Source organism: Pseudoalteromonas sp. 2CM37A (assembly GCF_023161885.1).
GTDB classification, from domain to species: Bacteria; Pseudomonadota; Gammaproteobacteria; order Enterobacterales; family Alteromonadaceae; genus Pseudoalteromonas; species Pseudoalteromonas atlantica.
Map to the genome: position 1 here is coordinate 57672 of NZ_JALNTJ010000009.1, position 57671 is coordinate 115342.

The following is a 57671-nucleotide window of genomic DNA, read 5'->3' on the forward strand; positions in this document are numbered from 1 at the left end:
ACGATATTCAGGGCGTGTTATTTAATAACACCGACTATCTACTTGCCGACGACAAACAACGTTTTATATATAACTCCCTGCATGAAAAGCGCTACGTAGTTAGCTTTGACGACAACGGCTATACATTTAATCGTATTACTGACGAAGGCTTTAAAAATCACTTATCGTGCGATACCGATATTGCCGAAACACCTAAAGATTTAATCGCACTTGCCAAGGCACTTAAACAAAAATAAATAATTGCGTACAACGCCCTGCTTACTTACCATAGCGCTATACACCTTTACGCTATAAAATAAGTGACCCCCATGCGAGTACCTCATATTTATCAGGCATCGAGTATTGCCTTAAACACCCCGGTTTCTTTAAACGACGATGCAGCGGGCCATATTGGCCGCGTATTGCGCATGAAAGTAGGCGAACATGTGTCTATTTTTAATGGCGAAGGCGGTGAATACTTCAGTGAAATTATTGAGGTAACTAAAAAATCAGTTGTTGTTATGCCACAACGTTTTGATGAGCATGATGTCGAGTCGCCGCTTAAAATTCATTTAGGGCAATGCGTATCACGTGGCGACAAAATGGACTTTACCATCCAAAAATCTGTTGAGCTTGGCATTAGCGAAATCACCCCTATTTTTAGTCAGCGCTGTGGCGTTAAACTCAGTGGCGACCGGTTAGAAAAAAAACACCAACAATGGCAAAAAATTGCAATTTCAGCCGCCGAACAATCGGGGCGTAACTTTGTGCCAGTTGTTCACACACCGGTTGATTTAAAGCAATGGCTTGAACAACAAACAGACGCCATTAAGCTCACTTTGCACCCTCGTGCCGAGCACAGCATTAAAACAATAACCGTTCCAAGCGCTGGTGTACGCTTTTTAGTAGGCCCTGAAGGCGGCTTTACCGATGAAGAAATGCTGCAAACTAAAGATCAGCACTTTGTTGATATTCGCTTAGGGCCGCGCGTTTTACGAACAGAAACGGCCGCTTTAACGGTCTTAAGTGCATTACAATTACAATTTGGCGATTTAGCTAATTGAAATAGCTCAATGGCACCCTCATATTAAAACTATTAGCACTCTAGTAGTCATTATAATTAGATTAAGGCACAGCGCATGGCGATAAAGTTAGGTATTATTTCTGATCCTATTAGTGGATTTAACATCAAAAAAGACACCGGTTTTGCAATGATGATGCAAGCGCAAAAACGTGGCTACGAAATTTACTACATGGAGATGGATGACTTATCGCTTCGCCAAGGTAAATCGTATGCAACCGCAGCAAAAGCGCAGGTATTTAACAACACCGAAAAGTGGTACGAACTTGAAGAAAAAGCCACAATCGCGCTTGCCGACCTAGACGTTATTTTAATGCGAAAAGATCCGCCGTTCGATACGGAGTACATCTACGCAACTTATATCTTAGAGCGTGCAGAGCAAGAAGGTACGTTAATTATTAATAAACCACAAAGCCTGCGCGATGCTAACGAAAAGCTATTTACAGCGTGGTTTAGCGAGCATACGCCAGATACGCTAGTAACACGCAGCCAAGCTCAAATACGCGCGTTTTTAGCTGAGCATAAAGACATTATTTTAAAACCACTCGATGGCATGGGCGGCGCATCTATTTTTCGTATTAAAGAAGATGATGCAAACATTGGCGTTATTTGCGAAACCTTAACGGAGCATGGTAGTCGCTTTGCCATGGTGCAAAATTACATTCCAGAGATCAAACAAGGCGATAAACGCGTATTGGTTGTTGATGGTGAAGTGATTCCGTATTGTTTAGCGCGTATTCCACAAAATGGTGAAACCCGCGGTAACTTAGCTGCAGGTGGCCGTGGTGAAGCCCGTCCACTTAGCGAGTCAGACCTTAAAATAGCTCAAGCAGTTGCCCCTACGCTTAAAGAAAAAGGGTTAGTGTTTGTAGGGTTAGATATTATTGGCGACAAGCTCACCGAAATTAACGTAACAGCACCAACCTGCGTACGTGAAATTGAAGCCGCTTACGATATATCTATTACCGGTATTTTGTTTGACGCAATTGAGCGTAAGCTCGCTAAATAAACACCATTTATAAGTCCATTAATTTAAGTATTTCATACAATTAATGGACTTTTTATACGCTACGTATATATCTATGCCATACTCAAAGTTCAATAAGTATTCATAAACTAAAAGGGTGAAATCTATGCAATCATTAGAAAATCATTTTTTAATCGCTATGCCGTCGATGCAAGACCCTTTTTTTAAACGTGCCGTTACCTATATTTGTGAGCACAATGAAGATGGGGCTATGGGATTGGTGATCAACCAGCCTATTGATGTGACCGTTGGTGAGCTTTTAGATAAAATAGAAATAGACAACGACAAAACCCAACAAGCCGCGCAAGTCTCTGTGTTTGCAGGTGGTCCGGTTAAAACCGACCGAGGTTTTGTACTTCATTCACCTCAGCCAGGCTACTTTGCAAGCCAAAAGCTTAGCAGTGATATAATGATCACCACATCAAAAGACGTACTTGCCAACCTGACCACCGCCCACGCACCTGAGCAATTTATTATTACGCTTGGTTATTCGGGGTGGGAGCAAGGTCAACTTGAGAAAGAGCTTTTAGATAACAGTTGGTTGATCATTAAAGCCGATCCGAAGATCATTTTTGATACGCCGGTAGAAAAACGCTGGGAAAAAGCAGTTTCAATGCTAGGCTTTGATGTTAGCCAACTTTGCAGCGAAGCTGGACACGCTTAAAGAACGATAATGACGAAAAAAAACCTTAAGCCGCAAGGCCAGCGCACCGTAATGGGCTTTGACTTTGGCACCAAAAGCATTGGTATTGCCATAGGACAAGAGCTCACAGGCAGTGCGTCTAGCTTAAAAGCGGTAAAAGCCCAAGATGGTATTCCTAATTGGGATCATATTGCGGTTCAAGTTAAAGAGTGGCAACCCGACTTAATGGTCGTCGGGTTACCCCTTAATATGGATGGTACTTCGCAAGAGGTAACCTTTAAGGCTAAAAAGTTTGCTAACCGCTTGCACAATCATTACGGCATACCGGTGCAAACACAAGATGAGCGACTCACAACCGCCGATGCAAAAGCGCGTTTATTTGAGCACGGTGGTTATAAAAATTTAGGGAAAGGAAATGTCGATAATATGTCGGCAGTGATTATTTTAGAGAGTTTTTTTGAAGCCAGTTATGGTGAATAAGTAATACCGCCTCCTTTAATTACGTAATCTATTTTAAAAGTCAAAAAACACCGCAGTGGTATAAAACGTTATAAGTAATTTTATCCATAAAAAAAGCGCCCAGCGGCGCTTTTTTTATGGATAAAATACAGTGTTAATTGCTGTTTTTATCATCTAGTCCATCAATGGTTACACCTTGTAAAAATCCTGCACCTTGTTGCTCGTTATTGCGCAGCTTAATCATTAAGCGTAAGTCGTTTGGCGAATCAGCATGATGTAGTGCATCGGCGTAATTAATACGTTGCTGTTTGTATAGCTCAAATAAGGCTTGGTCAAAGGTTTGCATACCCATTTCTTTAGATTTAGACATGGCCTCTTTTATGCCACCAATATCCCCATTTTTAATTAGCTCAGCCACCATGGGTGAGTTTAATAATATTTCAATCGCGGCTACACGCCCTTCCCCATCAGAAGTGGGAATAAGTTGCTGGGCAACAATGGCGCGTAAATTTAGCGCTAAGTCGTACTTAAGCTTGTCGTGTTTTTCTTTAGGCACTAAGTGCATAATACGGTCAATGGCTTGGTTGGCATTATTAGCATGCAATGTAGCCACACATAAGTGACCCGTTTCGGCAAAGCTCAGTGCGTATTCCATGGTTTCTTGCGAGCGTATTTCACCAATTAAAATAACATCGGGAGCTTGGCGTAAAGAGCTTTTAAGTGCCGACTCAAAGCTGTCGGTATCAAGCCCTACTTCACGCTGAGTAATAATACTTTTACGGTGCTCGTGCACAAACTCAATCGGATCTTCAATGGTGAGTATATGGCCACGCTGATGACGATTTCTGTAGCCAATTAAGGCAGCCAGTGAAGTTGATTTACCCGTGCCAGTACCACCAACAAACAGCACTAACCCGCGTTTTGACATAATTACATCGGTGAGTGTAGAGGGCAGCCCTAAATCACTTACATCAGGTATTTGCGTTACAATGCGGCGAATAACCATACCCGCTCTATCGCGCTGCCAAAAAGCCGATATACGAAAACGCCCTTCGTCTGTGGCTATCGCAAAGTTACACTCTTTAGTGGTATGAAATTCGTTTTTTTGTTTATCGCTCATCGCTGACTCTACTAGCGCAAGCGATTGCTCGTCACTTAACTTATCGTCGCTAAGAGCGATAAGCTCACCATTAATTTTTGCACTGACTGGTAATTGACTAGAGACAAATAAATCCGAGCCTTTTTTATCAATCATTATGTGTAAAAAGTGATTTAAAGATAAATTCATAATATGTCCTTAGCCACCAAACTGGGTTTTATCTTGGGCTTTTTCTTTTGCGGCTGCGGTTGTCACAATGCCGTGATTAACTAAATTATTTAAACATTGATCCATGGTTTGCATACCGTGTGATGCACCCGTTTGAATAGATGAATACATTTGTGCAATTTTATCTTCACGAATTAAGTTACGAATCGCCGGTACACCAATCATAATTTCGTGCGCGGCCACGCGTCCACCGCCAATTTTTTTAAGCAGTGTTTGCGAAATAACGGCGCGCAGTGATTCAGAAAGCATTGAGCGCACCATATCTTTTTCTTCACCTGGGAATACATCAATAATACGGTCAATCGTTTTTGGTGCCGAGGTGGTATGTAGCGTACCAAACACTAAGTGGCCGGTTTCTGCGGCGGTCATCGCAAGGCGAATGGTTTCTAAGTCACGTAGCTCACCAACAAGTATTACATCCGGGTCTTCACGCAGCGCGCTGCGCAGTGCATTAGAGAAGCTATGCGTATCTCGGTGTACTTCACGTTGGTTAATAAGACTGAGTTTATTATCGTGTACAAATTCGATAGGATCTTCAATGGTGAGGATATGGTGATGTTTTGTTTGATTTATATAATCGACCATAGCCGCAAGCGTTGTTGATTTACCCGAACCAGTTGGGCCGGTAACCAATACTAAACCACGCGGGTTATCTGATATTGTTTTAAAAATATCTGGCGCACCTAAATCCTCAAGCGTCAGTACATCGCTAGGGATGGTACGAAACACCGCTGCAGGGCCGCGGTTTGAGTTAAATGCGTTAACACGAAATCGAGCAAGGTTAGGCACTTCAAACGAAAAATCCACTTCTAGATTTTGTTCGTAGTCCTTGCGCTGATTATCGTTCATAATGTCGTAAACAAGGCTGTTTACATCTTTGTCTGCAAGTGCAGGTATATTAATGCGGCGAACATCACCATCTACGCGTATCATAGGTGAAACACCTGACGATAAGTGTAAATCAGATGCTTTGTGTTGCACACTAAACGCTAATAATTCGGTAATATCCATTTATGACTCCACAACTAACTGATAAATATATGGTTACAATAGCAGAACGACTCACATCCGCCTACGCTAGAATTGTCAGCGCGGCTAAAAATGCTAAACGTAGTAGCGACGCTATTACGCTGCTAGCAGTATCAAAAACAAAACCAAGCGACGATATTATTGCTGCCTACGAGCATGGCCAGCGCCAATTTGGTGAGTCTTATGTTCAAGAGGCTGTAGATAAAATAGCTCAACTACACACATTTAGCGACATCATTTGGCATTTCATTGGCCCTATTCAATCAAATAAAAGCGCCCTTGTTGCTGCACATTTTGATTGGGTACAAAGCGTAGATAGAATAAAAATAGCTAAGCGTTTAAACAGTCAACGTCCAGAAAACCTAGCCCCTTTAAATGTGCTTATTCAAGTAAATATAAGCGCCGAGAAGGCAAAGTCGGGCTGTAGCGTAGAGCAAATACCCGAACTAGCTGAGTTTATTGACCAATGTGAGCAACTCACTTTGCGTGGTTTAATGGCTATTCCGGCTAAAAGCGACGATCTGAGTGAGCAAAGTCAATCTTTTGAGCAATTACAAACTTGCTTTGATAAACTAAAGGCCCAATATCCTCATATAGATACGTTGTCGATGGGGATGAGCAATGATGTTGAAGCCGCCATTAGCGCAGGTTCAACCATGGTGAGGATCGGCACAGATATTTTTGGAACTCGAACTTAAAAGGTGATAACAGACATATGTCAGATAAAACAATCGCATTTATAGGCACAGGTAACATGAGCTACGCCATTATTGGTGGCATGGTAAAAAACGGTTTTAATGCAAACAACATCATTGCTACAAACCGCAACCAAGAAAAGCTTGCCAAGGTAGCAGACGATTTCAAGGTGAAAACCACCAGCGACAATAACGAAGCCTTACGCGATGCTGATGTCATTGTATTGTCTGTGAAACCACAAATGATGGGCGATTTATGTAAATCGTTTCAAGAATCGGGTATCGACTTTAGTGATAAACTGTTTATTTCGGTAGCGGCTGGCTTAACCGTTAAGCGTTTACGCGAAATGCTTGGCCAAAACGTTAAAATGGTACGTTGTATGCCAAACACGCCATCGCTACTAGGGCGTGGTGTATCGGGTTTATTTGGCGCAGATGAAACAGCCGAAGAGCACGACTTTGTACAACAAGTATTTGAGTGCACAGGTATTGTTGTGTGGGTAGAGCAAGAGTCACAAATTAACGATGTCATTGCTGTGACAGGTTCATCGCCCGCTTACTTTTTCTTATTTATGGAAGCCATTGAAGAAAAAGCGAAAGCACTTGGCTTTAACGATGAAGATGCGCGCCGCTTAGTACAGCAAACTGCGCTAGGTGCAGCCGAAATGGCATTGAGCCAACCAGAAATAAGCATTTCGCAATTACGCGCTAATGTAACTTCTAAAGGCGGCACCACCCATGCTGCGGTTGAGCATTTAAAAGGCGAAGGCCTAGTGCAAACAGTTAGCGATGCAATGGATGCGTGTATTGCGCGTGCAATGCAAATGGAAAAAGAACTTTAAAATTACTTTTTATTGAAGGTTACACTATGAATGCCATGCAATTTTTGATCAGTACCCTGTTTGATTTGTTTTTAATGGTGGTACTACTGCGTTTTTGGCTACAGTGGGCAAAAGCCGACTTTTACAACCCAATGAGCCAATTTGTGGTTAAAGCAACGTCGTTTGCAGTTAACCCGTTACGTAAAATTATACCTGGACTAGGTGGGCTTGATTTAGCCTCTCTATTGCTGGCATTTATTGTAGCCGCTGCCAAAATTAGTACTTTAATGCTGGTGATATACGGCGCATGGTCTGCGCAACCTGTGTTCATACAAGCACTTATTACCGTACTTAAAGAAGGCTTAAACCTTGTATTTTGGGTATTGATTATTCGCGCTATTTTAAGCTGGGTAAGTCAAGGTTATAACCCAATAGAAGCGGTTTTCCATCAGCTTACTGAGCCAATGCTCAAGCCACTTCGTAAAATTATTCCACCAATGGGTGGCTTAGATTTATCGGTGCTTGTACTAATTATTGGTATTCAGTTTTTACAAATGCTGCTAATGGACTTTTTAGCCTAAATTTTTTGTTATAAGCAAAAGAGGCCCTTTGGCCTCTTTTTTATATAGGACATCATAATGAACCGTTTAATTAAGTTTTGCTTTATTAGTTTTTTAGCCTTTGCTTTTAATGCCCACAGTGAAGACATGCAAGGCGCACAGTACAAAGAGCTGGGCCCTTGGCAAGTGCATTACATTGCTTTTCCATCTACCTTTATTCAGCCGCAAATAGCTAAAACATATGGCCTTGAGCGTAGTGGTTATAAAGGCATTGTTAATATTTCAGTACTGAAAAACAATAGCGATAAAACCGCGCAAACCGCTCAGCTCAGCGGCACCGCAAAAAACCTACTCGGCAATAAGCAAGCCCTTACTTTTAAAGAAGTAAAAGAAGGTGAATCAATTTATTACCTTGCGCAAGTAGACTACACCAACGAAGAGATTTTACGTTTTGAGATAAACATCCAGCAAGGTAGTCAGTCTCAAAAACTCACGTTTCAGCAAAAATTTTACGTAGATTAAAAACATGACCAAAACATTAGTGCTTGCCACAGGCAACCCTGGCAAAGTTAACGAGCTGGCCAATATGCTTAGCCCGCTTAATATAAATGTGCTTCCGCAAAGCGATTTTAACGTAGGCGAAGTGGCCGAAACCGGCACCACCTTTGTAGAGAACGCGATAATTAAAGCCCGCCATGCTGCTAAAATTACCGGCATGCCAGCCATTGCAGATGACTCAGGCTTAGAGGTAGATGGCTTAAATGGTGCGCCGGGTGTTTACTCAGCTCGTTTTGCCGGTGAAAGCGCCAGCGATCAAGACAACATAGATAAACTACTTAACGAATTAGCCGATAACCCAAATCGTAAAGCCCGCTTTTGGTGTGTACTGGTATTAATGCGCCACGCCGATGACCCTACCCCACTTATTTGCAGCGCAAGCTGGGAAGGCGAAATTACACAAACCCAAAATGGCGAAGGCGGCTTTGGTTATGACCCAGTATTTTTTGTAGCAGAGCAAAACTGTACCAGTGCCGAGCTCACCAAAGAGCAAAAAAATGCGGTGAGTCATCGCGGCCAAGCACTTAAAAAGTTATTACTAGAGCTACAAAGCAAAGGCGGCCTGTGAACCTTCCACCACTGAGCTTATATGTGCACGTACCTTGGTGCGTGCAAAAATGCCCCTATTGCGATTTTAATAGCCATGGGCAAAAAGGCGACATTCCTGAAGCTGAATATGTTCAGCATTTAATTGACGACTTAAAAGCCGATTTGCACTTGGTGCAAGGGCGTAAAATTCACAGTATTTTTATTGGCGGCGGTACACCAAGCTTATTAACTGGCGATGCATATACCCGCTTATTAAGCGAAGTCAATAACCTAATTGGCCTAAGCGACAACTGCGAAATAACCCTTGAGGCAAATCCTGGTACCGTAGAAACCGGGCGCTTTAAAGAGTACGTTAAAGCGGGTATTAACCGTATTTCTATTGGCGTGCAAAGCATGCAAAACGACAAGTTAAAAGCACTTGGCCGTATTCATGGTGCCGATGAAGCGCACTACGCTGCAGAGCAAGCTAAGCAAGCCGGGTTAAATAGCTTTAACCTTGATTTAATGCATGGCTTACCGGGGCAAAGCCTTGACGATGCGCTGAGCGATTTAAAAAAAATAATTGCTTTAAACCCGCCACATATTTCCTGGTATCAGCTCACTATTGAGCCTAATACACAATTTGCATCCAAGCCGCCAACTTTGCCACAAGATGAAACCCTATGGGATATTCAAGAGCAAGGCCAAGCACTACTTGCTCAAGCCGGTTACATACAATACGAAATATCGGGCTATGCAAAGCCAGGCTTTCAATGCCAACATAACTTGAATTATTGGCGTTTTGGCGATTATCTCGGTATTGGCTGTGGCGCTCATGGTAAGGTGACTGATGCAAAAACCGGCATTATTACCCGTACTGAAAAAATTAAGCATCCGCGCGGTTACATGGATATGCTTAAACCGTACTTGTATAAAAGCTGGCAAGTAGAGCAAGAAGATTTAGCCTTTGAATTTTTTATGAATCGCTTTCGCTTAGTCGAGCCTTGCCCTATTGATGATTACAGTGCGTTGACTAATCAGCCATTGCAAAGCCAACAAGCAGCGTTAACTAAAGCAATAAATGCAGGTTTGTTAATACAAGAAAACGGCCATTGGCAAGTTAGCCTCAAAGGGCATCGTTTTTTAAATGACCTGCTAGAATTGTTCGTGTAGTGGTTTTAACCACGCGCGATAAACATAAAATACAAGCAAATAAATATAATACACCCTAATGGGTTTCTAACAACAAAGGGAAAACAATGCGTAAACTTACCTTTATTGCAGCAGCCGTGAGCGTTGCTATTTTAGCCGGCTGCCAGCAGGCACCACAACAAACAACCCCGGCGCCTGCAGTGCAAGCGCAACCTGTGCAAAGCGAAATCGACAAAGCGAATGCGTTTTTTGAAGATACCTTTAACCGCGATGTAATGAGCAGCCCGGTTTATCAAACTTACATGGGTATTAAAAAAGATTACGATAAATGGGATGACGGCAGCGAAGAGCAAAAACTAAAAGACCTTGCGCAAGCAAAAGAAGACTTAGTTACTTTGAATGCTATCAACCGCGACCTGCTTGATGATGCCACTAAAGTAAGTTACGACTTAAAAAAACAAGACCTAGAAAGCTCGATTGCTGATTTTAAATGGCGTTACCATAACTACCCGGTTAACCAAATGTTTGGTACGCACTCTATGGTGCCTGCGTTTTTAATTAACCAACATTCAATTAGTAATGTTAAAGAAGCTAAAGATTATATTGCGCGTTTAAACGGTGTACCTACTGTATTTGATCAGCTAATTACTGATTTAGAAACCCGTGCTGATAAAGGCATTATTGCGCCTAAATTTGTGTTCCCACATGTTATAGATTCGAGCAAAAACATCATTCATGGTGCGCCGTTTGATAAAGGTGAAGACTCAACCCTATTAGCCGACTTTAAACGTAAAGTAAGCGCTCTTGAAATTAGCCAAAATGAAAAAAATGCCTTAATTAGCGAGGCAACTGATGCATTAAAATCAGCCGTTAAGCCTTCTTACTCTAAGTTAATTAATTACTTAGCACAGTTAGAAAAACGTGCAGATAACCGCGATGGCGCATGGAAACTGCCTGACGGCGAAGCGTTTTACAATAACGCACTTAAGCGCACCACAACAACTGACTTAACCGCTAAAGAAATTCATGCCATTGGCCTTGCTGAAGTAAAACGTATTCATGATGAAATGCGTGAAATTAAAGACAAAGTAGGCTTTAAAGGCGATTTAAAAGCGTTTATGCAGTTTATGAAAACGGATAAACAATTTTATTATGCCAATGACGAGCAAGGTAAACAGCGTTATTTAGATGAAGCCACTGGCCTAATCAACACCATGAAAACTCGCCTAGATGAGTTATTTATTGTTAAGCCAAAGGCTGATCTTAAAGTTAAAGCCGTTGAAGCATTCCGCGAAAAAGCAGCAGGTAAAGCATTTTACCAACAACCTGCACCAGATGGCTCACGCCCTGGTATTTACTACGCAAACCTTTACGACATGGAAGCAATGCCAACGTACCAAATGGAAGCATTAGCGTACCATGAGGGTATTCCGGGTCACCACATGCAAATTGCTATCTCACAAGAGCTTGAAGGTGTGCCTAAGTTTCGTAAGTTTGGTGGCTACACCGCTTACATTGAAGGTTGGGGCTTATACTCAGAGTACATTCCTAAAGAAATGGGCCTTTACTCAGACCCATACTCAGACTTTGGTCGCCTTTCTATGGAATTATGGCGTGCATGTCGCCTAGTGGTTGATACCGGTATTCACGCAATGAAATGGACTCGCCAAGAAGGTATTGATTACTACGTAAATAATACGCCTAACGCCACATCTGACGGTGTTAAAATGGTTGAGCGTCACATTGTAATGCCATCGCAAGCGACGGCTTATAAAGTGGGTATGCTTAAAATTTTAGAGCTGCGTGAAGAGGCTAAAAAGCAACTAGGCGATAAGTTTGATATTCGTCAGTTCCACGACGTTATACTTAAAAATGGCCCTGTACCACTTAACGTATTAGAGAACTTTGTAAACGAGTGGGTAGCAAGTAAAAAAGCTTAATACTTGGTTATAAATAGAAAAAGGTCGCTGATGCGGCCTTTTTTGTTTTATAGTAATAAAAACGCTCAGAGGTAAAGTTAATAATGGATTTAAGCATACAATTACTTAATGCGCGCATTGCTAAGCATCAGCTAGACGAGCTCGATAACGACTTTAAACAGTTAAGCCCTGCTCAGCAAACATTACAGCTAAACCACCTTTACGAAAGTGCTTTGCGCATGAGTATTAAATACGACTTTATGCAAAATGTGGCAACACGTATTTTAACAACCAACACCCCACCAGCACCTTTTATAAACCAATTAACAACGACTGATGCTTTAACGTTTTTTACACCTGCATTAAAAGAAAATAACGGCTTTTTAGCACAAGACGGCCAAGGAAATAATGTGCTGCACAATGTATTTAAACACGCCAATGCTCAAAAGCTGGCGTTTAACTATGTGCGCTCATTAATGCTATTTGAATCTAACGATAATTTAGTAAAAGCCCTTGCACAAACAAATGCTCGTGGCCTTACCCCTGTTGCCTGTTATATCGCCTATGCTGATAAACCTAGCACACCAATAAAGCATGAATTTTCAGCATTATTAGCGCTTATGGAAATAGAGCAAAAACAAAACCCAACCGCTAAGCAGCAACTGGCAAATATATTAAAAGGCGCTGATATAAACGAAACCAGCATTTTACTTAGCGCTGCTTACCTACAGCGCTCAACCGCACAAATTGCCCACTTAGTTAGAGCAATTTAGTCACTTAAGTAATATTCAACACTGGTGACCACCCTCACCTTTTTGATATGTGGCGTATTTGAATCGCGATTGCTAATGCTAAATTGCCCTTGGCGAGCGGATTTTATTTTACCCAGCGTTGAGTTCGAATCTTTAGCAAATTTGTTGGCAACTTCACGGGCTTTTTCTGTAGCCTCTTGCACCATGGCAGGCTTTATATCGTTAAGGCCGGTAAATAAATACTCAACTTTGGTTTCGTAACTATTTTGCACAATGGCAATGCCTTGTTTAGCTAATTGACTCACTTTACTCAGCGCATTTTGTACTTTGTCGGGCGCGTTCGAATACACAATAATATTAGCGCGTACCAAGTAACGAAACTTTTGATTATCGTTAGCGTATTCACGGGCTTGCTTATCAATTATCGACTGGCTACCCGTGCTTATTTCGTCATCATCAAAGCCATGTAGCTTTAAAAATGCAATAACAGCATCGTTTTTTTGCTCAACCCGACTAACCAGTTTTTCTAAGTCGTTGTCTGCATCACTGTATTGCAGCGGCCAAATTACCGTATCGGCGCTAACTTCACGCTCTGCTAACCCTTTAACCTGCACACTACGTTCCATGCTTTTTACATCTACTGCGGCACTTTTAATAATAAAGCCTAATAAAATTAAGCCTATACTTAGGCAAATTGCGGCTATAACGGTGTAAAAACCGGGTGTTTTATTCACAAAAAACTCCTTGATTGATATCAATAATAAGTATCTATGCGCTCGAAATAACACAGCAAACAGGGTACATTGAGACTATAAATAACGCAAAATATAATCAGCCAAGGATATGCCATGAGCTTAAAGCGCATCAGCCAGTTTTTTAATCCGGCCTCGGTAGCCGTTATTGGCGCCTCGAATACCCCCACACGCGCGGGGTTTGTGGTTATGCGCAATTTATTACAAGGTGGGTTTAAAGGGCCAATTATGCCCGTAACCCCTACCCATAGTGCGGTACACGGTGTGCTTGCCTACCCTGATATTGCCGCGCTACCCAAAGTGCCCGACTTAGCCGTTATTTGTACAAATAAAAATACCTTACTGAGCATTATCGAGCAGCTAGGTGAGCTTGGCTGTAAAAGTGCAATTGTGATTGCTGATGGGCTCTCATTGAGCCAAAAAACAGCCTTAAAGCGCGCTGCAAATGCCCATCACGTTACTTTGCTTGGGCCTAACTGTTTAGGGCTGCTCATTCCGCATATTGGCCTTAATGCCAGCTTTTCTCACACAGTTGCAGCACCAGGGAAACTGGCATTTATATCGCAATCCGCAGCGGTGTGTTCCACTATTTTAGATTGGGCTAAAAATAAAGAGATTGGCTTTTCGTATTTTGTTTCGGTCGGTGATTGCCTAGATATCGATTTTGACGAGCTGCTCGATTTTTTAGGCCGCGATGCTAAAACCAAAGCGATTTTGCTCTACATAGATAATATTGAAGATATTCGCGGGTTTATATCGGCAGCACGGGCAGCGGCCTTTAGTAAGCCAGTTATTGCCATTAAAACGGGAAAAACCGGAGCAGGTGCACTGGCTGCTGAAATTCATACTGGTGGCAAGCAAAGTTCAGATGCAGTGTACGATGCGCTTTTTCAACGAGCCGGTATGTTGCGTGTTAGTGATCTGCGCGAACTTTTTGCAGCCACGCAAACACTTGCCATCCACCCAAAATTACTAAAAGTTGAGCAGTTAACCATTTTAACCAACGGCGGCGGCCCGGGGGTTATGGCGGTCGATGAGCTTATTTTAAATTCGGGTAAACTTACCCAGCTTAGCGAGCAAACGCGATCCGCACTCAATCAAGTTATTCCGCAATCGGATACTACATCTAACCCTGTCGATATTTTTGGCGACTCTGCTCCGGCGCGTTACAAGCAAGCATTAGAAATTTTACTTCGCGCCGAAGAAGTTAAAAACTTACTTATTATTCATACCCCTTCGGCACTGGCACCAAGTGAAGACTACGCCGATATGATAGTGCAAACCTTACAAAAAATACCAAAGATGGCGCGCCCTTATGTAATGACCAACTTTATGGGTGAAGATGCGGCTTATGCTGCGAGGCGTGTTTGCTCTAACCACACTATTCCAACCTATCGTACGCCTGAGGGTGCGGTTGGCGCATTTATGCATTTAGTTAGTTATCGTCGTAACCAAAAACATTTAACGCAAACACCCGAATCAAATACCGATGATGCAAAAATAAATAAATCAGCGGCCACTACGCTCATTAACGAATTTTTAGAAGAAGAGCAAAGCTACTTACCCACTCATCAAGCAAGCCAAATTCTTAGTCATTATGGTGTTGAGTGTATTCAAACAGAAGTAGCCTACACGCCCACAGAGGCGCGTGAGCAAGCAATTGAATTAGGCTTTCCGGTAGCGTTAAAGTTGATTAGCCCAAGTATTGCCTCAAAATCAGAAGTAGGGGGTGTGGTTCTTAACTTAAACGATGCAAACGAGGTTGAGCAAACCGCCTTTGCCATGCTGATACGAATTAAAAACACCTATCCAGATGCTGTTATTGAAGGGTTTTCATTGCAAAAAATGGCGCCGCGTGCCGGCGCTAATGAGCTGCGAATTGCCATTAAAACTGAGCCTAATTTTGGCCCTGTTATATTACTTGGTGAAGCGGGTAATGGGTTAGAGTATGCCCAAGCAGCCGTTGCTTTGCCGCCGCTTAATATGAACTTAGCTAAATACCTCATTGCAGCAGCAAACGATAAAGGCGTATTAAAAGATCGCATTTTGCCAGAAAAAGTCGATAAATATCGCTTATGCGCCCTGCTCACACGTATATCTCAACTTGTTGTCGATCAGCCCGATATAAGTGCCATGGAACTTAATCCTATTTTAGCCAGCAATGGGCAATTTTTAGTGCTTGATGCCACTATTAGTGTTAATCGCTATCAGGCACGCAGCGATCGTAAACGTTTATGTATTCGCCCTTACCCTATTGATCTTGTAGAAGAAGTAACCCTTAAAAATAATACACGAGCTACATTAAGGCCTATTCGCCCAGAGGATGAAAAAGCCCACCAAGAGTTTGATCAATCACTCAATAAAGAAGATCGTTACAAACGCTTTTTTGGTGAGCTGCCCCAGTTTAACCACGACCAGCTCGCAAAAATGACACAAATAGATTACGACCGAGAAATGGCCTTTATTGTATGCCAGCGCTTTGAAGGTAAAAGCCGTACCCTAGGTGTAGCACGCGTTATTATGGACCCTGATAATTTACATGCTGAGTTTGCAACCGTGGTTCGCTCTGACTACCAAGGCTTAGGTCTTGGCAGGCTACTTATGAGCGCTGCAATAAATCATTGTAAGCGCCAAGGCGTAGAAGTAATTGAAGGCATAACACTGCCTGAGAACACCGGCATGATTGAGCTTGCCCGTAAGTTAGGTTTTACAATTAGCCGTGATTTTGAAGAAGGCAGTATTAATATGCTGTTAAAGCTAAACACATGAGCAGTACAGCAAGACAAACGTTAGCGCAGGTATTTGAAGGGACTGGCGATTACCGAAAAGCGGGGCATATACTCGACACCGCGCTGATTGCTTTAATTATGCTTAACGTTATTGCCATTGTGTTGGAATCAGTACCGAGTATAAACAAAGTATATTACCCGCAGTTTTTACTATTAGAGGTTATTTCGGTGGCTATTTTTAGCCTTGAATACCTTGCAAGGCTTTGGGCCTGTGTCGATAAAAGCAAATACGCAGCTATAAAAGGTTCAAACGCAAAACGCCGGCTGCATTACTTTTTATCACCTTTGGCTCTTATCGATTTAATAGCCATTTTACCCAGCTTGTTAATGTTTGTGTTTCCTCTGGATTTGCGTTTTTTACGTGTATTAAGGCTGTTAAGAGTATTTAAACTTACTCGTTATTCACGTGCAATGCAGTTGTTATTACAAGCATTTAAAGACGAAGCGAGCTCGTTACTGGCCGCGTTTTTTATTATGTCGGTACTGCTAATACTTGCCTCCTGCGGTATTTATTTATTGGAGCACGATATTCAGCCAGATAAATTTGGCTCTATTCCTGCGGCTATGTGGTGGGCTATGGCGACCCTCACTACGGTTGGGTATGGTGATGTTGTACCGCTAACGCCACTTGGTAAACTATTTGGTGGCGTAGTCACTTTGGTGAGCATGGGAATGGTGGCAATTCCTACAGGCTTGCTTGCCTCAAGTTTTTCGGAGCAAATACGTAAACGCCGGCAATTTTTTGAAGATGCCGTACATGAGCAAATTCACCAAGGCAGTTTAGATGACTCACAGCGTTTGCACTTAGAGGAGCTGCGCTACAAACTAGGTTTAAGTAAGCTTGAGGCCAATAAAGCAATTAAAACGCAGCTTAATCAACGCAACAGCCATTTATTTTGCCGCCACTGTGGTAAACGCCAATAAGCTTATTTTTACTGGTTAAATATGTTGCCCCAATCTTGTTTGATCAGTGCGGGAACAGCTTCTTTAGGTACTGGCTTACTAAATAAATAGCCCTGAAAATGCTTACACCCTAACTGCTTTAAAAACTGCAGCTGTTGTTTGTTTTCAATGCCCTCTGCCACACACTCTTTACCTAAGCTATGAGCTAAGGTAAGCGTTGATTGAATAATGGCTTCATCATCCGAGTCCACGCCAATATCTTGCACAAAACTTCTATCTATTTTTAGTACATCGATAGGAAAACGCTTTAAATACGTTAATGAGGCATAGCCTGTTCCAAAGTCATCCATGTAGAGTTTACAGCCAAGCTTTTTCAGCATTTCCATACTGTGCAGCGCATGTTTAGAGTCGCGCATTAAAATAGACTCGGTGATTTCAAACACTATGGCTTCTGAGGGCACATTAGCGTGGCTCAGCGCTTTATGTATGTCGGTTACAAGCTCTTCGTATTCAAAATCAAGTGCAGAGAGGTTTATCGACAAGTACAGCTGAGGTGAAACCTCACGCCATTGTTTAAGCGCTTGCAACGCACGGGCAAAGGTTTGCAGCATAATTTTTGTTATTAACCCTATGCTCTCAGCCGCTAAAGAAAACTCTTGCGTGGGCACTAAAGTGTTTTCTGGCCAGCGTAACAGCACTTCAAAACCTTCGGTTTTTTGAGTGTGCGCATTCACTATAGGCTGGTAGTAATTGCAAAACTCTTGCTCTTGATACGCTTTAGTTAGCAAAGACTCTAAATGCAGGGCTTTTTGTACATGCTGATTCATCTCCTGCTTGTAAAACTTATAACTGCTTTCGAGCGACTCTTTTGCATGGTACAAAGCTATACTGGCAGCTTTTAACAGCGCTGCATGATCTGCAGCGTCATCAGGCGCTATTGCTACACCAATACTTAAATTAACGTTTACCACCTGGCCATTAAATTCCATATTTTGGCTTACAGAATCTATTAATTTAGAGCAAATAAGCAATACTTCTTCAATTTGCTGCACATCTTCCACCAGCACCACAAATTCATCGCCACCAAAGCGCGCAACACTTGCAGAAGGACGCAAGGAGCGCTTAATACGCTTAGCCACTTGCTTTATTAGCTCATCAGCCGCTTCACGTCCAAATGAGTCGTTAAAGTATTTAAACCGCTTAATGTTTATGTGCAGCATAGCTACTTTACATTGATGATTTTGCGCTTGCTCAATCGCATGCTCAACCCTGTCGTTAAACAGCATACGGTTAGGCAAACCGGTTAATGAGTCATAGTTGGCTAAAATATGAAGCTCATTTTCAGCCAATTTTTGCGCATGAATGTCGGTTAAAATAATAACGTAGCTGCTTAAACGGTGTTCAGTGTCGGCCACTGCACTTATTTTTACTAACACATGGCGCTCCTCACCACTGGCAAGGGTGACTAAGTCTTCACAGGAAAAATGCTCACCCACATTCAGCTTTTGCATTATCCGTAAGTAGTCAAAACGATTACTTCGCGATATGCCTAAATTAAGGGCGCGGCTAGAGCGTGGCTCACTAGGAAAGTTAAAGGCCGTTTGCAACGATTTGTTAGAGGCGCGAACCGTAAAGTTTTTATCAAGAATAAATACCCAATCACGGGTTTGCTCAAACGCAGCGGTAAATAAACGGGCATGCTCTTCAAACACCATTTCGCGGGTCATATTGGTGTAAGTACCCGCTACTTTTTTAGGAAGTTGTCCGCTCCATTCCACTACTTTGCCAAAGTCTTTATACCAACGCCAATAGCCTTTAGCGTGGCGCAAACGATAAGTGCAATTAAAGTAGCCTTTATCGGTTGATAAGAATTCTAACCATTCTAATCTGAAAAGCGCTTTATCTTGAGGGTGAATTTTAGCTAGGTAATCATCTAGGCTCACGCTTTCTTGATCATACCCCAGTTCATTACATAAGCGCGGCTGGTAAATACTACTCGATGTAGACTGCCAATCCCACATGCCCGACTCGCTACCCTCTAAGGCTAGTTTTAATCGCGCTTCACTTTCTTTACTTTCTTTATTAGCGGCCAGTAATATGCGCTGAATTTTGTTGCGGCGCATTACCCAAAAAGCAATAAATGCGATAAACAAAACACCATAAAGCACCATAAAATATGGCGCTCGCCACAGGGGATACTTAACACGAATTTTTAGCACTGCAGGCGGCGTGTACTCGCCGGTTAACGGATCTTTAGCCCATACTTTGAGCTGGTAATTACCTGGATTTAATTTAGGGAATAACACCCGATTATTATTCCGGGTGTAGGTTTTTTGGCCGTTATCGAGCTGATACTCATAAATTATGCGCTCTTGATAGCTAAACGCCATCGCTGAAAACGCCACCTCTAAACCGATATCATCATGGTTGAGGACTATTTCATTTAATGGCTGTTTTAAATCGATAGATAAGTCGCGCGACATTAAATCAACTCGCGTTATATTTACATGATCAATTAATGAGTGGTAATTTTGATTTTCCATCGGATGAAAATATGTAATGCCCTTTAAGCTGCCATAGGCAATGCGGCCATCGCTTAAATGCGCCATGGCACTGCTGTTAAACTCAGCAGAAAGCAGCCCCTCAGATGTAGTAAACTGCTGAAAATGAAGTGTCTCTGGGTTTAGTCGCCATATGCCTTTATGGCTGCTCATCCAAATCATGCCATTATCATCAAGCACCATGTCATAAAGTAAGGTACCTAACTTATTTTTTTCTAAGTCAATCGTGTGTACCAATTTGTAACTGGCTGCATCAAGCCCAATCAGGCCAAAATTAGATAGTGAAATCCATAAAATATTGTTGTTATCGACCACGTAAGAAAGCACATTAATAGCCACGTTATCGTGCTGTTTTGGCACTTTATAAATGGTGTTTAATGCTAATGTGGTTGGGTTTACCTGATATAAAATACCCGCATTAAAAAACAGGGGCATATCAGGCTTGGTTGCCAGCGCTGGCGAAAAACCATGCGCCAAAAACGGCTCTATTTTGCTAAAGGCCCCTTCTAATCGGGTGATCTGCTGAGTATCAATATTATATACAAACATACCGTGATCTGAGTGCACGTAGTACAAATCACCGTTAGGCATTAAGGTTACGCCGTGTACCCAGCCTTCTATGTAGGCTCTATTGTTGGGGTTTGTTATTGTTGGCTCGTTAATTTGATGCGTTATGGGGTCAAACTCAAACAGCCCACGGTTTGTATGTAACCAAAGCTTTTGCTTATAAGGAATAATTTCATACACGCTAAATTCGGTAGTCAGTAAGTCTACTTTGTGGTTTTTTAAGTAAACTTGGCTGGTGTTAGTGGCTAAATCAATTTCGGTTAAGCCATTATGCGTTGCCAGCCATAGGCTGTTGCCATACTCCGTAATGCCCCAAACCGAAGGATGAGAAAGGCCATCGCCACCCAGTTTACTACCATCTATATTGCTAAAGTGATAGGTATTATTAGACAGATAAAATGCACCATCGGTTTTAGTAGCGAGCCAATACCCTCCCGATTTATCTTTTACCATGTCTATCATACTGGTATCAGATAGGCTGTATTTACTTTGCGTAATCCGTGTGTTTTTTACCAACTCTTTGCTATTTAAATCAAATTTAAAGAGCCCTTTATTAGTCGCCAGATCTAGCTTTTCGCCTTCGTTGATGATGCGCCATACATTTAAATCGGCAATAACGGCTTGGTTTTTAAATGCTATGTCGGGGCGTTCAAACATGCCTGGCAAGTCGCTAATATCAACTTGATACAAGCCTTTAACGGTGCCTACTAACAACTGATTATTTTCAATAACCGAAAACGATTTAACGTTGTTTTGATAAATATGCTCAGCTTTGCTTTTTAAATGCTGCAGCGGCCTAATTTGCTCAGAGGCGATATCAAATACAAACGCCCCATGGCTTGTGCCTATAAAAATATACCCATTGTAATGAAAAAGCTCTCTGACTAAGGTGTTTTCGTATTCTTTAGGCAGCTCAAATAGGCTGGTTATTTTACCTGTTTCAATATCTAATTTAGCAAAGTCGCGACCACGCCCAATCCATAAGGTTTTGTCATCAACCGCTGCCATACTAAATACCGACTGGCTTAAAATTTGTTTTTCGCTGGTTGGTTGAGAAATAAATTGCTGGTAGGTGTCGGTACTTGGGTCGTATTTAAATAAGCCGGCAAGTAACGAGGCTATCCAAATATTGCCTGCGGGGTCTTGGTAAATACAGTCAATTATGGCTTCTTCAAGCTCGCCATTAGGGCCATTAATTGAAACAACTTGATAACCATCATAACGGTTTAACCCCCCTTCGGTAGAGAGCCATAGGTAACCGTTATCATCAAGCAGCATAGTGTTCACATAGCTTTGCGACAGGCCTTCACTGGGGGATAAACGTTTAACCTGTGCGCCAACATGGCAACTAAATATAGCGATTAAAGCTATACAGCAACTAATGATCCAATGAACGCCTTTACTCATGGCTTGATCCGTTGTTTTTGTTATAAGTATTCGAGAGCGACTATATTTCGATGCGTATAAATATCAAAAAGTGCTTTTAAACCAGGAGTATATGTTAATACTTGGTTAAAACCAAGACTCGTATATAAAGCTGTAATATTTTTATAAGCAAAGGTGTAAAGCGGCATGCTTTGCTGTTTTATAGCGGCGCATACAAGTTGCTTTGCCAGCCCTTTTGCACGGTGCTGCGGGGCAACAAATACGGTCGATAAAAATAAAAAGTCGTGTTTATTTTGTATTCGACACGCCGCAACTATCTGCATTTCACTGTAAACAACCCAAACCTGATCTTGCTTATTAGCACGTCCTCTTACGCTATACAGTGCATAAAACTTATTAACTAATGGAATCTTAAGTGTGTCTAACTTTTGTACTGTGTACATATATTAGCTTAGCATTAACGCCAAATACTGCTCAAACTGTTGCTTTAAAAACGTTTGCTCTGCCACTGGGCGGCTATGAATCGTGTTATAAACTTGCTCACGTGTTTTTTTATTACGTTTAATTTGATAAGCCCAAAATGAGGCTTCGTAATCTAATTGAATCTGGTATTTTTGCTCTCGGGGTAAAGCACATAAATTAAAACTCACAACCACTCCTAAGTACGGTTAGTTATCCGCATTTATTATACGTATATTTGAACCCATTTACTGTTTTAAAAGCAACAAACATGGGCAAAAACCAGACTATTTTGGTACTATTCACTGCGATCATTTGCCCTGTCCTCATTTTAAACGGAAGTAACCTTGCAGATACAGCTCAATGCTTTTATTTTATTAGTCGTTTTATTTTTTAGTAAAATTACACTCGCCAATCACAATAGCGTTATATTTAACCGCCCGGCCGACTCAGCTCAAGCAAGCTATGCGCTCGCTTTACTCACATTAGCCTATAAAGAACTTAATTATGAAGTACACATAATTGATTTTAATCGCCAAAATGCCCTATTAGCAGCCAATAATGGGGTGTTAGATGGCCAACTTGGCCGCGATATAAGTATAGAGGCGGACAATAAAAACCTGATCAGAATTAACTACCCACTGTTTGACTATAAGCTTTTACTGTTTAAAAACTGCCAACCCAATACACTCGATAAGCTCGATAGTATTGCGGTTTTGTCAGGCTATCCAGTTCAGCACCATTACTTAAATGAGCATAAGTTTAACGGCAATATTATTGAAGTAAAAAATATTACGACCCAACTTAACCTACTAGCCCAGCATAAAGTTGATGGGGCAATTATGCTCGACTTTGTGCTTAAAGCCGATAACTTTTCCCTGCCAGAGACCTGTATGCAAACCCAGCTGCTAAGTACATTTTCGCTCTATCACTATGTACATAAAAAGCACGCAGCTTTGGTAAGTAAATTATTGAATGCTTTAAATAAACTACACGATAACGGCACTAGTCGCGCATTGCGCGCAAAATACAATTTAAAACTCTAGCATGTACAGCAAGGTTTAAAATTCAAAGCCTTGTTGTTTATCTAAAGTGGCTTGTGATTGCGCAGCTTGGCGTTTTTGTAAATACCGTTTGTAACGTTGTTGGCACAAGCTAAGTACTTTCTTTTTTTGCGCATTGCTTAACGCGTTCCAATTAAAGCGCTCATCCCGGCTTCGGTAGCAGCCTTTGCAATAACCTCGGTTGTTTACTTGGCAAATACTTTTACAGGGGCTTGGAATATCAAATATTTCAATTTGTTGCATTGCGCCCCCTAAGTAGATTAATTGCTTTGTATGAGTATAGCGTTATTTATGCACAAAAAAAAAGCAGCGTTTACGCTGCTTTATTACGCTATTTGCCAACGCAGCTGCCTAATGGCTTTGCTCACATACTTTGTTTGTGATTTCAGTTTTGCGTTGAAATGGCTTTGCATACATAGCTAAAACAAGTGGCTTTAGCTCTTCTGGCACTAAGGCTAAACGCTGCTCAAAAGTGGCGGTATCGGGCTCATCAATAACTGCTTGCTTGCACCCACCGGCAATGTAATTTCCTGGGTGTAAGTAAAAAGACTCAACAATGTGCTTATCAATTGTTTGCGCCAGCTCATCAGCATCATCGCAGCCGCTTTCAACCGGTTGTCCAAATGCTAAGTGTACATGCCCTTTAGCAGAGCTAAATCCTTCAACAATACTTGCTATGTCTTCGCCTGCTGATTTTACGTATTCACCGTGCTGCTGTTTATGATAAAGCTCTTTTGCTTTAGAAATTGCACAAGGCTCATACTGATAGGAAATAGACACCGGAACAATTTTTAACTCTTTAATGTACTCGCCAAATTCTTTCTTTTGTTTACGACCATTAAGTTGCAGCATTTTTAAAAGTGCCGGATCTGTTTGATCAAAGCCGTCTTTTGCACGCCCTTCTTTTTGCGCAATCCAAATAGAATTTCCTGCTGTTAACGAGTCATAAATATACGACGACAACTGCGTAAGCGCCTTAAGCATCTCTTTAGGTGCTTTGGCTGAGCGCTTAACGATAAAGCTTTTATTTAAGCGCATCAGCTCGGTTATATACGGTATTTGCAATAAGTTATCACCAATTGCTATACGCACCGTCTTCATTTTATGTTGATACAAACCCCAATTAACAAGTGCAGGGTCCAGCACTATGTCGCGGTGGTTTGATATAAATAAATACGCCTGCTGCGGGTCTAATTTGTCTAAACCCGAAAAGGTAACTTTTGAGGTAGTGCGTTTTATAAGTTTATCTAAATACTTTGCAACTTCGTTTTGTACATCTTCAACGCTCGTAAATTTACCCCATTTTTTTCGTAACTGGCTTCTCACCAGTGTACGAGCAATAAAAGGCATAGCGGATATAAAGCGCGGTAAGTTGTACTTTGCTATTACATCTATAAACGCATTATCGTTAATTAAACGCGCTAGCGAGGCCGCAACTTCATCGTCGTTGTAAGGTCTTATGTCTGCGTACTTATCTTCTAATTCACTCATTACTGCATCTACAATGTTAAAAAAACGGCACGCAAAACGTACCGTTTATATATAATTTTGATTATAACTCAGCCACTCTTAAATAAGAAATAGCCATTTGGTTATGCTTATTTGCGAGCCATTTCAGTCTATGACCACACAAAAAGGGGTTGGTGCATTGTTTTTTAGTTTTATCAACGTTAATAAGGCTTGTTGACCTTTCAAAGGAAAGTGAGTTCAACCTCAAAAAATAAACAGGCCCCAGCGATATAGCCCGCTAAAATATCATGTTATTTATATTTGAGTGGGCAGACCAGCCAATTTAAACTTTTATCAGCAACCTGACTTTTTGTACTAAGCATTTGGTAGTAATAGCATTAACAAAGGTGTGTATTCGTAGTACCTTAAACGCTCTTGCCATTTTACGGTACGCATTTAGATAGGACACACAATGAAAATCACCATTCTCGATAACGCTACTTTAGCTAAAACCTCGTTAACTTGCATTGAAGAACTAGGTGAGCTAACTACTTACGAACTTACGTCACCTGAGCAAGTTGTTGCTCACAGCGAAGGCGCTGACGTCCTTATTACCAACAAGGTTGTGCTAAATCGCGATACGATAAGCCAACTTAAAACACTTAAGCTTATTTGCGTAAGTGCAACAGGCACTAATAATGTTGATTTAAACGCCGCTGAAGAATTTGGTATTGCCGTTACCAACGTAGCAGGCTACTCAACCCCTTCGGTTGTACAGCACACGTTTTCGTTAGTGACTAATTTATTAGGTAATACACACCGATACCAGCGCGACTGCCAGCAAGGCGCTTGGCAAAAAAGCGAGATGTTTTGCCGATTAGATTACAGCTTTAATGATTTACAAGGTAAAACATTTGCCATTATAGGTGGCGGAACGCTAGGTAAAGGTGTGGCGACAGTAGCGCAAGCTTTTGGAGCCAATGTAGTGGTTGCAGAGCGTAAAGGCGCCTCTTGTAGAGAAGGCCGTACACCTTTTGAAGAAGTATTAAAAACCGCTGATATAATTAGCGTGCACTGCCCGCTTACTGATGAAACACGTGATTTAATTTCGTTAGATGAGCTAAAAATGATGAAACCCAGCAGTATTATTATCAATACCGCCCGTGGTGGCATTATAAATGAAGCCGACTTAGCCACAGCCCTAGAGCAAAATTTAATTGCCGGTGCGGGTGTTGATGTACTAACTAAAGAGCCGGCAGAGCCTTCTAACCCGCTGGCTAATTACACAGGCGAAAACTTGCTTCTTACACCTCACATTGCATGGGCCAGCACAGAGTCAATCGTACGCTTAATTAATGAAGTAAGCCTAAATATTGCAGCCTTTACTAACGATGAGTCTCGTAACCGCTTGGTATAATAACAATTTGCAATAATAATTAGCCGCATTGAGGCTAGGTTTTACCTGCCTCAAAGTGCCTTATTCTATTTAGTAAATAGCTGTAACGTGTTTTGACTATGCTAAATAAACGCAGGCTAGCTTAATCGTTAAAAAACCTAAAAAGTGGCTGTTTTTGCTAATGATTTTTATAATTAATCACTTAGAAACAGCCACCACAATCTAACCCTATGAATTTTATAACTTTGTTATATTGGCCTATTACTTGCTCCTGATAAGTAAATAATTAAATTAAAACTCATCAAGGACTATAACAATGAAAAAATCACTTTTAGCTGCTGCACTTATTGCTCCATTTTTAACAGGCTGTGTTATTGCCGTATCAGATGGCGAAGCAGAAACGCACTGGGCAGGTAACGACTCATCAAGCTGGCAACATCAGCATAAAAAAAACCGCGAAGCGATTGCAGATTTGACAATGGATAGCAGCTATCAATCTGTTTTAGCGCAATTAAAAACACCAAACTTTACCGAGCTATTGAAAAAAGACGATGATGTGTATCAGGTACTGTTTTACGTGACTAACAGCATTCACTCTGATGGCAAAACAACAAAAGATGAATGCACGCCATTGGTATTTAAAAATGATAAATTGGTAGGTATTGGTGAAAACGCACTGGGCATGATCACAAAATAACAACGCGCTAGTAGCGTAAAGTCGCCCCGCTAGGTAATAACATTAACGTGTGGGGCCGATTTAAATAACGCTTTAATATAAACACAGCTACATTATAAGTTAAGCGCAACCACCTGATCGCGCCCTGCATCTTTTGCGGCATATAGCCCTAGGTCTGCTTGTTCGAGTAAGGCTTGTTCGGCACTTGCATTGCCGTTTTCCATACTGGCAATGCCAATACTGATTGTTATGTGATCTGCATTTAATGAAGCTTTGTGCTCTATATTGAGGCTGTTTACCGCTTTTCTTAACTTTTGGGCAAATGCTAATGCCTGTTGTTTATTAACATCGGGTAATACCGCAGCAAACTCTTCCCCCCCGTAGCGGGCAATAAAGTCAGTACTACGCTCACATTGCGCTGCTAACGCTTGGGCAACCTGCTTTAAACACTCATCCCCCGCTCGGTGGCCATAGCAATCGTTGTAACGCTTAAAGTGATCTATATCTACTAATAAAACAGACAAACACGAGCCATTACGTTTACTTCTGCGCCATTCACGAGAGAGGTTTTCATCTAAATAACGCCTATTGGGTATTTCCGTTAAACCGTCTATTGAGGCAAGCATTTCTAACAAATCATTTTTTTGCTTGATCAGTAATTGGTTGCGTACCCGCACTTTGACTATAGACGCATTAAAGGGTTTAGTGATGTAATCCATTGCACCTAATTCAAGTCCTTTTGCTTCATCGGTGTGGCTATTATTAGCCGATATAAACACAATAGGAATAGGCTGAGTAATAGGGTTTTCTTTAAGCTGTACAAGCACTTCATAACCATCAATGCCTGGCATCACCACATCTAAAATAATTAAATCGACCTGATTAGATTTAATAAAGGTGAGCGCTTTTTCGCCGCTTTCGACTAAAAATACGTCATGCTCCGTGCCCAGTGTTTTTTCAAGCACCAGCCGGTTAAGGGGATCATCATCCACAATCAGTATTTTAGCTTTTTTCGACATCCCGTCCCCCTAAGGTTTCAATAAATATAATCACTTGCTTTAGCTGAATGATTAGCTCTTTTAAAGTGTGCTGAAGCGGCTCGTTAGTTGTTTTAAGGTGCGTTTCACATTGTTTTGCACACAATGAAAGCCTAATAAAACCTAAGTTACCCGCCACGCCTTTAATGCTATGCACTAAGCGTACCACTTCATCTCGCTGGGTGTTTTCTTCAATTTGTTCTAACTGCGTTTCACACAGCTTCGCAAACTTTCCGACCATGGTTGCCAGTAAATTTTCATCAAAATTAAACTGGGTGAGCGCAAAGCTTTGGTCATAAAACTTAGGTTTTATAAAGTCTACGTCTCTAATTGCATCTAACAGCACAGCTGCAACCACAGGTTTAGTTAAATGCTTATTCATGCCGCTACTAAGTGAGCGCTCAACATCTGCAGGTTCACAATGTGCTGTTAAAGCAAAAATAGGCAGCTGGCGCGCGTCAAACTGTTGGCGAATCAATTGCGTTGCTTGGCAACCATCAATATGCGGCATTTGCACGTCCATCAAAATTAAATCTGGTTTTAATATTTGTAGCAGCTCTATTGCATCTGGCGCATTGGTAACCGTTATTACATTTATATGGGCCTGTTTTAGCACACTGCTAATAATGTCTAAATTAAGCGGGTTATCATCAACCGCCATAATAAGTAGACCCGATATATCTTTTTTTACTTCTTCATTATTTTCAGCGGCTTTAGGTGGCTCCGCCCCCGCATTAGCATTTAAGCTAATCAAGCGCTGAGCTAACGCCGTAGCTTTAACATGTTGTGCGTTAATTTGCGTAGTACAAGGCAATGCTAAAGTGTGTTCGTGATTCACCACAACCACAGGGTATGAGTTGCCACTGAGCGTTTCGTGTATAGATTCAACCTTTAATAAATCGTTCAATGTGGTTTCATCAATAATCAGTTGCTGTGCATCAGCAAGCTTTATTGGGTAGCGAAGCGCCTCTTCTAAATCAATAGCTACCACTTGTGAGTAGGCATTAACCACTTCGTTTAGCTGTACAGTGTCATCGCTCACAATGGCTAATGTATTAGGTATAAATACACTATTTTTAGCCGTATCTACCGCAAGCGCTAGAGTAAAGAAAAACTCACATCCACGGCCTTTGTCGCTATTAATTGCAATTTCGCCGCCCATTAAGGCTACACCATGTTTAACTATAGCAAGTCCAAGCCCGACCCCTTGGTGAATACGCGTAGAAGATTCATCGCCTTGAGTAAAAGCATCAAACAGTCGTCGTTGGTCAGCTTTAGCAATACCTACACCACTGTCTATTACGTGAAAACAAATACGTTGCTGATCTAAAACGTCATTTTCTTCAAGCACCATTTTTAAGGTAATACTGCCTTTATTAGTAAACTTAACGGCATTGGTAAGTAAGTTACCTAATATTTGTTGCAAACGTATTGAATCCCCCACCAGCGCGGGGTTAATGAGTGGATCTATTTCAATATTAAAGCTTAACCCTTTGTTTTGGCACAATGGCGCTGTTAAGCTCTCACAAATATCAATCAGTTCAACTAAGCAAAAAGGCACCGGTTTAATTTGCGCTTGCGCACTTTCTACACGGGCAAAATCGAGCATTCTGTTTAGCATTAATAATAAGCTTTGTGCTGCGTTTTTAGCCTGCTTAGTTTGTTGCAGCTGCTTATTTTTTAAGCCTTGCTCTACTATCATATCTAACAGCCCTAACACAGCGTTAAGAGGGGTGCGGATCTCATGGCTTAGATTAGCAATAAAGCGGCTTTTAGCTATTGTTGCGCGTTCTGCGTCATGCTTAGCTTTAGTCAGCGCACTTACATCTTGAATATGAATAACATAATAAGAGGGATCACGGTTTTCATCCCACACCAGCGACACACTCAGCTGCAGCCAACTTGTTAGTTTTCCTTGTGAGAGCGTTAAATGATAAACCCGTTTTTTATCATCTAATAAGTGACAAAGCGCATTTTTTATTTCTTGCCACTGCGCCTCATCAAACAGCATTTTTAGTGGCTCACCAGTTAAAATATCTTGCTGTGAAAATAACTTACGAGCCGCTTTGTTAACTTGCAATATGGTGTGCTCAAGCGAAAGTAACACCACACTGTTTGCTGCAAACTCTATTGCACTTCTAAATTTAGATTCTGACGCTTTTAACGCCGATAGAGTTTGCTGCTGCTCAGTAATGTCTCGCCCAATTCCCATAGTGCCTAACAAGTGCTGGTGCTCGTTATAAAATGGGGCAATCGTTAATTGATACGATTTGTCGGTGCTATCTATGCGTTGCTCAATGCTACTTTTGGTTTGTAAAACTTGCTTTTCTAGTAGGCTTAACTGTAAATCGTCGCTGTCTAAATCTTCAATACGCTTACCGACTAGGATGGCTTGCTCTTTGCCTACATAGGCTTCAAATGCTTTATTACAACCTAAAAATGAGCCATCAATATTTTTAAAGTAAATAAGATCAGGCACACTATTTAGCATTGTATTTAATAGCGCTAGGTGTCGCTCTTTTGCTTCGTAGCTGCGTTTTAGCTTTTGAGATTGCAGCTGTAACTGATCATCGAGTTCTTTATTAGCTTCTTGGAGCGACTCAACTAACTGTGCATTTTTATCAAACACATATTTAACGCGAGAAAACCAAGGCTGCCAATTTAAAGGGATGGGGTAATTAGAAAGCGCGGCTTTAGGGGCATCATTTTGTTCAAAATATTGCATTAAATGAGTCATTGGCCTAACAAAAATACGTTGGCTTAACCAAAAAAATACCGCAAACATTAAGCTTAAAAATAACGTTAAAAACGCAAACTCTAAAAGAACTTCATACCTAATTGGCGTGATCACTTTTATTTGCGGCTCATAAAAGGCGGCATGAATGGGCAGGTTCCCCATTGCTTGCATAAAAAACTGCGCATTTTTGTTATTAACTAAGTTTATTTTTTCATTGTTATGGGCTAATTCAGGCCAATAATCTTTTAAGGCTGTTGCTTCATTTAACTGCTTAACAGAGCTGGCTATCACTTGATGCGACTGGTTCATAAACACATATTCGCCTTCGCTTGGTGCCACCTTTTTAAGCCAGCTAGACATGGCCTCTAAATCGTATATTAAAATGATGTAGTCTGACGAATTAGGTTGTTTTTTACGGCCAATAGCAAAATAAGCGCTATCGCGTATTTTAACAATGGCGCTTGAGGTAAGCTGGCCAGGTATAAATGTGGGCTTAAAATTACCATTTAAAATTTTATTAAGCATAGTGCTTTGGCTTTTATTACGCCTTACCACATAGGCAAACCCCGAATCATCAACATAGGCAACAGCCGATAACGATTGCATAAGCGATAACGCGGTATTAAACGTTGGGCTTAGGGTTGTAGCTTGCTGCCATTGGATCAACGCCCGGTTAGAAAAAGCAAACTGCCCTTTACCGACTATTTCGCCTTGGCGCTCGCTAAAGTGGCGGTAGTAGTAATTGTCGTATTGATTAATACCTTCTAGTAAGTTGCGATTGAACTGCTCAACACTAGGCTGCTGATACGATATAAAGGCATTGTCAAAAAAGTCATTTACCGAGCTCATTATATGGCTAACTTGAGCCGACACTTGCTCAAAATCGGCTTGACGTTTTTCTATGGCGCGCTCAACTTTTATATTATACAAGTGCAAACACAGTAAAAATGCCACAAATAAGGGAACAAATAATGCTACAAATAAAGAGCGGTAATAGTCTTTTAGAGGTAAAAATTTCAACGTTTTGCCTAAGTTTTGGCCCGATAGTCAGCCACTAGACTATCGAGCCAAATTGTTCTGCGCAAGTTATAAATTTTCTTCTGCAAAGGAGGCTAAACGGCTGCGCACTACCCCGTTTAAATTAACTGTTGCACTGCCTTCAAAGTCTTTAAAACGCTCAACAATATAAGTAAGGCCGGAGGTAACGGGGGTTAAGTAGTTACTATCTATTTGCGCTAAATTACCGCTACAAATTAGTTTTGTTCCCTCGCCACAACGGGTAATAATAGTTTTAAGCTGAGATGCCGTTAAGTTTTGGCTCTCATCCAAAATTACCACTGCATTTTGAATACTACGCCCACGCATAAAGTTCACCGACTTAAACTGTACATTGGCTTTTTCCATTATGTAATTGCGACTCGAAATTGGGTTCTCGTCTCCTTTGTGTAGTACCTCTAAGGTGTCGGTAATTGCAGCTAACCACGGCGCCATTTTTTCTTCTTCGGTACCGGGTAAAAAACCGATAGACTCAGCTATTTCGGGGGTATTACGCGTTACAATGACCTTGTCGTAAATACCTCGCTCAATCACCATTTCAAGCGCACTGGCCAGTGCCAGTAATGTTTTACCGCACCCAGCTGGACCGGTTAAAATAACCAGCTCAATACTAGGGTCAAGCAAAGCGTCGAGAGCCATACCTTGGTAAATATTTTTAGGTTTTACGCCCCACGCTTGCTGGTGCATTAAACGCTCAACACTAATATCTTTTAATTTAATACGCTCGTTATCGTAAGATTTGACCCGCGCAGCAAAGTGCTCGCTGCCATCAAGTATGTACTCATTGCAAAACACATCTGGAATTAAGTTTTTAGCCACATAATGAAACGTATCACGGCCGTGCTGCTGTGTTTCGCATTGCCCTACGTGCTGCCAAAAATCGCCCTCTATTTTTTTATAGCCGCTAGTTAATAAAGCAATATCATCGATTAATTGGTCGGTACGGTAATCTTCAACATATTTAAGGCCTGCACCTTTTGCTTTAAGGCGCATGTTTATATCTTTTGTCACTAATACAATTTTTGAATCGCTGTGCTGTTTTTGTAAATACACGGCGCAGTTAATAATGCGGTGGTCGTTTTCATCCCCCGGTAAACCAGAAATAGAATCTGCAAAAAGATGGTCATTAACAATAATGAGCGTACCGGTTGAATTGGCATTTGCCTTTTTATTGCTAGGCAGTGCAACACCCTGCAACATTTGCTCTGGAGTTGCATCTTTTAGTACCTCATCTAAGCCGCGAATAGCCACTCGTGCATCACGGCTTACGTCGTGTTTTCTATCTTTAATGTGGTCAAGCTCTTCTAAAACAGTCATGGGAATGACAACGTTATGTTCTTGGAAAGACAAATAAGCGAGGGGTTCGTGGAGTAATACATTGGTGTCTAGCACATACATTTTACTTTCAAGGTTCGAAGCTTTTTCCATAGCACTTTCCTTACGTTTTATGATTTTTATGCTATACCAAAATAACTAAGTAAAACGGGCCTAAATTCAAACCTGCAATACTTAATTGCTAAGGCATAATCTAAGTTTAGTCTATTTGTCATAAAAGTCCGTTTTATTACAAACACGATATAGTTTTTATTTACCTAAAAAAGAGCCATTTGTTAGCACTGTTAATGGGATTAATTCGCACTTATAAAATTAATTAAAAGTGAGTCAAATAGCGCCTTGCAGTGGTGTTATGTAACAGGTAACATAGCCGCCTTTTTCTTCATAGACGAGACATACATGAATTTTTCCTTAGGTCAGCGTTGGATCAGTGATACAGAGTCAGATTTAGGATTAGGCACAGTAGTTGCCATTGAAGGCCGCCAGGTCAGCATTTTATTTCCTGCCAGTGGTGAAAACCGTGTTTATTCTAGTGCAGAAGCACCGGTTACCCGTGTGGCATTTAATCCAGGTGATGTGATCAAAAGCGTTGAAGAATGGGAATTAGAAGTAGAGTCTATTGAAGTGCAAGGTGAACTACTTTGCTACGTAGGTACTCGCGTTGATACCGGCGAAGAAGCAAAGCTAAAAGAAACCTTTTTAGATCATTTTATTAAGTTTAATAAACCGCAAGATCGTTTATTTGCAGGCCAAGTAGATCGCTTTGATCGCTACACCTTACGTTACCAAACTTGGCAACACCAATTTGAGCGCCAGCAATCGCCTATTAAAGGCCTAATTGGCCAGCGCGCTAACCTTATTCCGCATCAGCTTTATATTGCACAAGAAGTAGGTAAACGTTTTGCCCCACGTGTACTGCTCTCAGATGAAGTAGGCCTTGGTAAAACCATTGAAGCCGGCATGATTTTACACCAACAAATCATTAGTGGCCGTGCTAGCCGTGTACTCATTGTGGTGCCAGAAAACCTGCAGCACCAATGGTTAGTAGAAATGCTACGCCGCTTTAATTTACGTTTTTCTATTTTTGATGAAGAGCGCTGCGACGAAGCCTTTGCAGACTCGCCAAACGTATTTGATACCGAGCAGCTAGTACTTACCAGCCTTGAGTTTTTAACCAAGAAAAAACGCTGGTTTGAACAAGCAACACTTGCTGATTGGGATTTATTAGTTGTTGATGAAGCTCACCACCTGAGTATTAACAATGGTAAGCCGAGCACCGAATATCAGCGCATGGCTGAGCTTAGCCAAGATATTCCGGGTCTTATTCTATTAACAGCAACGCCTGATCAACTTGGTCACCGTAGCCACTTTGCCCGCTTGCAATTGCTCGACCCAGATAGATTTTACGACTACGACGTATTCAAAGAAGAAGAAGCTAATTACAAAGACGTTGCCGAAGCGGCAAATCAGCTACTGCAAGCACAAGCCCTTGATGATACAGCCAAAGCCACACTCATTGAGCTATTAAAAGAAACCGATATTACCGATGTGCTTGAAAAAGCTCAGCAAGGTGATTTACCGGCGCGTAAAGAAATACTTAACATGCTGCTTGATCGCCATGGCACAGGTCGTATTTTGTTTAGAAACAGCCGCAGCGGAATTGATGGCTACCCTAGCCGTAAATTACATGCTTACCCAATGGCACTGCCAAAGCAATATAAAACAGCAATGTCAGTACTTGGCAGCATGAGCGGTATACAAAGTGCAGAGTTAAGCGCACAACGCGCGCTGTTTCCAGAGAAAATCTTTCAAGAGTTTGAAGGTGAAAGTGCAAGCTGGGGCGCATTTGATCCACGTGTAGATTGGTTAATCGAAACACTTAAAACCCTAAAGCACGAAAAAGTACTGCTTATTTGTGCCAAAGCCGAAACCGCTATTAGCCTTGAGCAAATTTTGCGTGAGCGTGAAGCAATAAAAGCATCTGTGTTCCACGAGGGCATGTCGATTATAGAGCGTGACCGCGCAGCCGCCTTTTTTGCCGATGAATACGACAATGCACAAATACTGCTGTGTTCAGAGATTGGCTCAGAAGGACGTAACTTCCAGTTTTCGCATCACTTAGTGTTATTTGATTTACCACTAAACCCTGACTTACTTGAACAACGTATCGGCCGATTAGACCGTATTGGGCAAACAAAGGATGTTAATATTCATGTGCCGTATTTTGAAAATACAGCGCAAGAAGTATTACTGCGTTGGTACAACGAAGGCCTTGATGCATTTGAAAGCACATCTACCACTGGCCAGCTATTGTATAAAGAATTTAGTGAAGACCTACTTGATTACATTGCTGCCCATAATTGTGATGAAGAAGAGCTCGACCCTCTACTTGAGCAAGTAGCCAAGCAAAATGCCTTGCTACGCAAACAAATGGAAAGTGGCCGTGACCGTTTATTAGAGCTGCATTCATCTGGCCAAGGCGCTGCCGATTCATTGGTTGAAGAAATTGAAGCACTTGATAACCAATTTGAGTTACCAAGTTACATGATCAACGTATTCGACACATTTGGAGTAAGCCAAGAAGACAAAGGCGAAAACACCATTATTTTAAAGCCAACAGAGCATATGCTAAGTGCATCGTTCCCAAGCTTAAAAGAAGATGGCATGACGGTTACCTTTGACCGCGATACCGCCCTTTCGCAAGAAGACGTGCATTTTATTAGCTGGGATCATCCTATGGTGCAAGGCACAATGGACATGATTTGTGATGATGACTTTGGTAGTGCCTCTGTTGCTTTACTTAAAAACAAAAAATTACCACCAGGTACCTTTTTTGTTGAGCTAATATTTGTAGCCGAAGCTATGGCACCAAAAGCCCTGCAAGTAGGTCGCTTTTTACCGCCAACGCCTATTCGCATATTACTTGATAAAGCCAGTAATAACCTCGGCGAAAATGTGGCGTTTGATAGCTTTAACCAACAGCTTTCAGCCGTTGGTCGTCAAACTGCAAGTAAATTAGCAGGCGCTTTACAAGGTGCGGTTCATCCAATGATCAATACCGCAAAAGACATGGCTCAGCAACAGCTTGAGGTTATACGCAGTGCGTCACTTGAAAAAATGCAAAGCACCTTAGGTGAAGAGCAAGCTCGCCTTGAAGCGCTTAAGCAAATTAACCCTAATATTCGCCAAGAAGAGATTACCTTCTTCGATAAGCAGCGCAGCGAGCTGACAACGCATATCGAAAAAGCCCAGTTAAAACTTGATGCGATACGCTTAATCGTAGTTTCACACTAAGACTAAAGCCGTCAGCTATAAGCTGTCAGCCGTTAGTAAAAAATTGAAAATGACAGCTTAATAAAGCGCGGTAATTATACCGCGCTTTATATTCTAGAAGCATGCGATAAAAAGCTACTTAGTCTAGATATTTTTCAGCAATTTTTATCGTTTTATAAACCAGCTCATCATTAATTGCTCCCTTTTGGCTAGGGTGACACATTATTGCAAGGTAAATATTCTTTCCAGACACCTTCTTGCTCATAAGCCATGATCCTGTCGATTTCCTTGCTTTATTAAAGCCAGATTTAATATCATTATCCAAAATATCAAGAGCGTCTCCGACCTGCATATTATTATTTTCTAATGACTCAACAAGATGCTTCATATTTTCACTTTTAGAGTACATTTCCATTCTATCACTAGGTATTAATTCTACATGAGAATGATCATACCCCTTCAGAGTCTTACCTACTAATGGTGATAACTGATGTTTGGATAAGCTGCTTTTCGCATTTTCAATTTCTTCAACTTTTTTTATCACATTATCATGAAGCAATTGAATATAAAAATTTTTATTCTTAGTACCCAAGTAACTTGTCAGTAAATGCATTATATAAATTTGACTAACCAAGAACTTTGACATTGAGTATTTATTAGTCTGTGGGAGTGCTGAGACTGCTTTTTTAATCCAGTTTTCCGCGTCTTCCATACCTAAAAAAAACTCTACTTTACTACCTAGAGTTAAAGTTATATCTTCAGGTAAAGTAGACCCAAGCTTATGGCTCAACATACGGGCAATAAGGAGGTCTATTTCGGCCTGTTCAGGGTTTTTTCTATCATTAACAAACTTACTAATTGTTCGTTTTATATCTTTAGAGTTTCCCACCATCTTTTCATTTCCCTATACTACAACCACATTCAGAATTTCAAACCTAATGAAAGGTAACAGTAAATTTATATCAATTACAAAAGTGCGCAATTAAACTTTTATCTTTTCCTTGAGCCTTTGCTCTCGCTCCCCTAAAATAGCGCCCTGCAAAATTACTGAGGTCGGCCGTGTTAGTTAATTACAATCCCCCAATGAGTCCGTATTTAACAATACTGCACCAAGATGACGACTTGCTCATCGTTAATAAACCCAGCGAACTTTTAACCGTCCCAGGTAAAGATCCAAAACATGCCGATAGCTTAATTAATCGCGTTAACCGTGTTTTTCCTACAGCTAAAATAGTGCACCGCCTAGATATGGCAACGTCAGGCATACTTTGCCTTGCTATGAATAAGGCAGCTCATAGGCATTTAAGTATGCAGTTTCAAGAACGTGAAACTGCAAAACGCTATATTGCACGTGTTTACGGCCAACTTGAGCAAGATACCGGATCGGTTGATTTGCCACTTATATGTGATTGGCCTAATCGCCCTAAGCAAATGGTTGATTATGAAAACGGTAAACCCTCGCTAACCCACTTTAAAATACTTGCACAAGAAGCGGGCGCAACACGTGTAGAGCTCACGCCAATTACTGGGCGCTCGCACCAATTACGCGTGCACATGCTAAGCCTTGGCCACCCAATACTGGGCGATAGACTTTATGCCCATAAAGAGGCCCTAGCCGCGGCGCCACGTTTACAACTACATGCGCAAATGTTGCAACTAAAACACCCCGTGACCGAGCAAGTACTGACCTTTGAGGTAGAGCCCGACTTTTAATAGGTAAAGCCCACAAAGTTAGTACTAAACTTTTACCTTAGCGCGCCGATACTTAGTTATTACTCACGTTTTGGGCTTACTATGATATCTGCGCAGCTAATCAAAAAAACGCTACAAAGTCTATGTTGTTGCTCTGCGTTATGCTTAAGCGCATATGCCAGTGCTGCAGAGCATATAGCCCCACCTTCTTTATCAAGTATCGAAAATAGCGATATAAAACGTCTACTACCCAATGATGAAGTTAAACCCATACTTGCTGGCGATACAGAGTTCTTAAGCTTGTATAGCGAATACATGAGCCGCGATTTTAGAGGTATTGTATTACTCATCCCTGATTGGAATTCTACCCCCACCAGCAATGCTGGCATGAGTTACCTGCGAAAAGAGCTTACTAATTTAGGTTACACAACCTACGCCATGACAGTACCCGATATAGATTGGCAAGCAAGTAACATGGCTTCACAAGCAGCTGCCCAATCAAGCACGCAAGCGCAAAATGAAGATCCAACAAAAACGGCGCAAAGTAACAGCGACGGTGCTGTTACAACGGCTCAAGAGCCACACTTTGTTAGTGCCATTGATTTGGTGAGTAATGAGGTACTAAGTCATTATAAAACTAATTTAATAATGCGTTATGAGGCGCTCTATCAAAACGCGATGAGCGAGCCAAATAATATTGTCGTCATAGCACAAGGTACCAGTGCGGGAGTATTGCTAGAATACTATGCCGATTTTCCTGACTCGCGAATAGATGCGTTTATAAGCTTAAGTAGTTATTTACCTAATACACAGCGCAATAAAGGTTTAGCGCAAACCACATCGCTGGTGGCACCCGCCTTGCTTGATATTTACTATGCAAATGACAATACCGATATACTTATGAGCCTTAAAAACCGCCAGCGCTGGGTAAATCGAAATGCTAAATTTGATTACCGCCAGCGCCAACTCTTTGGCCTGCGCGATGCGCCAGAGCAGCATGCACGGTTAACTAAAGTGATAGACGGTTTTTTACGCCGCCTTTTTTAAATACTCGTAAGCCGCTTGAATATCTTGGCTTTTTTTAACTGCTACTTCCATCATGTGTTTAGGCAGCCCTTGAGAGACTAATTTATCAGGGTGATGCTGCGCCATTAATTTACGATACGCTACTTTAATATCTCGTTGCGTCGCGTCACTACTTAACCCTAATAAAGCCAAGGCCTGTGAGCGGTTCATGCTGTTATTAGGGGGCACATGATGACCAGAGCCTTCACGGTAACTGCTACTTTGACCTTGCTGCTGTTGTCTATACTGTTGTTGCTGCTGTCTAAAACTAAATTCAGCTTGGTAACGCTTAAGAATAAAAGCAAAATGAGTTTTAGAAATACCTAATTGCTTACTTACCTCTTGTAACAGCTGTTTTTCTTGCTTTGCGAGCACGCCATCAGAAAACGCCATTTGAATTTGAATTTCTAAAAACAGCTGCAGTAAGTCGTAACGTTTTGCAAAGCGTTCTTTAAAGTCGTGTACTGTTTCTTTAATCGAAAAGTCGCTGTCTTTACCTGATTGAAATGCATGCTGAGCTTCGCGGCGCTCATCGCCCTTTAGCCCCATTTCATCCATAAACATACTTGCCGCTTTTATATGCACCTCGCTTACGCGACCGTTCGACTTTGCAATATGCCCCATAACCGCAAAGCAGCTCGAAAAAAACAACGCTTGGCGCTCGTTTACATCATCACCTTTAAACAAACCTGAAAAGCCCCCGGCTTTATCAAAATCGTTTTTTAAGCTTTTATCAAATAAATGGCCGAGGTATAAACCTAAAATGGCACCAAAAATTTTGCCAAACATAAAGCCAAAACAAAAACCGAGTATTTTTCCCCACATCTAATTAACTGCCTCTATTAAAGTGTGTTTTGTATGCGCTCGTTGAGCTGCGCGAGTCGCTGTGGTGTGCCGATATCGTCCCACTGACCAATATAAAGCTCAGTTGAGATAACCTGTTGGGCGAGTTTTTCTCGCAATATTGGCCCAAGCGGGCGTATGCCAGGCTCTAAACCTTTAAAAAAATTAGCGTGGTAACGGCTAATTCCCGAAAATGTATACTTTTGACTCTCAGCCGATAAGTGACTTAACGCAAAATCCCCTTTTTCGTTATGAGGTGGGTTTTCTACTAACACTATGTGGGCCTCGCCGTCTTGCAGGTGCAATTGTGTAAGCGCACTCACATCGTAATCTGTGTATACATCGCCATTAATTACAATAAATTGCTCACCTAGTAATGGCAGCGCCTGAATAATTCCGCCTGCGGTTTCAAGGCCGCCCTCAGCCTCTTGGCTATATTCAATGCGCACACCAAACTCAGCGCCATTTTTAAAATAGCTTTTTATTTTATCCCCTTGCCAAGCTAGGTTTATAACAATGTTAATAATGCCAGCGGCTTTAAGGTTATTAATATGGTGCTCAATCAGCGGTTTCCCCGCCACTTTTAGCATAGGTTTAGGCATAGCTTGTGTAAGCGGCATCATTCGCTGGCCGCGACCGGCAGCTAAAATCATGGCTTTCATGTGCGCTCCTTAGCTAATTTTAGTGTTACCTGTGGTATTACAGTGCTACTTACCCACTCACTTAAAGCTGCAAGCTCTGGATAGGTTTTTGCAACATCAACTATGTAATCCAACGTCGGTAAAATATTATCAAGGTAGCCGGTTTTACCATCGCGTAAATAGAGCCGACAAAATATTCCCGCTGCCTTTAAATGGCGCTGAATACCCGTTAAATCAAACCACTGTTTAAACTGCTCAAAAGAAATATCTGTTATTAATTTTTGCGCTGTAAATTCTTCATACCCGTACTCAAGCAGCTGATTAAGCTGTGCTTGTGGCAACTTAAAGTAGCAATCGCGTAGCAGCGACACTAAGTCATAACACAGCGGCCCGCGCACGGCATCTTGGTAATCTATAATTGCCCACTGCTCATTGCTATACATAATATTACGGCTGTGATAATCACGATGAACCGTGACCGTAGGCTGCGCTAGCATGGCGTTCGTTAATAGCTCACAGCTTTGCTGCCAAAGCGTTTGTTGCTCAGTATTTAATGTTAAGCTAATAAAATCAGTAACCAGCCATTGGCTAAAAATATTCAGCTCAAGGTGAATAAATTCTTTATTATAATTTTGCATAGCTGCTGATTCAGGGGTTTTGGCCCAGCTTGCCGCTAAACGGATTAATTGCTTGTAATATTCATCTCTATTTGGCTCATCGAGCTTATCGGCTAAGTGTGTATTTCCTAAGTCACTTAACACAAAAAAGCCTTGTTCTTCATCGCTTGCAATTATTTTAGGCAATAAAAAGCCGTTGTCGGTGAATACTTTATTAAGAGAGATATACGGAGCGTTATTTACTTTTTGTGGGTCGGAGTCCATCACAATAAACGCTTTTCCGGCACAGCTTAAACGGTAATAACGGCGAAAGCTGGCATCCCCAGTAATGGCTACTAAGGAGTGTGGTTTAGCATCAAAGTGCGTATTTATAAATAGTTGTAAATTATCAAAGCGTGTCATTATATAAGATGTCTATTTTTATAGGTCAATTACTGTATTTGCCATTGTTTTCCTTTATTATGTCTAGCTTATAATAAACCAAAGAGCATTAAGGTCGATAAATGAGCAAAACCTGGGGCATATTGATGCTAGGCGTAATTAGCGCACCATCGCTTGCCGAAACTGAACTGGCACACAATTTATGTGGCATTTCAATGCAAACCAGAGCTTGGCAACCTCTACCAAACTTAGCGGCAGGATCGGTTGATATACAAGCTGACGATGTAGAGCTCCTAGGCACACAAAGCGCTGAATTTACCGGCAATGTTGATATTAACACCCTTGATATGAGTTTGTCCGCACAAACTGCGCTTATAGATAAACAGCGCGGTTTACTTAATGCAACAGGCCCTATTACTTATCAAGACCGTGTAAGCCAAGTAAACAGCTCAGGTTTAAATGCCGATTTAAATAATTCAGAAATAAGCCTGCTAGGTGCCGATTACAGCTTAACAGCGCAACAAGGTAAAGGTGGCGCCGAAAAACTCACTGTCAACGAGTCTGGCTTATTGTTAATGAATGCAAGCTTTACTACTTGCCCAAGCGATACACCCGTGTGGGAAATAGAAGCCGACGAAATTAACCTCTCTCGTGAAGAAGGCTGGGGCGAAACCTATAATGCCGTTTTACGTATTCTTGATACCCCCGTTTTATATTTACCTTATTTCACGTTTCCACTGGATGAGCGACGCAAGTCGGGCTTATTAACACCAAGCATTTCGAGCTCCGACCGTTACGGCCTTGAAACTGTTACGCCTTATTATTGGAATATTGCGCCTAATTTTGACGCCACTATTACACCACGTTATATGTCGCGCAAAGGCTTACAATTGCAAACTGAGTTTAGATACCTCACGGAGCAACATGAAGGCTTAGTCGGTATTGAGTATTTAGATAGCGATGATTCGGAGCCAAGCCTTGATGAGCGCTATATGTTTCATTGGCAGCAACAAAGCTATTTAAGTGAAGACTGGCGCGCCAATATTGATGTAACTAACGTCAGTGATGACAACTACATCACCGATTTAAGCTCTAATTACGCAAATAAAACCGATACCCAACTTTATCGTACCGGCTCTGTGACTCACCTTGGTGACACATGGCGTACCGATATTAAATTTCAAAACTTTGAAGTACTAGGCGATCACTTAGAGTCGTATGCCGCGGTTCCACAAATTAGCTTTACACAAACCGCCCCGTGGCGTTTTGATAACTTTGACTTTAGTTTGTCGGGTGAAGTAAGCCACTTTACCAACGACTCTTCAGAAATAGCCATCGACAGTGCTACCCGCGTACACGTCGAGCCAAAAGCGCGCTTTAACTACGCAACACATGCGTGGTCGTTTCTCTCAGAAGTGAGCTTATTGCAAACTAACTACAAACAAAGTGGTAATTTAACGGGCACTCAATATAGCGATAGCGTTTCGCGTACCTTGCCAAAAGTACGTTTGTACTCGCAGCTTAACTTTGAACGTGACACCTCGACTTTTTTTGAAGATGGTATTCAAACTCTTGAGCCACAAATACAGTATTTATATACCCCTAATAAGGATCAATCTGAGATAGGTCTATTTGACACCACCCGCCTACAGGATGACTTTTTTGGCCTATTTAGAGATACGCGCTTTTCGGGTGTAGACCGTATAGCCGCAGCTAACCAATTTACGTTAGGTGCAACAACACGCTTATTTGATAATAAACACGAAGAAGTGTTTAACTTTAGCGCGGGTCAAATTTTTTACCTAAACGACTCGGCTAAACCTACCGAGCAAGATTTAGACTCAGAGACAAACTACAACGCCCTTTTTGCAGCGCAAACAATGCTACATTGGCACCGCCGTTGGTACCTCTCAGCGGGTATGCAATACGACACGGATGGTAAGCAAATGATCCAGTCAAATGTCACCCTCGATTACAAAGGTGACAATAATGAGCTAGTTCAATTGAACCATCGCTATGCAAATGATGTCTCAGGAAATACAATCGAGCAAACGGGTGTATTTACAAGTATCCCAATTAGTGATCAGTGGCAATTTATTGCAAGCTACCACCGGGACCTTGAAAATAATCGAAGCATCGAATTTTTAAGCGGATTACAGTATGAATCATGCTGTTGGGCAATCCAAATTACTGGTCACCGTCAGATTGAAACCGATTTAAATCAGTCTATCGGGCAGCAACAAGCCACTTTTGATTCAGGTATTAGTTTAAACTTTGTATTAAAAGGACTTGGCAGTAAGAGCCGTTACGATGCACAAAAATTATTACAACAAGGTATTTTTGGCTACCGTAGACCGTATTTTCTTAATAATTAAGGCAAACGAGCAATTAAGGTGATACTTTAAAGCCCTAAAATGCAGTACGCCCTGTTTTAAAGCAGTACTATTAGAAGAGTAGTAAAAAGAATATGAATTTAAAAAAACTATTATCAACAGCTATTTTAAGCTTAAGCTTATGCCATGGCGCATTTGCCGCCCCACAGGAAATCGACAAAGTAATTGGTGTTGTAAACCAAGGCGTAATTTTAAAAAGTGAAGTAGACACCATAATTAATCGTGTTAAAAAGCAAGCCGCAGAGCAAGGCCAACAACTTCCTAAAGACGAAACGCTTCGCGTACAAGCCGTTGAGCGTTTAGTTAACCAAACGCTTATGATGCAAATGGCTGAACGTATGGGCCTTGAAATTTCAGACAGCCAGTTAGACCAAACACTCGCGAATATGGCAAAAGATCAAGGCGGCAGCATTGCCGATCTTCGTCGTACCATTGAAGCCGCTGGCGAGAGCTTTCAAGCCTACCGCGAAGAAATTCGTAAAGAGATCACCACCCAACAGGTTACCCGTGCCAATGTAGATCGTCGAATCTATATTAGCCAACAAGAAGTAGATAACCTGTTAAAGATAATGGAAAGCCAAGGTCAAAACTCTGAAGAGTATGATATTGGCCACATCCTTATTGATATACCTAACGATGCAACAGCAGATGAAATCACCAGTGCTAAAACCCGTGCTGACAAAGTTATTGAGCTATTAAACGATGGCCAAGAGTTTAAACGCATCGCTATTTCATCATCAGGTGGCTCAAAAGCGCTTGAAGGCGGACAACTCGGTTATATGGGTATCAACGAAATGCCTTCGTTATTTGCCGAAGCTGTAAAAGGTCAAAAGAAAGGCGCTATTGTTGGCCCGCTTCGCTCGGGTGCTGGCTTTCATATAATTAAGGTGCAAGATGTACGTGGTCGCCAATTAGTAGAAACTACAGAAGTACGCTCACGCCATATTCTTATTAAGCCTTCAATTATTTTAAGTGAAGAAAAAGCACGTAGCATGCTAGCAGGATTTGCCAAAGATTTACGTGCAGGAAACGCTGACTTTGCTGAGCTTGCTAAAGAATACTCAGAAGATCCAGGCTCAGCCCTTAAAGGCGGTGAGTATGATTGGACTGACCCTACAACGTATGTACCGGCGTTTAAAGATACTTTATTATCACTTGATAAAAATCAAATTAGTGAACCATTTAGAACACAATTTGGTTGGCACATAGTACAACTTTTAGATAAACGTGTAGCAGATAAAACTGAGCTAGCTAAACGTAACCGTGCGCACGGCATGTTGTTTAATCGTAAATTTAAAGAAGAAAGTTTTAACTGGCAGCAAGAAATGCGCGAACAAGCCCATGTTGAAATTTTCCCTATAGACGAGTAATTATGACATTACGAATTGCAATTACCCCGGGTGAACCCGCGGGGATTGGCCCTGACTTGCTGCTGCAATTAGCGCAGCAACCATGGCAAGCTCAACTGGTCGCTATCGCCGACAAACAGATATTAAAAGAACGCGCTCAACACTTGGGCCTTAATATTGAGCTAATTGATTTTGATGAAAATGCCCCTGCAGCTATAGCGCCTGCAGGTAGCATTTATATTCACCAAGTAGATTTAGGCACTGACGTTAAGCTAGGTGAACTAGACGACTTAAACGGCCAATACGTGCTTGATACCTTACGTATTGCCAGCGAAAAAAATATGGACGGTACCTTTGATGCCGTTGTCACGGGCCCTGTTCATAAAGGGATTATTAATAAAGCCGGTATTTCCTTTAGTGGCCACACTGAGTACTTTGCTCAGCAGTCGGGCACCTCTGATGTCGTAATGATGCTAGCAACTGAAGGCTTGCGTGTTGCCCTAGTAACAACGCATATACCACTGGCTTATGTATCGCGTGCTATTACACAAGAGCGCTTAACTAAAGTTATTAGTATTTTAAACCACGACTTACAAACTAAGTTTGGTATTGAGCAACCAAAAATTTTAGTGTGTGGATTAAACCCCCATGCCGGCGAAGACGGTCATTTAGGCACTGAAGAAATAGAAACAATTTCACCTACGCTTGAGCTTTTAAACAGCCAAGGCATGAATTTAATTGGTCCGCTTCCTGCTGATACCCTATTTCAGGATAAATACCTCTCTCAAGCCGATGCCGTGCTTGCTATGTATCACGATCAGGGTTTACCTGTGCTAAAATACAAGGGATTTGGTAACTCGGTAAATATAACCTTAGGTTTACCATTTATCCGCACTTCGGTTGATCACGGTACTGCGCTTGATTTAGCAGGCACCGGTGACGCTGAAGTTGGCAGTTTTGAATTAGCGATCCGCGAAGCAATTAAGCTCGCCCATGAAAAAGCACAGAATCAATGACCGATAAAGTACATTTAGGACACCGCGCCCGTAAACGTTTTGGGCAAAACTTTTTATTTGATGAATCTATCATTGATAAAATAGTGACTGCAATCGATCCTAAACCACAAGACAACCTAGTAGAGATTGGCCCAGGTTTAGGCGCAATTACCGAGCCTGTTGCCGATTTAAGCGGCCAACTTACTGTTGTTGAGCTAGATAAAGACTTAGCTCAGCGTTTAATTGAGCACCCTTTTTTAGGTCCTAAATTAAACGTAAACCAAGGCGATGCAATGAAGTTTGACTTTGCAAGCCTAGTACGCGATGACAAAAAATTAAAAGTGTTTGGTAACCTGCCTTACAATATTTCTACGCCATTACTGTTTCATCTTTTTGAGTTTGCTGATCATATTGAGCACATGCACTTTATGCTGCAAAAAGAAGTAGTAAAACGTATGGTTGCAGGCCCAGGCAGCAAAACTTTTGGCCGCTTAAGCGTGATGACACAATACTACTGCCACGCAATGCCCGTGGTTGAAGTACCGCCAGAGTGTTTTAAACCAGCACCTAAAGTAGACTCTGCGGTTATTCGTCTGATCCCTAAAAAAGCCGAGCAACGTACCGCTAAAAGCGTGAAAATTTTAAACACCGTGTGTTTAGAAGCCTTTAACCAACGCCGTAAAACATTACGTAACAGCTTAGGCAACTTACTCACCGCAGATGAGCTTACCAGCATTGGTATTGATATTACTTTGCGTGCTGAAAGCCTAACGTTACAACAATTTATTGATATAGCTAATTGGATTTATGACAACAAGCAGTAATATTGGCTCTCCTGTAAAAGTCTCTGTAGAGACTTTTTATGTTGAAGGGCAATCTCAGCCTGAGCTAGAAAAGTACGTTTTTGCCTACTCAGTGACAATTAAAAACCACAGTCTTTGCAGCGCTACACTTTTAAGCCGTTATTGGTTGATCACCGATGCCAATGGTAAAGAAGTTGAAGTAGAGGGCGAAGGCGTTGTGGGCGAAACCCCCGTTATAGGCCCAGGCGAAACTTACAAATACACCAGTGGCGCAATATTAGACACCCCTGTTGGCACCATGCAGGGACACTACACACTGCGCAATGAGTTTGGCTCTGAGTTTGAAGCACCTATAAGCGTATTTCGTTTAGCGTGCCCTAACATTTTACATTAGTAAAAAGCGCCATGGCTGATTACGCAATTGGTGATTTACAAGGCTGCTTTAAAGAGTTTAGCCGCTTGCTCAAACGGGTTGACTTTAACCCAAGCAAAGATCACCTTTATTTAGTGGGCGATATCGTCGCACGTGGGCCGGACTCTCTGGCCTGCCTAGATTATATTTATCGCCATCAAGACAGCATGACTGTTACTTTAGGCAATCATGATTTACACATGGTTGCCTGTCACTATCTTAATAAGCCAATCAACCCCAAAGATAAACTCGGTGCTATTTTTGATAGTAAAAAGCTTCCTCACTATATCGCCTATTTGCAAACTCAGCCGCTTGCTATTTATTTAGCACAGCACCGCAGCTTTATATCGCATGCAGGGCTTAACCCTAATTGGTCTATAGAAAGCGCACTTAAACACGCACAGTTTGCTAAGCGTTGTTATCAATCGGCAAATGCTAAGCACTTTTTTGAAAAAATGTATCAGCCTCATCCCGCTATATGGCATGACGATTTAAACGAATTTGATAAGTTTAGGTACATTGTTAACTACTTTACCCGCATGCGCTTTTTAACCAGCAACAACACGTTAGAGCTTAGTGCGAAAGGCGCAATTAGCGATAATAAAACGTTAACAGCCTGGTTCACCCACCCTAATATAAAAGCATTAGAAAACAACCTTATATTTGGCCATTGGGCCGCTCTTGAAGGGGTTACTCAGCTCAATCACATACATGCGCTCGATACCGGATGCGTATGGGGCGGTGCTTTAACGATGATGAACTTGCAAACTAAGCAAAAAATAGTAGAAAAGCCGACGCTTTTATCTAAATAAACTGTAAAACCCCAGCACATATGTTAAATTTAAATTAATAGATATTAATTGCTTAACTTATTGGTTAAAAAGCCGATAAGATGTGATTGAAGTACTTTAATTGGAAATCCATATGAATCTGACAGTAAGCCAACGAATTTGGTGTGGTTTTATATTTATCACCTTATTACTCATAATCATTGGTGGTAACTCTTTAATAAAAATTGCGAGCATTGACCGCTCTACCCAGCAGGTAAACCAGTTATCACTGCCCGCGCTTAATAAAAGCTCAGAACTACAAGCTGAATTTATTTTAATGAGTAAAGCAGCCCAAGCTAGTTTTTATACCACCTCAAGCGCACAGCTCACCCCTATAAAACAAAAAGTACTTGAGCAAAAAGACAAATTCAACTCGCTGCACGCCGACCTTCAACGTGTTGTAAAAAACGATGCATCACTGAGTCAAAAAAGCCAAGCTGTAGAAAAAACCTACTTAAGCTTTTTAGGTACGGTCGAAAACCTATTAGCTGATAAAGATAAACAACTAGCACTTAATAAAACCCTCACAGCACAGCTTGAAACAATTGAGATTGCAGCTGAAGATGCCAATTCAGTCGTGCTTGATATCACTGATATTACTAACTTTGAGCAAAATCACGCACGCGCTTACCAAGCTGCCAATAACTTAGAAAACAACTTTATGTCTGTGGTGAGTAACAGTACCGATATGCTCACGGTTAAAACGACAAACACCTTAGATATTGTAAAAAATGAGCAAGCTTATTACCTTGACGAAGTTATTCGTACTTTAGCGTTAATAAAGCCAGCTATAGAGGAAGATAACAACGACCTATACAGTGATTTACAAGCATACGTTGATACCCTGATAGAAAATATCAGCGGTAATAATAGCCTAGCGGCCAATAAGCAGCGCCTTATTGATGCTATCGCACTTACCGAAAAAGAACTTGCCCAATCAGAGCAAGCAACCACTATGGCACTGTCGCAAATTGATGATTTAGTAACACAAGCAAGTACTGTAGCTTACAAATTACAAGAAGGTGTTCGCGAGGATGTAGACTCAGCGACGCTCTGGACATGGGCAGGTATGATCATCGCAACGTTAATTGCAATTGCAATTGCGATTCTTACCGTTAATAGAATCACTAAGCCACTGGCTGAGGTTAATCGGATTTTAGATATTGTTGCCAGCGGTGATATGACCCAACGCTTAGATGACTCTGCAAAAGATGAATTTGGCGAGCTATCAAAAAGCTGTAACACCCTTATAGATAGCTTACGTAGCTTAATTAAAGGCATTATTTCACGCTCAACTCAATTAGCAGCGGCGTCTGAGCAAACATCGGCCATTACCGGTGAGTCAAGCCAAGCTATTCGTAACCAACAAGCACAAGTAGAGCAAGCGGCAACAGCCACAACCGAAATGAGCAGCACGTCGCAAACAGTAAGCAACAGCGCACAGCAGGCACTTAACGAAATAAAAAATGCCGATAAAGAAGCTGAACGTGTAAAAGGTATATCTCATCAAAACAAAGCCACTATTGAGCAACTTGCTCGCGAGGTGGACGATGCATCAGGTGTTATTAATAAGCTTCATCAAGACAGCGCATCTATAGGCAGTATTTTAGATGTAATACGCGGCATTGCAGAGCAAACCAACCTATTAGCACTTAACGCTGCAATTGAAGCAGCACGTGCCGGTGAATATGGCCGAGGTTTTGCGGTAGTAGCGGATGAAGTACGCTCACTGGCAAGCAAAACACAAGAGTCGACCCAAGAGATACAATCTATGATTGAATCGCTTCAAAGTGGCGCAGAAGCGGCTGTAACAGCAATGGATAAAGGTAAACAGCAAGCAGAATCATGTGTTGAACAAAGTGACTTAGCAAGCAGCGCATTAGACTCAATTACACTTGCCGTATCGCAAGCGCACGATGTAAGTGAAGAAATCTCTACCGCTGCTCAAGAGCAACAACAAGTATCACAAGAAATTAGTGAACGTTTAGAATCTATTGTAGCCATAGCCGAGCAAACAGCTGAGGGTGCAAATCAAACAAACATTTCAAGCTCAGAAGTAGCCAAACTTGCTGAAGAGCTAAGAATATCGGTAGAAAACTTTAAAGTGTAATGTACACCTAACAACAGTAAATTAACGCAATAAAAAAACCCGATACTGTTACTCAGTATCGGGTTTTTTATTTACTTGTTTTAACACTTAGCGAGAAGCACGCTGGCGATTGCCGCCCACTTTAGGCTTAGTGTTAGCCTTTTTAAATTGGCTAAACCCAGTATGGCGCGTTAAGGCTGGGCGCCCTCCTTTACCAGCGCCTTTATTTGCTTTTTCATCGCGGCCTTCTTCTGGCACTAAGCAATTTGGGCCTTTACCAATTAAATTGGCTTTCCCCATACTACGCAGTGCATCGCGGATCATTGGCCAACCCGATGGATCGTGATAACGCAATATGGCTTTGTGTAAGCGACGTTGGCGCGCTCCTTTTGGCACAGGTACTTGCTCTTTGTTGTTTTTAATATTACGCAACGAGTTCATTTCTGTATGGTAAATGGTGGTTGCATTGGCCATAGGCGACGGGTAAAAATTTTGTACTTGGTCTAACTTAAAGTCGTTAGATTTAAGCCACAATGCCATGTTAACCATGTCTTCGTCTTTGGTACCTGGGTGCGCTGAAATAAAGTACGGTATTAAATACTGCTTTTTACCCGCTTCTTTTGAGTACTTATCAAATAATTCTTTAAATTGATCGTAAGCACCCATGCCCGGCTTCATCATTTTAGACAAAGGGCCATCTTCTGTGTGCTCAGGGGCAATTTTTAAATAGCCACCCACATGATGTGTCACCAGCTCTTTTACATATCGAGGGTCTTGTACGGCTAGATCGTAACGAACGCCTGAGGCGATCAAAATCTTTTTAATGCCTTTCACTTCACGAGCTTTTTTGTATAAATCGATAGTAGGTGTATGGTCTGTGTCCATGTGCTTACATATATCAGGATAAACACATGAGAGTCGCCTACAGGTACTTTCTGCTTTTTTGCTCGTACAGCGCAATTTATACATGTTGGCCGTTGGGCCACCTAAATCAGAAATAACACCGGTAAAACCAGGTACTTTATCTCTAATTTGCTCTATTTCATCAATAATCGACTCTTGCGAGCGACTTTGAATAATACGTCCTTCATGCTCGGTAATAGAGCAAAACGAACAGCCACCAAAACAGCCGCGCATAATATTAACCGACGTTTTAATCATATCGTAGGCTGGTATTTTTGCATCACCATAACTTGGGTGCGGTATACGCTGATAAGGCAAACCAAATACATCATCCATCTCATGGGTTTCGAGCGGAAATGCCGGCGGGTTAACCCAAATAGAGCGATCGCCATGGCGCTGAAATAACGCACGAGCACAACCTGGGTTGGTCTCTTGGTGCAAAATGCGCGAGGCATGAGCATAAAGCGGTTTATTAACGCTTACTTGCTCAAATGCAGGCAGTTTAACGTATGTTTTTTCCCACGGTTTAGGGCGCGCAGGCTGAATGGTAATGGGTTTAGCGGCCTCGGCTTTTAAATCAATACCGGCTTGCTTAAACTCTGATTTACTACACCCAACATCATCAGCCCCATAGGGGTTTGGGATAGGGTCAATTTTGCCTATTTTATCAATCGCTGTTGAATCACTTCCGCGCCAGCCCGGTATTGGCTCTTTACGAATAACCGCTGTACCACGAATATCCTGAATTGTATCCATAGTTTCGCCAGCGGCTATACGGTGGGCTACTTCCACCAGAGGGCGCTCTGCATTACCATAAATAAGGATGTCGGCTTTGGCATCAAATAAAATACTACGGCGTACTTTTTCTTGCCAGTAGTCGTAATGAGCAATACGGCGCAAGCTTGCTTCAATACCACCAATAACAATAGGCACACCTTTGTAGGCTTCGCGTAAGCGCTGAGAGTAAATCATCACCGCACGGTCAGGACGCTTGCCGCCCACATTACCTGGTGTATAGGCATCGTCATGGCGCATTCGTTTTTCAGCCGTGTAGCGGTTGATCATCGAATCCATGTTGCCGGCTGTTACACCAAAAAATAAGTTTGGTTTACCAAGCCCCATAAAGGCATCTTTTGATTGCCAATCTGGCTGAGCAATTATACCTACTCTAAAGCCTTGCGCTTCAAGTACACGGCCAATAACCGCCATACCAAAACTAGGGTGATCAACATAGGCATCGCCGCTAATAATTATAATGTCGCAGCTATCCCAGCCAAGAGCGTCCATTTCTTCGCGAGTGGTAGGTAAAAATGGGGCGGTGCCATAACATTCTGCCCAATATTTGGGGTATGAAAATAGCGCGCGTTCAGCTTTAAGGGAGCTCATAGTTTTGGCCGTAGAATAACAAAAGGCGCGAATTATATCCTAATACATTGCTTATTTATACAACATTGCCTAGAGATATCGCGCCTACTGTAAAGTCTGTTGATATTAAGTTTTTTTATTTCGCTCTTTAATAAACTCTAAAAGTTCGTGCTCAGGCATCGGCTTAGCGTACATAAAACCTTGTACTTCATCACACCCTAAGTTTTTCAAAAACTCTGCCTGCTGCTGTGTTTCTACACCTTCAGCAATTGTTTTTAGTCCTAGTTTAGCACCAAGCGACACCACCAAAGCAGCAATAGCACCGGTGTCGTTATCGGGTAAATCTTTTACAAATGCGCGGTCTATTTTAAGCCTATCAAGCGGTAAACTTTGTAAGTAACTTAACGAAGAAAAGCCCGTTCCAAAATCATCAATCGCAACTTCTACGCCTAATTCTTTTAACTCTTTTAGGGTATTGATCACGGTTTCTAATTCATCCATTACCACGCTTTCAGTCACTTCTAACTCTATATTGCAGGGTTTAACATCGTACTTTTGTAAGGTGTTTTTTACTGTTGAAGCGTAGCCTTTAACCTTAAATTGCGGCACAGATACATTTACAGCAATGCAAATTTCTTCACCGAGTGCCTCTAAGCGTTTTTGCTGTTGGCAAGCTTGTTCTAAAACCCATTGGCCAATATCAACAATTAAACCGGCATCCTCTGCTAAAGGCACAAACACCGCAGGAGATATAAACGAGCCATCTTCTGATGGCCAGCGCAGCAATGCTTCACAGCCAATCAAAGATAAATTATCAAGTGAAAGCTGAGGCTGATACCACACTTGGAGTTTTTGCCGAGCAAAGTCATGACGTAACTGCCTAATAATACCTAAGCGCCAAGCCATTTTGTCTTGCATATCAATATCGTAGTAAATACCCTCTTTGCATTTAAGCTTTTTAGCTTGATTTAACGCAATATAGGCAACTTTGAGTGTATCTAACCCAGTACTTTGAAAGTCTTGCTGCTGACATAAACCAATTCTAAAATCGACAGGTAAAATATGCTCGCCAGCACTAAAAGGCACACTTAGCACGTCGTTAAATTGTTCAAGGTCAAACTCCGTTTGGCGAATAATAAAGCCAAAAACATCTGCGCCAATACGCGACAATAACTTTGCGTCTGGGTAAGCATCTTTAAGCCGCTTTACAATCTCGATTAGCAAATGATTGCCAATTTCTTGTCCTAAGCCATTGTTAATATCTGCAAAACCAATCACATCAATTAATACAAAAACGTAGTCATTAACATGTGGTTTTTGATAACGCACCACCCGCTCAATAAAATTAGTACGATTAGAAATACCGGTCAGTACATCTTTGTAGGCCGCATCTCTTAGTTTTACAAACAGCCTTACGTTATCAAGGGCTACACTCACATTAGTAAGAAAAATCTCTGCAAATTGCAGCTGCGCATCACTCGGTTTATGCTCGCACTCTAAATAAATAGCAGCCTGGCGGTGCTTACTTTTAACAATAAAAGTTACGCTCGAATCGGTTTGGCAATGCTGAGCCGACTCAAAACACTGCTCTACTTGTTCAAGCGCAACGCTATCAACATTAACAAGCTTTTCACCAAAGTAGCTCTCATAATGGCCACTGCCACCCAATACTTGAATAAAGTTATCGCCATCTAGCTTACTGCATACCAACCCAACTTGCTGACACTCTAAAATAATGCCCAAGTGTTTAATAATCTCTTTGCACAACACTTTAATATCGGTAAGCCCTAAAATAGACTTTGAAGCCGAAACAATGGTGTTCATTGCATCACTTTGATACTCAAGTTGGCATACTTGCTCGTACGAGCGAATAGCGGTAATTAAAGAAGTTACTAATTTAGAACGAGTTAACTCTGTTTTTGTTTTATAATCGTTAATGTCATATTCGCGAATTACTTTTTCTTCTGGGGTGTTGCCCGCTTGGCCGGTTCGTAAAATAATTCGCACATGCTGATTGTTAAGCTCTTCGCGTACGCGTTTTACAACTTGCAAACCCGCATCATCAGATTCCATCACTACATCTAAAAAAATAACGGATATTGTATTATTGTTTTTGAGTATTTCGATGGCTTCGCTGCCAGAGTACGCATCGTGAAAACGCAGCCCTGCCCCCCAAAACTCTACGCCCGATAACGCAAGCTTAGTCACTGAATGTATTTCAGGATCGTCATCAACGATCAAAACATCCCAAAAATCAGATAATTCTTGGGTTATTTCTTCTTCGCTGTCTGGCGCTAAAAATAAAAAATCGCTTTGCTCTGACGACATTATCTACCCTTTATCAGTTTTAATACTTATATAAGCTCATACCTATGTGCTAAAAATATATTTTTGGTTTATAGGCTAATTCATACTATAGTCGATTAATAAAAAGTTGTTATATTTCAAACTAAAAAACTCGTAAAAGGTGTGCCTATTAAATTTTTTAAAATCCTTATAAAAACGCTCTTATTGTTAGTTTTAGTGGCTATTTTGATTGGTTTAACCCTGCCGCAAAATTACAGCGTAAATAAAAACATACAAATAAATGCCAATGTAGCGACCGTTAAATCGCTGGTTTCTGACTTTAGCCTTTGGCATACATGGTCGCCTTGGGGGAAAGTAGATCCGTCTATCACTTTTACTTTAGGCGAACCTAGTCGCGGTATAGGCGCGCATCAATCGTGGCAAAGTGACTGGGGGTATGGAGAAATGACCATTACGTCGCTTTCGCAAAATAAAATGACCTTTAATGCACTTTTAAAAAATGAGCATATTATTGAAGGTGAAATTACATTTACCGAAGTAGAAGGTGTGGTAAATGTAACGTGTAATATTAATGGCCAAACCAATACCCCGCTAATTTCGGGTTATCTATCAATTTTTAGCGAGTATGTATTAAGCAATACAGTGTCACTTGGCTTAAATAACTTACAAACAGTGGCGCAATTACGCGACCAAAAAACACAGCTGGATAACGATGACAGTAAAATCAGCCCAAGCGAGAATTAACCTCGCCAATATAATTGAGTCTTTACTTGGCTACCCCGTAAAAAAAATAACCACAAATACAGGGCAACCAAGTACAGATCAAAGTTACGGCTCTAAAGGCGATCTAAACCCGCTTTATCACATAAATAGCGATAACCCTATTTTAGCGCGCGCCCAAAAGCGCCAAGATTTACTGCTTATAAAACAGCAGCAAAATATAGAAACCATTTTAGCTAAAGCAATGGGATTTTGCCCCGATGTGGCAAGCAATAAGCAACCAGATGCCGACTGGATAGAGCGCTTTATTGCCCTATGTGAAGACACCTCAAATGAATCGATGCAAACACTGTGGGCTAAAATTTTAACTGGCGAGACGCTCAACCCCGGTACATTTTCTATAAAAAGCTTACAAACACTCAAGCATATGACCCAACGCGAAGCAGATGCATTACAAAAGTGTGTATCGCTGAGCAGCTACAACGCAAAAGACGACAGCCACTTTATTTTATTAGGGTTTTATAAAAAGCCTTCGCTTTTCGACTTACTACGAAAAGGCAATAAGGTATCGCTAAATTTAGGAAAAACGGGGATCAGCTTTCCTGATATTTTAACGCTAATGGATCTTAATTTACTCTACAGAAAAGAAATAGAATCGGCGGTATTAAAAGCAGGACAAGAACTCACCCTGTCGTTTTTATCGCAAAAAGTGACGTTAAAAGCTAAAAGCAGTGACTTAGTATTAAGCTATTACAAGTTTACCCAAACAGGCGATGAGCTTTCTAAGCTTATAAATTACCCTGTAAATAAGGTGTATAAGCAATTAATTAATAATGCATTGGAGGGAGAATTTGATTTAACGTGGCATGTTAATAAATAACACACCACGCTGTAAGCTCACTAATTAAAAGTGAACTTGAATACCCGCAAATGGGCCTGATGCGTCAATATCGGTATTAATATCATCAACATCATCTAGCTCTAACGTCATTGAGCGGTAACCTGCTTTAATAGCTACATCTACCGCTAGGTTATCAATAAGTTCATACGCTACGCCTACTTGGTAGTCTTGTACTTTACTATCGTCGATAGCCAAAAAGCTACCTTCAAAAAACACGCTTAAACCCGTAAATGGTAAGCCTGCTTCAGCACGGCCATACGCAAGTGGCACAAAGCCCGAAAAATCTTTAGTTTCAGAGAAGTTAGTGCCACCTTGTTGAGTGGTACCAGTTACAACAATGTCACCGTCAAACTGCTTTGCGTTTAAACCTAAATCAATTGAAATTAAATCGTTATCAAAGATTTCGTAATAAAGAATGTAATCAATGTGAGTTAAATCACTTAATGTATTTGCAGTTGTACCAACCACGTAATCTGAGCCATTAAAGCTAAACGTATCAGTAAGGGTTGCTGAGCCATTAAGTTCAAGCTCAGTGTATTTAAGCTTTAGGTTAGGAACTAATGGCACTGGGTGCTCTAGTGCCGCGTAGTAGCTAATAAAGGTTTCGTCTTCAAAATTAAAATCTTGTGGTGCGTTATCTTTGTAAGAAAACTGACCGTCGTTATCTGACTGCCAGCCATCAACACCTACATATAAACCTAATAGAGTGTCTGCCTGTGCTGCAGGGGCTAAACATGCCATTGAAAGGGCAGCTGCTAAACAATACTTTTTCATTTTTTATCCTTGAGCTAGTAGTTCGCTAAGTTCGATTAAAGCCGCATTGGCTCTTGAAATATAATTTGCCATAACTAAAGAATGATTTGCCACAAAGCCAAAACCATTCCCGTTTAATATAATTGGGCTCCACACGGTTTCTTGTGTTGCCTCAAGCTCACGTATAATTTGCTGTAAGCTTACACGCGCATTTTTCTTTTCTAATACATCAGCAAAGTCATACTCAACTGCTTGTAAAAAGTGTAATAACGCCCACGTTGCACCGCGCGACTCGTAAAACACGTCGTCTATTTCCCACCACGACGTTCTTACTTGTTGCTGAAGTGGTGTGTAGGTCGCTTGCGTGTTTGAAGAATTACCGGCTAAATCGGTATTTACTTTGTCTTGGCCAACACTTGCACTTAAACGCTGACTTAAACTGCCTAAACGCTTTTCGGCTTCTTTTAACCAGCTACGTAGATTATCTGCACGTGAATAAAATTGGCTATCGCGCTCATGCTCGTTAGCAATTTGTGAGCGGTACACAAGAAGGTAGTCTATTCCCTTTTGGTACTCTCCCTCGGCACTTGGCCACGCCCATGCCTCAGAGCTAATATTAAATTGTGGCTGCGCTTTTTTGAG

49 protein-coding genes (2 of these 49 cut by a window edge) are annotated in these 57671 nt (G+C 41.5%); 30 read left to right on the plus strand and 19 right to left on the minus strand.

The window, feature by feature from the left end:
- The 5 genes from MTF68_RS16495 to ruvX form a co-directional block, all read left to right on the plus strand.
- A protein-coding gene (locus MTF68_RS16495) for a hypothetical protein (RefSeq protein WP_024031544.1) crosses the window boundary here: on the plus strand, window positions 1–236 show its final stretch. 241 nt of this gene lie to the left of the window's left edge; 236 of the gene's 477 nt are visible here — the last part of the coding sequence; its start codon lies off the left edge, out of view; the stop codon is at window positions 234–236.
- A gap of 72 nt (window positions 237–308) precedes the next feature.
- Window positions 309–1043 carry a 16S rRNA (uracil(1498)-N(3))-methyltransferase gene (gene rsmE / locus MTF68_RS16500; RefSeq protein ID WP_024031543.1) on the plus strand — a complete coding sequence of 245 codons (735 nt, stop codon included), beginning with the start codon at window positions 309–311 and terminating at the stop codon, window positions 1041–1043.
- 75 nt (window positions 1044–1118) lie between these two features.
- A complete protein-coding gene (gene gshB, locus MTF68_RS16505) occupies window positions 1119–2069 on the plus strand; it encodes a glutathione synthase (protein ID WP_126005926.1) in 951 nt (316 codons plus the stop codon).
- Between the two features lie 124 nt (window positions 2070–2193).
- Window positions 2194–2751: a YqgE/AlgH family protein gene (locus tag MTF68_RS16510; protein WP_248463097.1), complete on the plus strand. Its 558-nt coding sequence runs from the start codon at window positions 2194–2196 to the stop codon at window positions 2749–2751.
- Between the two features lie 9 nt (window positions 2752–2760).
- A complete protein-coding gene (gene ruvX / locus MTF68_RS16515) occupies window positions 2761–3210 on the plus strand; it encodes a Holliday junction resolvase RuvX (RefSeq protein WP_004586842.1) in 450 nt (149 codons plus the stop codon).
- A gap of 133 nt (window positions 3211–3343) precedes the next feature.
- On the opposite strand, the gene MTF68_RS16520 is transcribed toward ruvX, so the two are convergent.
- Window positions 3344–4477 carry a PilT/PilU family type 4a pilus ATPase gene (locus tag MTF68_RS16520; RefSeq protein WP_248463098.1) on the minus strand — a complete coding sequence of 378 codons (1134 nt, stop codon included), beginning with the start codon at window positions 4475–4477 and terminating at the stop codon, window positions 3344–3346.
- Window positions 4478–4486: 9 nt separating this feature from the next.
- Window positions 4487–5527 (minus strand): type IV pilus twitching motility protein PilT, encoded by a 1041-nt coding sequence (locus MTF68_RS16525; protein ID WP_004586840.1) that lies wholly within the window; start codon window positions 5525–5527, stop codon window positions 4487–4489.
- Between the two features lie 2 nt (window positions 5528–5529).
- Here MTF68_RS16525 and MTF68_RS16530 point away from each other — a divergent pair, with 2 nt between their 5' ends.
- The 8 genes from MTF68_RS16530 (at window position 5530) to MTF68_RS16565 (ending at window position 12551) form a co-directional block, all read left to right on the plus strand.
- On the plus strand, window positions 5530–6243 hold the full coding sequence (locus tag MTF68_RS16530; RefSeq protein ID WP_282448329.1) for a YggS family pyridoxal phosphate-dependent enzyme: 714 nt from the start codon (window positions 5530–5532) through the stop codon (window positions 6241–6243).
- A 17-nt stretch (window positions 6244–6260) separates the two neighbouring features.
- Window positions 6261–7082, plus strand: coding sequence for a pyrroline-5-carboxylate reductase (gene proC / locus MTF68_RS16535; protein ID WP_004586838.1), 822 nt, complete (start codon window positions 6261–6263; stop codon window positions 7080–7082).
- 26 nt (window positions 7083–7108) lie between these two features.
- On the plus strand, window positions 7109–7642 hold the full coding sequence (locus tag MTF68_RS16540) for a YggT family protein (RefSeq protein WP_248463099.1): 534 nt from the start codon (window positions 7109–7111) through the stop codon (window positions 7640–7642).
- A 57-nt stretch (window positions 7643–7699) separates the two neighbouring features.
- The gene (locus MTF68_RS16545) at window positions 7700–8143 is read left to right on the plus strand and encodes a DUF4426 domain-containing protein (RefSeq protein WP_004586836.1); all 444 of its coding nucleotides are present in this window, start codon (window positions 7700–7702) and stop codon (window positions 8141–8143) included.
- Between the two features lie 4 nt (window positions 8144–8147).
- On the plus strand, window positions 8148–8747 hold the full coding sequence (locus MTF68_RS16550) for an XTP/dITP diphosphatase (RefSeq protein WP_055254892.1): 600 nt from the start codon (window positions 8148–8150) through the stop codon (window positions 8745–8747).
- Window positions 8744–9880 (plus strand): radical SAM family heme chaperone HemW, encoded by a 1137-nt coding sequence (hemW, locus tag MTF68_RS16555; RefSeq protein WP_248463100.1) that lies wholly within the window; start codon window positions 8744–8746, stop codon window positions 9878–9880. The genes MTF68_RS16550 and hemW overlap by 4 nt, the downstream gene beginning before the upstream one ends.
- A gap of 86 nt (window positions 9881–9966) precedes the next feature.
- On the plus strand, window positions 9967–11799 hold the full coding sequence (locus tag MTF68_RS16560) for a DUF885 domain-containing protein (RefSeq protein WP_248463101.1): 1833 nt from the start codon (window positions 9967–9969) through the stop codon (window positions 11797–11799).
- Between the two features lie 83 nt (window positions 11800–11882).
- On the plus strand, window positions 11883–12551 hold the full coding sequence (locus MTF68_RS16565; RefSeq protein ID WP_029772393.1) for a hypothetical protein: 669 nt from the start codon (window positions 11883–11885) through the stop codon (window positions 12549–12551).
- Here MTF68_RS16565 and MTF68_RS16570 read toward each other — a convergent pair.
- Entirely contained in the window at window positions 12548–13264 is a 717-nt protein-coding gene (locus MTF68_RS16570; RefSeq protein WP_004586831.1) for an SIMPL domain-containing protein, read from the minus strand. The two genes, MTF68_RS16565 and MTF68_RS16570, sit on opposite strands and share 4 nt — an antisense overlap.
- Before the next feature lie 114 nt (window positions 13265–13378).
- Here MTF68_RS16570 and MTF68_RS16575 point away from each other — a divergent pair, with 114 nt between their 5' ends.
- Both MTF68_RS16575 and MTF68_RS16580 read left to right on the plus strand, forming a co-directional pair.
- Window positions 13379–16051: a bifunctional acetate--CoA ligase family protein/GNAT family N-acetyltransferase gene (locus tag MTF68_RS16575; RefSeq protein WP_096041183.1), complete on the plus strand. Its 2673-nt coding sequence runs from the start codon at window positions 13379–13381 to the stop codon at window positions 16049–16051.
- The gene (locus MTF68_RS16580; RefSeq protein ID WP_004586829.1) at window positions 16048–16995 is read left to right on the plus strand and encodes an ion transporter; all 948 of its coding nucleotides are present in this window, start codon (window positions 16048–16050) and stop codon (window positions 16993–16995) included. Before MTF68_RS16575 ends, MTF68_RS16580 begins: the two co-directional genes overlap by 4 nt.
- Before the next feature lie 8 nt (window positions 16996–17003).
- On the opposite strand, the gene MTF68_RS16585 is transcribed toward MTF68_RS16580, so the two are convergent.
- Genes MTF68_RS16585 through MTF68_RS16595 form a run of 3 tightly spaced genes read right to left on the minus strand, consistent with a single transcriptional unit; the run spans window position 17004 to window position 22138 of the window.
- On the minus strand, window positions 17004–21509 hold the full coding sequence (locus tag MTF68_RS16585) for an EAL domain-containing protein (protein ID WP_248463102.1): 4506 nt from the start codon (window positions 21507–21509) through the stop codon (window positions 17004–17006).
- A gap of 20 nt (window positions 21510–21529) precedes the next feature.
- Window positions 21530–21931, minus strand: coding sequence for a GNAT family N-acetyltransferase (locus MTF68_RS16590; RefSeq protein WP_004586827.1), 402 nt, complete (start codon window positions 21929–21931; stop codon window positions 21530–21532).
- 3 nt (window positions 21932–21934) lie between these two features.
- Window positions 21935–22138, minus strand: coding sequence for a DUF3283 family protein (locus tag MTF68_RS16595; RefSeq protein ID WP_004586826.1), 204 nt, complete (start codon window positions 22136–22138; stop codon window positions 21935–21937).
- 156 nt (window positions 22139–22294) lie between these two features.
- On the opposite strand from MTF68_RS16595, the gene MTF68_RS16600 reads away from it, so the two are divergent.
- A complete protein-coding gene (locus MTF68_RS16600) occupies window positions 22295–22993 on the plus strand; it encodes a transporter substrate-binding domain-containing protein (protein WP_248463103.1) in 699 nt (232 codons plus the stop codon).
- Between the two features lie 15 nt (window positions 22994–23008).
- On the opposite strand, the gene MTF68_RS16605 is transcribed toward MTF68_RS16600, so the two are convergent.
- Window positions 23009–23254 (minus strand): DUF1289 domain-containing protein, encoded by a 246-nt coding sequence (locus tag MTF68_RS16605; RefSeq protein WP_004586824.1) that lies wholly within the window; start codon window positions 23252–23254, stop codon window positions 23009–23011.
- A 108-nt stretch (window positions 23255–23362) separates the two neighbouring features.
- Window positions 23363–24502, minus strand: coding sequence for a 1-acyl-sn-glycerol-3-phosphate acyltransferase (locus MTF68_RS16610; protein WP_029774392.1), 1140 nt, complete (start codon window positions 24500–24502; stop codon window positions 23363–23365).
- A gap of 430 nt (window positions 24503–24932) precedes the next feature.
- On the opposite strand from MTF68_RS16610, the gene MTF68_RS16615 reads away from it, so the two are divergent.
- Window positions 24933–25877: a D-2-hydroxyacid dehydrogenase gene (locus MTF68_RS16615; protein WP_248463105.1), complete on the plus strand. Its 945-nt coding sequence runs from the start codon at window positions 24933–24935 to the stop codon at window positions 25875–25877.
- 295 nt (window positions 25878–26172) lie between these two features.
- A complete protein-coding gene (locus MTF68_RS16620; RefSeq protein WP_248463106.1) occupies window positions 26173–26553 on the plus strand; it encodes a DUF3192 domain-containing protein in 381 nt (126 codons plus the stop codon).
- 92 nt (window positions 26554–26645) lie between these two features.
- On the opposite strand, the gene MTF68_RS16625 is transcribed toward MTF68_RS16620, so the two are convergent.
- The 3 genes from MTF68_RS16625 to MTF68_RS16635 form a co-directional block, all read right to left on the minus strand.
- Window positions 26646–27551: a diguanylate cyclase gene (locus MTF68_RS16625; RefSeq protein WP_248463107.1), complete on the minus strand. Its 906-nt coding sequence runs from the start codon at window positions 27549–27551 to the stop codon at window positions 26646–26648.
- Window positions 27535–31326, minus strand: a complete 3792-nt coding sequence (locus tag MTF68_RS16630) for an ATP-binding protein (protein ID WP_248463108.1) — start codon at window positions 31324–31326, stop codon at window positions 27535–27537. Before MTF68_RS16630 ends, MTF68_RS16625 begins: the two co-directional genes overlap by 17 nt.
- A gap of 66 nt (window positions 31327–31392) precedes the next feature.
- Entirely contained in the window at window positions 31393–32790 is a 1398-nt protein-coding gene (locus MTF68_RS16635; protein ID WP_004585867.1) for a PhoH family protein, read from the minus strand.
- A 306-nt stretch (window positions 32791–33096) separates the two neighbouring features.
- On the opposite strand from MTF68_RS16635, the gene rapA reads away from it, so the two are divergent.
- Window positions 33097–35991, plus strand: coding sequence for an RNA polymerase-associated protein RapA (rapA, locus tag MTF68_RS16640; protein WP_248463109.1), 2895 nt, complete (start codon window positions 33097–33099; stop codon window positions 35989–35991).
- A 118-nt stretch (window positions 35992–36109) separates the two neighbouring features.
- On the opposite strand, the gene MTF68_RS16645 is transcribed toward rapA, so the two are convergent.
- Window positions 36110–36862 carry a hypothetical protein gene (locus MTF68_RS16645; protein ID WP_248463110.1) on the minus strand — a complete coding sequence of 251 codons (753 nt, stop codon included), beginning with the start codon at window positions 36860–36862 and terminating at the stop codon, window positions 36110–36112.
- 167 nt (window positions 36863–37029) lie between these two features.
- Here MTF68_RS16645 and rluA point away from each other — a divergent pair, with 167 nt between their 5' ends.
- Together rluA and MTF68_RS16655 are read left to right on the plus strand one after the other, a co-directional pair.
- Entirely contained in the window at window positions 37030–37683 is a 654-nt protein-coding gene (rluA, locus tag MTF68_RS16650) for a bifunctional tRNA pseudouridine(32) synthase/23S rRNA pseudouridine(746) synthase RluA (protein ID WP_248463111.1), read from the plus strand.
- A gap of 81 nt (window positions 37684–37764) precedes the next feature.
- Window positions 37765–38709: a DUF3530 family protein gene (locus tag MTF68_RS16655; RefSeq protein ID WP_248463112.1), complete on the plus strand. Its 945-nt coding sequence runs from the start codon at window positions 37765–37767 to the stop codon at window positions 38707–38709.
- Here MTF68_RS16655 and djlA read toward each other — a convergent pair.
- From djlA to MTF68_RS16670, 3 genes are read right to left on the minus strand one after another with little or no spacing between them, the layout of a single operon-like run.
- Window positions 38692–39552: a co-chaperone DjlA gene (gene djlA, locus MTF68_RS16660; RefSeq protein ID WP_248463113.1), complete on the minus strand. Its 861-nt coding sequence runs from the start codon at window positions 39550–39552 to the stop codon at window positions 38692–38694. The two genes, MTF68_RS16655 and djlA, sit on opposite strands and share 18 nt — an antisense overlap.
- A 17-nt stretch (window positions 39553–39569) precedes the next feature.
- Window positions 39570–40232 carry an N-acetylmuramate alpha-1-phosphate uridylyltransferase MurU gene (gene murU / locus MTF68_RS16665; RefSeq protein ID WP_096739101.1) on the minus strand — a complete coding sequence of 221 codons (663 nt, stop codon included), beginning with the start codon at window positions 40230–40232 and terminating at the stop codon, window positions 39570–39572.
- The gene (locus MTF68_RS16670) at window positions 40229–41230 is read right to left on the minus strand and encodes a phosphotransferase (protein ID WP_248463114.1); all 1002 of its coding nucleotides are present in this window, start codon (window positions 41228–41230) and stop codon (window positions 40229–40231) included. The genes murU and MTF68_RS16670 overlap by 4 nt, the downstream gene beginning before the upstream one ends.
- A 101-nt stretch (window positions 41231–41331) precedes the next feature.
- On the opposite strand from MTF68_RS16670, the gene lptD reads away from it, so the two are divergent.
- The 7 genes from lptD to MTF68_RS16705 all read left to right on the plus strand — a co-directional run bounded on the left by lptD (window position 41332) and on the right by MTF68_RS16705 (window position 50101).
- On the plus strand, window positions 41332–43584 hold the full coding sequence (gene lptD, locus MTF68_RS16675) for an LPS assembly protein LptD (protein WP_248463115.1): 2253 nt from the start codon (window positions 41332–41334) through the stop codon (window positions 43582–43584).
- Window positions 43585–43676: 92 nt separating this feature from the next.
- Window positions 43677–44972: a peptidylprolyl isomerase SurA gene (surA, locus tag MTF68_RS16680; protein WP_064385734.1), complete on the plus strand. Its 1296-nt coding sequence runs from the start codon at window positions 43677–43679 to the stop codon at window positions 44970–44972.
- Between the two features lie 2 nt (window positions 44973–44974).
- Window positions 44975–45967 (plus strand): 4-hydroxythreonine-4-phosphate dehydrogenase PdxA, encoded by a 993-nt coding sequence (gene pdxA, locus MTF68_RS16685; protein WP_248463116.1) that lies wholly within the window; start codon window positions 44975–44977, stop codon window positions 45965–45967.
- On the plus strand, window positions 45964–46770 hold the full coding sequence (gene rsmA, locus MTF68_RS16690; protein ID WP_004585856.1) for a 16S rRNA (adenine(1518)-N(6)/adenine(1519)-N(6))-dimethyltransferase RsmA: 807 nt from the start codon (window positions 45964–45966) through the stop codon (window positions 46768–46770). The genes pdxA and rsmA overlap by 4 nt, the downstream gene beginning before the upstream one ends.
- Window positions 46754–47143 (plus strand): Co2+/Mg2+ efflux protein ApaG, encoded by a 390-nt coding sequence (gene apaG, locus MTF68_RS16695; RefSeq protein ID WP_004585855.1) that lies wholly within the window; start codon window positions 46754–46756, stop codon window positions 47141–47143. The genes rsmA and apaG overlap by 17 nt, the downstream gene beginning before the upstream one ends.
- An 11-nt stretch (window positions 47144–47154) precedes the next feature.
- Entirely contained in the window at window positions 47155–47973 is an 819-nt protein-coding gene (locus tag MTF68_RS16700; protein ID WP_248442659.1) for a symmetrical bis(5'-nucleosyl)-tetraphosphatase, read from the plus strand.
- A 112-nt stretch (window positions 47974–48085) separates the two neighbouring features.
- Window positions 48086–50101, plus strand: coding sequence for a methyl-accepting chemotaxis protein (locus MTF68_RS16705; protein WP_248463117.1), 2016 nt, complete (start codon window positions 48086–48088; stop codon window positions 50099–50101).
- Between the two features lie 87 nt (window positions 50102–50188).
- On the opposite strand, the gene MTF68_RS16710 is transcribed toward MTF68_RS16705, so the two are convergent.
- Together MTF68_RS16710 and MTF68_RS16715 are read right to left on the minus strand one after the other, a co-directional pair.
- The gene (locus MTF68_RS16710) at window positions 50189–52369 is read right to left on the minus strand and encodes a YgiQ family radical SAM protein (RefSeq protein WP_248442658.1); all 2181 of its coding nucleotides are present in this window, start codon (window positions 52367–52369) and stop codon (window positions 50189–50191) included.
- Window positions 52370–52474: 105 nt separating this feature from the next.
- Window positions 52475–54676 carry an EAL domain-containing protein gene (locus tag MTF68_RS16715; RefSeq protein ID WP_248463118.1) on the minus strand — a complete coding sequence of 734 codons (2202 nt, stop codon included), beginning with the start codon at window positions 54674–54676 and terminating at the stop codon, window positions 52475–52477.
- 141 nt (window positions 54677–54817) lie between these two features.
- Between MTF68_RS16715 and MTF68_RS16720 the strand changes: the two genes are divergently transcribed.
- Together MTF68_RS16720 and MTF68_RS16725 are read left to right on the plus strand one after the other, a co-directional pair.
- Window positions 54818–55399 (plus strand): SRPBCC family protein, encoded by a 582-nt coding sequence (locus MTF68_RS16720; RefSeq protein WP_004585850.1) that lies wholly within the window; start codon window positions 54818–54820, stop codon window positions 55397–55399.
- Entirely contained in the window at window positions 55368–56255 is an 888-nt protein-coding gene (locus MTF68_RS16725) for a TIGR03899 family protein (RefSeq protein ID WP_064385742.1), read from the plus strand. The genes MTF68_RS16720 and MTF68_RS16725 overlap by 32 nt, the downstream gene beginning before the upstream one ends.
- 24 nt (window positions 56256–56279) lie before the next feature.
- On the opposite strand, the gene MTF68_RS16730 is transcribed toward MTF68_RS16725, so the two are convergent.
- Both MTF68_RS16730 and MTF68_RS16735 read right to left on the minus strand, forming a co-directional pair.
- Window positions 56280–57050, minus strand: coding sequence for a TIGR04219 family outer membrane beta-barrel protein (locus MTF68_RS16730; RefSeq protein ID WP_004585848.1), 771 nt, complete (start codon window positions 57048–57050; stop codon window positions 56280–56282).
- Window positions 57051–57053: 3 nt separating this feature from the next.
- Window positions 57054–57671 carry the 3' portion of a DUF2333 family protein gene (locus MTF68_RS16735; RefSeq protein WP_004585847.1) on the minus strand. 369 nt of this gene lie beyond the right edge of the window, so the window shows 618 of its 987 coding nt (coding positions 370–987); the start codon falls outside the window, past its right edge — the gene reads right to left on this strand; its stop codon occupies window positions 57054–57056.

What these genes read in the sequence shown, in the direction of transcription:
- rsmE (WP_024031543.1), top strand. Translation starts at nt 309, where the DNA reads ATGCGAGTACCTCATATTTATCAGGCATCGAGTATTGCCTTAAACACC.
- gshB (WP_126005926.1), top strand. Translation starts at nt 1,119, where the DNA reads ATGGCGATAAAGTTAGGTATTATTTCTGATCCTATTAGTGGATTTAAC.
- MTF68_RS16510 (WP_248463097.1), top strand. Translation starts at nt 2,194, where the DNA reads ATGCAATCATTAGAAAATCATTTTTTAATCGCTATGCCGTCGATGCAA.
- ruvX (WP_004586842.1), top strand. Translation starts at nt 2,761, where the DNA reads ATGACGAAAAAAAACCTTAAGCCGCAAGGCCAGCGCACCGTAATGGGC.
- MTF68_RS16520 (WP_248463098.1), bottom strand. Translation starts at nt 4,477, where the DNA reads ATGAATTTATCTTTAAATCACTTTTTACACATAATGATTGATAAAAAA.
- MTF68_RS16525 (WP_004586840.1), bottom strand. Translation starts at nt 5,527, where the DNA reads ATGGATATTACCGAATTATTAGCGTTTAGTGTGCAACACAAAGCATCT.
- MTF68_RS16530 (WP_282448329.1), top strand. Translation starts at nt 5,530, where the DNA reads ATGACTCCACAACTAACTGATAAATATATGGTTACAATAGCAGAACGA.
- proC (WP_004586838.1), top strand. Translation starts at nt 6,261, where the DNA reads ATGTCAGATAAAACAATCGCATTTATAGGCACAGGTAACATGAGCTAC.
- MTF68_RS16540 (WP_248463099.1), top strand. Translation starts at nt 7,109, where the DNA reads ATGAATGCCATGCAATTTTTGATCAGTACCCTGTTTGATTTGTTTTTA.
- MTF68_RS16545 (WP_004586836.1), top strand. Translation starts at nt 7,700, where the DNA reads ATGAACCGTTTAATTAAGTTTTGCTTTATTAGTTTTTTAGCCTTTGCT.
- MTF68_RS16550 (WP_055254892.1), top strand. Translation starts at nt 8,148, where the DNA reads ATGACCAAAACATTAGTGCTTGCCACAGGCAACCCTGGCAAAGTTAAC.
- MTF68_RS16560 (WP_248463101.1), top strand. Translation starts at nt 9,967, where the DNA reads ATGCGTAAACTTACCTTTATTGCAGCAGCCGTGAGCGTTGCTATTTTA.
- MTF68_RS16565 (WP_029772393.1), top strand. Translation starts at nt 11,883, where the DNA reads ATGGATTTAAGCATACAATTACTTAATGCGCGCATTGCTAAGCATCAG.
- MTF68_RS16575 (WP_096041183.1), top strand. Translation starts at nt 13,379, where the DNA reads ATGAGCTTAAAGCGCATCAGCCAGTTTTTTAATCCGGCCTCGGTAGCC.
- MTF68_RS16580 (WP_004586829.1), top strand. Translation starts at nt 16,048, where the DNA reads ATGAGCAGTACAGCAAGACAAACGTTAGCGCAGGTATTTGAAGGGACT.
- MTF68_RS16585 (WP_248463102.1), bottom strand. Translation starts at nt 21,509, where the DNA reads ATGAGTAAAGGCGTTCATTGGATCATTAGTTGCTGTATAGCTTTAATC.
- MTF68_RS16590 (WP_004586827.1), bottom strand. Translation starts at nt 21,931, where the DNA reads ATGTACACAGTACAAAAGTTAGACACACTTAAGATTCCATTAGTTAAT.
- MTF68_RS16605 (WP_004586824.1), bottom strand. Translation starts at nt 23,254, where the DNA reads ATGCAACAAATTGAAATATTTGATATTCCAAGCCCCTGTAAAAGTATT.
- MTF68_RS16610 (WP_029774392.1), bottom strand. Translation starts at nt 24,502, where the DNA reads ATGAGTGAATTAGAAGATAAGTACGCAGACATAAGACCTTACAACGAC.
- MTF68_RS16615 (WP_248463105.1), top strand. Translation starts at nt 24,933, where the DNA reads ATGAAAATCACCATTCTCGATAACGCTACTTTAGCTAAAACCTCGTTA.
- MTF68_RS16620 (WP_248463106.1), top strand. Translation starts at nt 26,173, where the DNA reads ATGAAAAAATCACTTTTAGCTGCTGCACTTATTGCTCCATTTTTAACA.
- MTF68_RS16625 (WP_248463107.1), bottom strand. Translation starts at nt 27,551, where the DNA reads ATGTCGAAAAAAGCTAAAATACTGATTGTGGATGATGATCCCCTTAAC.
- MTF68_RS16635 (WP_004585867.1), bottom strand. Translation starts at nt 32,790, where the DNA reads ATGGAAAAAGCTTCGAACCTTGAAAGTAAAATGTATGTGCTAGACACC.
- rapA (WP_248463109.1), top strand. Translation starts at nt 33,097, where the DNA reads ATGAATTTTTCCTTAGGTCAGCGTTGGATCAGTGATACAGAGTCAGAT.
- MTF68_RS16645 (WP_248463110.1), bottom strand. Translation starts at nt 36,862, where the DNA reads ATGGTGGGAAACTCTAAAGATATAAAACGAACAATTAGTAAGTTTGTT.
- MTF68_RS16655 (WP_248463112.1), top strand. Translation starts at nt 37,765, where the DNA reads ATGATATCTGCGCAGCTAATCAAAAAAACGCTACAAAGTCTATGTTGT.
- djlA (WP_248463113.1), bottom strand. Translation starts at nt 39,552, where the DNA reads ATGTGGGGAAAAATACTCGGTTTTTGTTTTGGCTTTATGTTTGGCAAA.
- murU (WP_096739101.1), bottom strand. Translation starts at nt 40,232, where the DNA reads ATGAAAGCCATGATTTTAGCTGCCGGTCGCGGCCAGCGAATGATGCCG.
- MTF68_RS16670 (WP_248463114.1), bottom strand. Translation starts at nt 41,230, where the DNA reads ATGACACGCTTTGATAATTTACAACTATTTATAAATACGCACTTTGAT.
- lptD (WP_248463115.1), top strand. Translation starts at nt 41,332, where the DNA reads ATGAGCAAAACCTGGGGCATATTGATGCTAGGCGTAATTAGCGCACCA.
- surA (WP_064385734.1), top strand. Translation starts at nt 43,677, where the DNA reads ATGAATTTAAAAAAACTATTATCAACAGCTATTTTAAGCTTAAGCTTA.
- pdxA (WP_248463116.1), top strand. Translation starts at nt 44,975, where the DNA reads ATGACATTACGAATTGCAATTACCCCGGGTGAACCCGCGGGGATTGGC.
- rsmA (WP_004585856.1), top strand. Translation starts at nt 45,964, where the DNA reads ATGACCGATAAAGTACATTTAGGACACCGCGCCCGTAAACGTTTTGGG.
- apaG (WP_004585855.1), top strand. Translation starts at nt 46,754, where the DNA reads ATGACAACAAGCAGTAATATTGGCTCTCCTGTAAAAGTCTCTGTAGAG.
- MTF68_RS16700 (WP_248442659.1), top strand. Translation starts at nt 47,155, where the DNA reads ATGGCTGATTACGCAATTGGTGATTTACAAGGCTGCTTTAAAGAGTTT.
- MTF68_RS16705 (WP_248463117.1), top strand. Translation starts at nt 48,086, where the DNA reads ATGAATCTGACAGTAAGCCAACGAATTTGGTGTGGTTTTATATTTATC.
- MTF68_RS16710 (WP_248442658.1), bottom strand. Translation starts at nt 52,369, where the DNA reads ATGAGCTCCCTTAAAGCTGAACGCGCGCTATTTTCATACCCCAAATAT.
- MTF68_RS16715 (WP_248463118.1), bottom strand. Translation starts at nt 54,676, where the DNA reads ATGTCGTCAGAGCAAAGCGATTTTTTATTTTTAGCGCCAGACAGCGAA.
- MTF68_RS16725 (WP_064385742.1), top strand. Translation starts at nt 55,368, where the DNA reads ATGACAGTAAAATCAGCCCAAGCGAGAATTAACCTCGCCAATATAATT.
- MTF68_RS16730 (WP_004585848.1), bottom strand. Translation starts at nt 57,050, where the DNA reads ATGAAAAAGTATTGTTTAGCAGCTGCCCTTTCAATGGCATGTTTAGCC.